The 56900-nt window shown below is 65.3% G+C and carries 50 protein-coding genes, 1 tRNA gene and 1 pseudogene (2 of these 52 running past the window's edge); 27 read left to right on the top strand and 25 right to left on the bottom strand.

What is annotated here, in order from left to right; genetic code table 11:
• On the top strand, nucleotides 1-144 hold the end of the coding sequence (locus DC366_RS09050) for an FAD-binding oxidoreductase (protein WP_108691885.1). It extends 1263 nt beyond the left edge of the window; the window shows 144 of its 1407 coding nt (coding positions 1264-1407); its start codon lies off the left edge, out of view; the stop codon is at nucleotides 142-144.
• Nucleotides 145-252: 108 nt separating this feature from the next.
• On the opposite strand, the gene DC366_RS09045 is transcribed toward DC366_RS09050, so the two are convergent.
• The 3 genes from DC366_RS09045 to DC366_RS09035 form a co-directional block, all read right to left on the bottom strand.
• Nucleotides 253-1086 (bottom strand): C40 family peptidase, encoded by an 834-nt coding sequence (locus tag DC366_RS09045; RefSeq protein ID WP_108691884.1) that lies wholly within the window; start codon nucleotides 1084-1086, stop codon nucleotides 253-255.
• Nucleotides 1083-2486, bottom strand: coding sequence for a leucyl aminopeptidase family protein (locus DC366_RS09040; RefSeq protein WP_108691883.1), 1404 nt, complete (start codon nucleotides 2484-2486; stop codon nucleotides 1083-1085). The genes DC366_RS09045 and DC366_RS09040 overlap by 4 nt, the downstream gene beginning before the upstream one ends.
• A 151-nt stretch (nucleotides 2487-2637) precedes the next feature.
• On the bottom strand, nucleotides 2638-3003 hold the full coding sequence (locus DC366_RS09035; protein WP_108692014.1) for a hypothetical protein: 366 nt from the start codon (nucleotides 3001-3003) through the stop codon (nucleotides 2638-2640).
• Nucleotides 3004-3192: 189 nt separating this feature from the next.
• Between DC366_RS09035 and DC366_RS09030 the strand changes: the two genes are divergently transcribed.
• On the top strand, nucleotides 3193-3843 hold the full coding sequence (locus DC366_RS09030) for a carbonic anhydrase (RefSeq protein WP_108691882.1): 651 nt from the start codon (nucleotides 3193-3195) through the stop codon (nucleotides 3841-3843).
• Between the two features lie 160 nt (nucleotides 3844-4003).
• Here DC366_RS09030 and DC366_RS09025 read toward each other — a convergent pair whose 3' ends face one another.
• From DC366_RS09025 to rnk, 5 genes are all read right to left on the bottom strand, one after another.
• The gene (locus DC366_RS09025; RefSeq protein WP_108692013.1) at nucleotides 4004-4348 is read right to left on the bottom strand and encodes a hypothetical protein; all 345 of its coding nucleotides are present in this window, start codon (nucleotides 4346-4348) and stop codon (nucleotides 4004-4006) included.
• Between the two features lie 96 nt (nucleotides 4349-4444).
• A complete protein-coding gene (locus DC366_RS09020) occupies nucleotides 4445-5329 on the bottom strand; it encodes a 50S ribosomal protein L11 methyltransferase (RefSeq protein ID WP_108691881.1) in 885 nt (294 codons plus the stop codon).
• Nucleotides 5330-5353: 24 nt separating this feature from the next.
• On the bottom strand, nucleotides 5354-6586 hold the full coding sequence (locus DC366_RS09015; RefSeq protein ID WP_108691880.1) for an MFS transporter: 1233 nt from the start codon (nucleotides 6584-6586) through the stop codon (nucleotides 5354-5356).
• Between the two features lie 72 nt (nucleotides 6587-6658).
• Nucleotides 6659-7564, bottom strand: coding sequence for a mechanosensitive ion channel family protein (locus DC366_RS09010; RefSeq protein WP_243405087.1), 906 nt, complete (start codon nucleotides 7562-7564; stop codon nucleotides 6659-6661).
• Nucleotides 7565-7908: 344 nt separating this feature from the next.
• Nucleotides 7909-8364: a nucleoside diphosphate kinase regulator gene (gene rnk / locus DC366_RS09005; protein ID WP_108691879.1), complete on the bottom strand. Its 456-nt coding sequence runs from the start codon at nucleotides 8362-8364 to the stop codon at nucleotides 7909-7911.
• Nucleotides 8365-9145: 781 nt separating this feature from the next.
• Here rnk and DC366_RS09000 point away from each other — a divergent pair.
• The 3 genes from DC366_RS09000 to DC366_RS08990 all read left to right on the top strand — a co-directional run bounded on the left by DC366_RS09000 (nucleotide 9146) and on the right by DC366_RS08990 (nucleotide 10614).
• Complete coding sequence (locus tag DC366_RS09000) at nucleotides 9146-9424, top strand: hypothetical protein (protein ID WP_133176187.1); 279 nt, start codon at nucleotides 9146-9148, stop codon at nucleotides 9422-9424.
• A gap of 40 nt (nucleotides 9425-9464) precedes the next feature.
• Complete coding sequence (locus DC366_RS08995; RefSeq protein ID WP_108691877.1) at nucleotides 9465-9680, top strand: hypothetical protein; 216 nt, start codon at nucleotides 9465-9467, stop codon at nucleotides 9678-9680.
• A gap of 61 nt (nucleotides 9681-9741) precedes the next feature.
• A complete protein-coding gene (locus DC366_RS08990; protein ID WP_108691876.1) occupies nucleotides 9742-10614 on the top strand; it encodes a universal stress protein in 873 nt (290 codons plus the stop codon).
• Nucleotides 10615-10634: 20 nt separating this feature from the next.
• Here DC366_RS08990 and DC366_RS08985 read toward each other — a convergent pair whose 3' ends face one another.
• Entirely contained in the window at nucleotides 10635-12833 is a 2199-nt protein-coding gene (locus DC366_RS08985) for a primosomal protein N' (protein ID WP_243405086.1), read from the bottom strand.
• Nucleotides 12834-12926: 93 nt separating this feature from the next.
• Here DC366_RS08985 and fsa point away from each other — a divergent pair, with 93 nt between their 5' ends.
• From fsa to DC366_RS08955, 6 genes are all read left to right on the top strand, one after another.
• Entirely contained in the window at nucleotides 12927-13580 is a 654-nt protein-coding gene (gene fsa / locus DC366_RS08980) for a fructose-6-phosphate aldolase (protein WP_108691874.1), read from the top strand.
• A 175-nt stretch (nucleotides 13581-13755) separates the two neighbouring features.
• On the top strand, nucleotides 13756-15105 hold the full coding sequence (gene gdhA, locus DC366_RS08975) for an NADP-specific glutamate dehydrogenase (RefSeq protein ID WP_165802878.1): 1350 nt from the start codon (nucleotides 13756-13758) through the stop codon (nucleotides 15103-15105).
• Between the two features lie 99 nt (nucleotides 15106-15204).
• Nucleotides 15205-15909 carry a DUF484 family protein gene (locus tag DC366_RS08970; RefSeq protein WP_108692011.1) on the top strand — a complete coding sequence of 235 codons (705 nt, stop codon included), beginning with the start codon at nucleotides 15205-15207 and terminating at the stop codon, nucleotides 15907-15909.
• Nucleotides 15906-16820: a tyrosine recombinase XerC gene (locus DC366_RS08965; protein ID WP_108691872.1), complete on the top strand. Its 915-nt coding sequence runs from the start codon at nucleotides 15906-15908 to the stop codon at nucleotides 16818-16820. The genes DC366_RS08970 and DC366_RS08965 overlap by 4 nt, the downstream gene beginning before the upstream one ends.
• 35 nt (nucleotides 16821-16855) lie before the next feature.
• Nucleotides 16856-17557 carry a CDP-alcohol phosphatidyltransferase family protein gene (locus DC366_RS08960; RefSeq protein WP_108691871.1) on the top strand — a complete coding sequence of 234 codons (702 nt, stop codon included), beginning with the start codon at nucleotides 16856-16858 and terminating at the stop codon, nucleotides 17555-17557.
• 63 nt (nucleotides 17558-17620) lie between these two features.
• Nucleotides 17621-18085, top strand: coding sequence for a hypothetical protein (locus DC366_RS08955; RefSeq protein ID WP_108691870.1), 465 nt, complete (start codon nucleotides 17621-17623; stop codon nucleotides 18083-18085).
• Nucleotides 18086-18254: 169 nt separating this feature from the next.
• On the opposite strand, the gene DC366_RS08950 is transcribed toward DC366_RS08955, so the two are convergent.
• Nucleotides 18255-18710 (bottom strand): methylated-DNA--[protein]-cysteine S-methyltransferase, encoded by a 456-nt coding sequence (locus tag DC366_RS08950; protein ID WP_108691869.1) that lies wholly within the window; start codon nucleotides 18708-18710, stop codon nucleotides 18255-18257.
• Nucleotides 18710-19501 (bottom strand): tryptophan synthase subunit alpha, encoded by a 792-nt coding sequence (gene trpA / locus DC366_RS08945; protein ID WP_108692010.1) that lies wholly within the window; start codon nucleotides 19499-19501, stop codon nucleotides 18710-18712. The genes DC366_RS08950 and trpA overlap by 1 nt, the downstream gene beginning before the upstream one ends.
• A gap of 120 nt (nucleotides 19502-19621) precedes the next feature.
• Between trpA and ychF the strand changes: the two genes are divergently transcribed.
• From ychF to DC366_RS08920, 5 genes and pseudogenes are all read left to right on the top strand, one after another.
• Complete coding sequence (gene ychF, locus DC366_RS08940) at nucleotides 19622-20719, top strand: redox-regulated ATPase YchF (protein ID WP_108691868.1); 1098 nt, start codon at nucleotides 19622-19624, stop codon at nucleotides 20717-20719.
• 24 nt (nucleotides 20720-20743) lie between these two features.
• On the top strand, nucleotides 20744-21676 hold the full coding sequence (locus DC366_RS08935) for a glutaminase (RefSeq protein ID WP_108691867.1): 933 nt from the start codon (nucleotides 20744-20746) through the stop codon (nucleotides 21674-21676).
• A gap of 60 nt (nucleotides 21677-21736) precedes the next feature.
• Complete coding sequence (locus DC366_RS08930) at nucleotides 21737-22945, top strand: pyridoxal phosphate-dependent aminotransferase (RefSeq protein WP_108692009.1); 1209 nt, start codon at nucleotides 21737-21739, stop codon at nucleotides 22943-22945.
• 50 nt (nucleotides 22946-22995) lie between these two features.
• The gene (locus DC366_RS08925) at nucleotides 22996-23700 is read left to right on the top strand and encodes a GntR family transcriptional regulator (RefSeq protein WP_108691866.1); all 705 of its coding nucleotides are present in this window, start codon (nucleotides 22996-22998) and stop codon (nucleotides 23698-23700) included.
• A 153-nt stretch (nucleotides 23701-23853) separates the two neighbouring features.
• A pseudogene (locus DC366_RS08920) lies at nucleotides 23854-24567 on the top strand (dihydrodipicolinate synthase family protein); the annotation flags it as partial.
• Nucleotides 24568-24852: 285 nt separating this feature from the next.
• On the opposite strand, the gene DC366_RS08915 reads toward DC366_RS08920, so the two are convergent.
• On the bottom strand, nucleotides 24853-26931 hold the full coding sequence (locus DC366_RS08915) for a c-type cytochrome (RefSeq protein WP_243405085.1): 2079 nt from the start codon (nucleotides 26929-26931) through the stop codon (nucleotides 24853-24855).
• A 165-nt stretch (nucleotides 26932-27096) separates the two neighbouring features.
• On the bottom strand, nucleotides 27097-28131 hold the full coding sequence (locus DC366_RS08910; RefSeq protein WP_108691863.1) for an Ldh family oxidoreductase: 1035 nt from the start codon (nucleotides 28129-28131) through the stop codon (nucleotides 27097-27099).
• A gap of 166 nt (nucleotides 28132-28297) precedes the next feature.
• Between DC366_RS08910 and DC366_RS08905 the strand changes: the two genes are divergently transcribed.
• Genes DC366_RS08905 through lhpI form a run of 3 tightly spaced genes read left to right on the top strand, consistent with a single transcriptional unit; the run spans nucleotide 28298 to nucleotide 32222 of the window.
• Nucleotides 28298-29536, top strand: coding sequence for an NAD(P)/FAD-dependent oxidoreductase (locus DC366_RS08905; protein ID WP_108691862.1), 1239 nt, complete (start codon nucleotides 28298-28300; stop codon nucleotides 29534-29536).
• Nucleotides 29533-30534 carry a 4-hydroxyproline epimerase gene (locus tag DC366_RS08900; protein WP_108691861.1) on the top strand — a complete coding sequence of 334 codons (1002 nt, stop codon included), beginning with the start codon at nucleotides 29533-29535 and terminating at the stop codon, nucleotides 30532-30534. The genes DC366_RS08905 and DC366_RS08900 overlap by 4 nt, the downstream gene beginning before the upstream one ends.
• Nucleotides 30535-30545: 11 nt before the next feature.
• Nucleotides 30546-32222: a cis-3-hydroxy-L-proline dehydratase gene (lhpI, locus tag DC366_RS08895; protein ID WP_108691860.1), complete on the top strand. Its 1677-nt coding sequence runs from the start codon at nucleotides 30546-30548 to the stop codon at nucleotides 32220-32222.
• A 9-nt stretch (nucleotides 32223-32231) separates the two neighbouring features.
• On the opposite strand, the gene DC366_RS08890 is transcribed toward lhpI, so the two are convergent.
• Nucleotides 32232-33563 carry an NAD(P)/FAD-dependent oxidoreductase gene (locus DC366_RS08890; protein ID WP_108691859.1) on the bottom strand — a complete coding sequence of 444 codons (1332 nt, stop codon included), beginning with the start codon at nucleotides 33561-33563 and terminating at the stop codon, nucleotides 32232-32234.
• A gap of 300 nt (nucleotides 33564-33863) precedes the next feature.
• Between DC366_RS08890 and DC366_RS08885 the strand changes: the two genes are divergently transcribed.
• From DC366_RS08885 to DC366_RS08865, 5 genes are all read left to right on the top strand, one after another.
• Nucleotides 33864-34646 carry a 3-hydroxybutyrate dehydrogenase gene (locus tag DC366_RS08885; protein ID WP_108691858.1) on the top strand — a complete coding sequence of 261 codons (783 nt, stop codon included), beginning with the start codon at nucleotides 33864-33866 and terminating at the stop codon, nucleotides 34644-34646.
• A 202-nt stretch (nucleotides 34647-34848) separates the two neighbouring features.
• A complete protein-coding gene (locus DC366_RS08880) occupies nucleotides 34849-35604 on the top strand; it encodes a LamB/YcsF family protein (protein WP_341476690.1) in 756 nt (251 codons plus the stop codon).
• A gap of 1 nt (nucleotide 35605) precedes the next feature.
• A complete protein-coding gene (gene pxpB / locus DC366_RS08875) occupies nucleotides 35606-36328 on the top strand; it encodes a 5-oxoprolinase subunit PxpB (protein WP_108691856.1) in 723 nt (240 codons plus the stop codon).
• A complete protein-coding gene (locus tag DC366_RS08870) occupies nucleotides 36325-37374 on the top strand; it encodes a 5-oxoprolinase subunit C family protein (protein WP_108691855.1) in 1050 nt (349 codons plus the stop codon). The genes pxpB and DC366_RS08870 overlap by 4 nt, the downstream gene beginning before the upstream one ends.
• A gap of 108 nt (nucleotides 37375-37482) precedes the next feature.
• On the top strand, nucleotides 37483-38136 hold the full coding sequence (locus DC366_RS08865; protein ID WP_108691854.1) for a GntR family transcriptional regulator: 654 nt from the start codon (nucleotides 37483-37485) through the stop codon (nucleotides 38134-38136).
• A 3-nt stretch (nucleotides 38137-38139) separates the two neighbouring features.
• Here DC366_RS08865 and DC366_RS08860 read toward each other — a convergent pair whose 3' ends face one another.
• The 6 genes from DC366_RS08860 to DC366_RS08835 form a co-directional block, all read right to left on the bottom strand.
• A complete protein-coding gene (locus DC366_RS08860) occupies nucleotides 38140-39825 on the bottom strand; it encodes a M14 family metallopeptidase (RefSeq protein ID WP_108691853.1) in 1686 nt (561 codons plus the stop codon).
• Complete coding sequence (locus DC366_RS08855) at nucleotides 39822-40661, bottom strand: ABC transporter permease (RefSeq protein WP_108691852.1); 840 nt, start codon at nucleotides 40659-40661, stop codon at nucleotides 39822-39824. Before DC366_RS08855 ends, DC366_RS08860 begins: the two co-directional genes overlap by 4 nt.
• A 4-nt stretch (nucleotides 40662-40665) precedes the next feature.
• Nucleotides 40666-41589 (bottom strand): ABC transporter permease, encoded by a 924-nt coding sequence (locus DC366_RS08850; RefSeq protein ID WP_108691851.1) that lies wholly within the window; start codon nucleotides 41587-41589, stop codon nucleotides 40666-40668.
• A 76-nt stretch (nucleotides 41590-41665) separates the two neighbouring features.
• Nucleotides 41666-43189 (bottom strand): ABC transporter substrate-binding protein, encoded by a 1524-nt coding sequence (locus DC366_RS08845; protein ID WP_108691850.1) that lies wholly within the window; start codon nucleotides 43187-43189, stop codon nucleotides 41666-41668.
• A gap of 34 nt (nucleotides 43190-43223) precedes the next feature.
• Nucleotides 43224-45053, bottom strand: a complete 1830-nt coding sequence (locus DC366_RS08840; protein ID WP_108691849.1) for an ABC transporter ATP-binding protein — start codon at nucleotides 45051-45053, stop codon at nucleotides 43224-43226.
• A 223-nt stretch (nucleotides 45054-45276) separates the two neighbouring features.
• Nucleotides 45277-47613 carry a Tex family protein gene (locus tag DC366_RS08835; protein ID WP_108691848.1) on the bottom strand — a complete coding sequence of 779 codons (2337 nt, stop codon included), beginning with the start codon at nucleotides 47611-47613 and terminating at the stop codon, nucleotides 45277-45279.
• Nucleotides 47614-47898: 285 nt separating this feature from the next.
• Between DC366_RS08835 and DC366_RS08830 the strand changes: the two genes are divergently transcribed.
• Nucleotides 47899-47988 (top strand) — tRNA-Ser (locus DC366_RS08830).
• Between the two features lie 373 nt (nucleotides 47989-48361).
• Here the strand turns inward: DC366_RS08830 and cls are convergent.
• Nucleotides 48362-49792 (bottom strand): cardiolipin synthase, encoded by a 1431-nt coding sequence (gene cls / locus DC366_RS08825; protein ID WP_108691847.1) that lies wholly within the window; start codon nucleotides 49790-49792, stop codon nucleotides 48362-48364.
• A gap of 536 nt (nucleotides 49793-50328) precedes the next feature.
• On the opposite strand from cls, the gene DC366_RS08820 reads away from it, so the two are divergent.
• Nucleotides 50329-51336 (top strand): 2-hydroxyacid dehydrogenase, encoded by a 1008-nt coding sequence (locus tag DC366_RS08820; RefSeq protein ID WP_108691846.1) that lies wholly within the window; start codon nucleotides 50329-50331, stop codon nucleotides 51334-51336.
• Here the strand turns inward: DC366_RS08820 and pbfA are convergent.
• The 4 genes from pbfA to DC366_RS08800 form a co-directional block, all read right to left on the bottom strand.
• Nucleotides 51327-52688, bottom strand: coding sequence for a (R)-1-hydroxy-2-aminoethylphosphonate ammonia-lyase (pbfA, locus tag DC366_RS08815; protein WP_108691845.1), 1362 nt, complete (start codon nucleotides 52686-52688; stop codon nucleotides 51327-51329). The genes DC366_RS08820 and pbfA overlap by 10 nt on opposite strands.
• A gap of 66 nt (nucleotides 52689-52754) precedes the next feature.
• The gene (phnY, locus tag DC366_RS08810) at nucleotides 52755-54203 is read right to left on the bottom strand and encodes a phosphonoacetaldehyde dehydrogenase (protein WP_108692008.1); all 1449 of its coding nucleotides are present in this window, start codon (nucleotides 54201-54203) and stop codon (nucleotides 52755-52757) included.
• Nucleotides 54204-54214: 11 nt separating this feature from the next.
• Entirely contained in the window at nucleotides 54215-55459 is a 1245-nt protein-coding gene (phnA, locus tag DC366_RS08805; protein ID WP_108691844.1) for a phosphonoacetate hydrolase, read from the bottom strand.
• 18 nt (nucleotides 55460-55477) lie between these two features.
• A complete protein-coding gene (locus tag DC366_RS08800; protein WP_108691843.1) occupies nucleotides 55478-56665 on the bottom strand; it encodes a 2-aminoethylphosphonate--pyruvate transaminase in 1188 nt (395 codons plus the stop codon).
• A 122-nt stretch (nucleotides 56666-56787) separates the two neighbouring features.
• Between DC366_RS08800 and DC366_RS08795 the strand changes: the two genes are divergently transcribed.
• Nucleotides 56788-56900, top strand: the start of a protein-coding gene (locus DC366_RS08795; RefSeq protein ID WP_108691842.1) for a LysR substrate-binding domain-containing protein. 763 nt of this gene lie beyond the right edge of the window; 113 of the gene's 876 nt are visible here — the first part of the coding sequence; it begins with the start codon at nucleotides 56788-56790; its stop codon lies beyond the right edge, outside the window.

Here is a 56900-nt window from a genome sequence, read left to right as displayed (position 1 = left end):
GCCGAGCATGGCATCGGCTGGCGCAAGCGCCCGGCCATGGCGCGGCACAAGAACCCCGGCGCGATGGCCGCGATGCGCACGATCAAGACGGCGCTGGACCCGAACGGGATCCTGAACCCCGGCAAGGTTCTGCCCGATATCTGAGCTCGGCAATTTGAGTATTTTCGCCAAGATGAACGGGCGCGGGCGCGCTGCGGCCGCAGCCGTTTCGATGCGGCGCTCATGGCGCGTGGAACATGCTCTGCGCTCGGATCATCCCTGAGGCGCAAGGCGCTTTCGGCTGGCGGGCGGGCCGCCGCCCTCTGCCTCGATCCGGGCGATGGCCGAGGACAGATGCTCGACCCCGACGGCCATCTGGTGCGCGTTGGCATGCAGAATGCGATTCGCGTCCAGCATCCATGCAACGTGGCCGCGCCAGAAGATCAGATCGCCGCGCTGCAGCCCCGCCTCTTGCGGCAGCACCTGGCCCAGCGCCGCCTCCTGCAGGTCGCTGTCGCCGGGGCAGGCAATGCCGCAGGCGCGACAGCCGACCTGAACGAGGCCGGAACAATCGATCCCGAACGCCGAATTTCCGCCCCAGAGATAGGGCGTCCCGAGATAGAGCTCGGCCACCGCCACCGGATCGGGCGCGGTCATCGGCAGCGGCTGAAGATGCTGCGCCGGGATATGGCCCTGCGGCGTACGGGCCCATGCGCCGCTGGCGGACAGGACCTGAACGCGCGACAGATGCGAAAGGGCGACCTGCTCGGCCGATTTGAGGTCAGCCTGCGCATAGGCATGTGTTGCGCGCGCCGCGACCCAATGCGTTGGCGGCGTTGCATCGCAAAGCGCATTTTCGGGCAAGTATCCGACATATCCGTCCTCGGCCTGAACGAAGCACCAGCCCTCATACGTTTCGAAAGATGTGACCGGCGCGCCCATCAGCAACTGGCGCTCGCGCCGGCCGTGCGGCGCGTGCAGAAGGTTTGCCACGGGCACTGCCACATGACGCGCCGCTCCGTCGGTGAAGCGGGCTGCCTTCACCTTTCCGCGCAGCGCCGTGGCGGCAACGCGCCCGTTGGCCGGGGTCAGGCGCGGATCGCTCACAGCGACAGCGCCTTGGGCAGCGCCGCGAGGAGCGCGCGCGCGCCCATCCCGACACCGCCCTTCGGCCGTGCGGGCGCGGCGGTGGGGTTCCAGCCGTAGATGTCGAAATGCGCATAGCGCGCATCGCCCGCAAAGCGGCGAAGGAACAAGGCGGCCGTGATCGAGCCGGCAAAACCGCCCGAGGGCGCATTGTCCAGATCGGCGATGCCCGGCTCGATCAGCGCCTCGTAAGGGGCGTGGAACGGCATCCGCCAGACCGGATCGGCGACGCGCGCCGCGCCATCCTCGATCGCCGCGACAAGGGCCGCGTCATCGGCGTAATAGGGCGCAAGATCCGGTCCCACGGCGACGCGGGCCGCGCCGGTCAGCGTGGCCATCGAGATCATCAGATCCGGCGCGCCCTCGGCCCCGAGGCTCAGGGCGTCAGCCAGCACGAGGCGTCCCTCGGCGTCGGTATTGTTGATCTCGATACTCTTGCCGCTGCGCGAGGTCAGAATGTCGCCGGGGCGCATCGCATTGGCGCTGACCGCGTTCTCGACCGCCGGGATCAGCACCCGCAGGCGCAGCGGCAGGTCCAGCGCCATGATCATATGCGCAAGGCCCAGAACGGTCGCGGCGCCGCCCATGTCCTTTTTCATCAGCCCCATGCTGGAGCCCGATTTCAGGTTCAGCCCGCCGGTGTCAAAGCAGACCCCCTTGCCCACCAGCGTCAGCGCGGGGCCGCGCGTGCCCCAGCTGAAGTCGATCAGGCGCGGCGCACGGTCCGAGGCGCGCCCGACCGCGTGGATCAGCGGCAGGTTCCGGCCCAGCAGATCGGCCCCTGTCGTCACGGTCATCTGCGCGCTGTGGGTTTTGGCCAGATCGGCGCAGGCCGCCTCCAGCGTTTCGGGCCCCATGTCATTGGCCGGGGTGTTGATCAGATCGCGCGTCAGCGCCTCGCCTGCCGCGATGATCTCCAGCCGGGCGGCATCGACATCCTCTGGCGCGATCAGCCGCGCGGCGTTGCCGGTCTGCGCGTGATAGCGGTCGAACGCATAGCCCGCGAGCAGCCAGCCCAGCGCCTCCTCCTCCGCGCGGGCGGGATCGAGGCCCTCAAACCGCCAAGGCCCCGCAGGCAGCGCGGCCGCGGCGGCGGCAAGGTGGAACCGGCCGCGCGCACGCGCAGCGGCGTCGCCATAACCGGCCAACGCCAACAGCGGCGCGCCGTCATCGCCCGGCACCACCAGCGTCTTGCCCAGTGCCGCGGTGAACCCGTTGGCGCGCACCCATGTCTGCACCGCGCCGGGCTGCGCTTGCAGCCAGGTGTCGAGCGCGTCCGCCTCGACCACATGGAGCGGCAGCGCGCCGGCCTCATCGGTTGCAAAGGCAAGTGTTCTGGTGGCATCGGAGGCTGTAGACATCGCAGTAGACCTTTCTGAGCGCGGCGCAGGCGGCGCCGGATTTCGGCCCAGCCTAAAGCGTTTCGCCAGAAGTCTGAATCAGGAATTCACGCGAAACGCCCACCGCGCTGAAATATCATCGCCGCCTTGCATTGATCCGCGCCGCAGGCGCTCAGATGGTGACGTCGTGCAGATCCCATACATCGCTGAGCGACCGCTCGCCGATACGCAAAAGGCGCGACAGCGTCGCCGCCAGCGCAACCGGATCGGAGCGGCCGGCACAGGCGCTGACATCGGCCGCGACGCGGGCGAGCATATGCATGCCGATCTGGTCCGCGATTCCCACCAGACCGCGCGCCGCCTTGCGCAGGTCACCCGCGCGCCCCTCCCGGTGGCACCGCTCGGTATGCGACAGGCGCACCGCCAACTCCTCCAGAGCCCTGCAGACGACATCCTCTGCCCCCGCCTCGCCCAGCTTGTCATAAAGCTCTTCCAGGCGGTCCGGATTCAGACGAACCGCCTCTTCTTGTTTCAACATTGTCACCTGTTCCACGGTCTCACCCCGACTTCGCTACATTCCGCCCGGCAGCCCCCTCGCGATGCCCGGCCTGCGCAATCTGCCTGTCAGACCTTCCCAAAAGGTTTCAGCGCGCGTATTTTACCGCTCGAATTCAATGACAATTTCGTCTATCTCAGCCGTAATCCACTTTGACGAAAGGACAGGAATTTGCTCAAAGCGCGTCCGCTGCCGCCCTATCTGATCCAGCGTTATCACGGGTGGAAGGCCACAACTTACACCGAAAACGAAAGCTGGTACCGCACGCTTGCCCAGGAAGGGCAGCATCCGCGCGCGATGATGATCTCATGCTGCGACAGCCGCGTGCATGTCACGTCGATCTTCGGCGCCGATCAGGGCGAATTCTTCATTCACCGCAACATTGCCAATCTGGTCCCGCCCTACACCTCCGATGGCGGCCAGCACGGCACCTCGGCGGCAATTGAATACGCCGTTAGCGTGCTGAAGGTGGCGCATGTGATCGTCATGGGGCATTCCAACTGCGGCGGCATCAAGGGCTGTGACGAGATGTGTTGCGGCAAGGCGCCCGCGCTGGATGCGCCGACCAGCTTTGTCGGCCGCTGGATCGACATCCTGCGCCCCGGCCACGAGCGTGTTGCAGGCATCAAGGACGATGCCGAACGCGCCCGCGCGCTTGAAAAAGAGGCCGTTCTGATATCGCTGGAGAACCTGACCACCTTCCCCTTCATCAACGAGGCGATGCAGCGCGGCACGCTGACCCTGCATGGTCTGTGGCTGGATATCGGCGAGGGTCACGTGCAGCAATACAGCGCCTCCAGCGGGGAATTTGCACCGATCTGAAGCGCCGGCTTGCCGCCGTAGCAGCACCCAAGGCACCAAAAAGCCCCTGCACCGGTCGGCGCGGGGGCTTTTTCATGAGAGGGGTAAAAGAGAACTCGTTACCAACCCGAGAAACGGGCCTGAGCGGGCCGGAGGAACATGAGGGCGGTCGCCCTTAAGGTCAGAAAAACGGTGCCAGTTGCGTGGCCACAATGCGCATCAGCGGATCGATCTGCAGCGCATATGCGCCCAGCTGCACCGGCAGCGATCCGTCCATCATCGCGTCAATGCGCGCCTGATAGGCCAGATCGCCGATCTGCATCAGCACGAAAATCTTGAATGCGAAGAATGCCACCAGCAAAAGCGCCAGGCTGCGCAGCGGCAGGGATGGTCTGCGCCGCTTGGGCCGGAACACGATCAACCCGTCGCGGCCAACCTTGGCGTCATACCCGCGCGCCATGCGAAGATGGTTGCGCTGAACCTTCTTGATGCGAGCGTCAAACTCTTTGTTGATCGTCGTTGACATGACAGTCTTCCAGCATTCCGGCCCCCGCCAGATCACCAGACAAAATTAGGTTTGAATTGTGTTCAAATTGCGGCAAACGCCCCAATCCGGCTGCTTTTAAACGGCTTTTTCGTCAATTTTCCGTAAAGTCAGCGTTGTCCATTCACCAATTTCCTGCCTTTCCGTCAGACTGTTTCCAGCCTCGCGATAGACCCCCAAAACCTCGTCTGCCTGCTCGTTCAGGATGCCCGACAGAATCACGTGGCCGCCGGGGGCCAGCATCTGTGTCATCACCGGCGCAAGGTCGATCAGCGGCCCTTTGAGGATATTGGCAAAGACCAGATCGAAGGGCGCGGCCGCCGCCAGATCCGGATGATCGAACCCGACCGCCTCAAGACAGCGCACGCGCCCGTCCAGATCATTGGCGGTGACGTTGACGCGGGCGACCTCGACCGCCACCGGGTCAATATCGCTGGCCAGCATGACGCCCGGCCAGATCCGCGCGGCCGCCATCGCCAGAACGGCGGTGCCGCAGCCGATATCGACGACCGACCCCGCGGTGACGCCCGCATTGGCCAGCTGGTCCAGCGCGCGCAGACAGCCCTGGGTCGTGCCGTGGTGGCCGGTGCCGAACGCCATCGCCGCCTCGATCAGCAGCGGCTCGGCGTCATCCGGCACCTTGTCCGCGTCATGGCTGCCGTAGACGAAAAAGCGCCCGGCGATCACCGGCGTCAGCTCGCGCCGCACATGGGCGACCCAATCGGTATCGGGCACCTCGGACACCACGAAGGGCCGCGCGCCATGGATTTCGGCCAAGAGGGCAAGACCGGCGATATCGGGCGCGTCCTCGAAATAGGCGCCGACCTCCCATGTGCCGCTTCCGTCCTCGATCTCGAAGGTGCCGATGCCTGTCGGCTCGGGCGTGATGCGCTCCAGAGCGTCGGCCAGCGCCTCGGCGCCGCGCTGGCCCTGCAGGGTCGTAAGGGCGGTATAGGTGGTCATGCGGTGCCTTTCAGCGCGGGCGCGTCATTCGGCCGGGGCGGGCGCGGGGCGCGACAGGATTGTCTCGTGGCCCGGCGCCGGGTGGCGCGGGATCAGCGTCGCCAATAGCAGCGAAATCCCCGCCATGCCAGCGGCCAGCACGAACACCGCACCGGGCGAGACCAGCCACAGATACCCGAGCAGCGCAGGCAGGAACACGGCCGCGATATGGTTGATGGTAAAGGCGACGGCGGCGGTGGGGGCAATGTCACCCGGATCGGCGATCTTCTGGAAATAGGTCTTCAGCGCCAGCGCCAGCGCGAACAGCATGTGATCCACCACGTATAGCGTTGCCGCCAGCACCACGCCCCAGCCGAACATGTAGATCCCGCCGTAGGCCAGAAACACGATCATCAGCCCGGCATATTCAAAGATCAGCGTGCGCCGCTCGCCAAACCGGCCCACCGCGCCGCCCATCAGCGGGGCAAAGATCATGTTGGCCACAAGGTTTATCAGGAACAGCGCCGTCACCTCGTGCACCTGAAATCCGAACCGCTCGACCATCATGAAGCCGGCGAAGACGACAAAGATCTGCCGCCGCGCTCCTGCCATGAACTGCAGCAGGTAATACAGCCAGTAGCGGCGGCGCAGGATCATCTTTTTCAGCTGCAGATTGGGCGCCTCGAACTGGGGATAGGCGATCATCGCGAAGACCGCGATCGCCGCCGTCAGCCCGCCCGACAGCATGTAGACGATCTTGTAGGTCAGGCCCAAAGGCTCCCACAGCAGCACGATCAGGCCATAGCAGACCAGCGTGGCGCCCGATCCCGCGGCCAGCAGCCAGCCCAGCGTCTGGGGCGCGCGGGCGCGGTCGATCCATTGCAATTGCAGCGATTGGTTGACCGTCTCGTAATAGTGAAACCCGATCGAGCTGAGCATGGTGATGGTCAGGATGCCCGCCATGGAGGGGAAATGCGCGGTAAAGGCCGTGGCCACGCCAAGCAGCGCCAGCGACACCAGCGCCAGCACCTGCTCGCGCACGAAAATGATGATAGCGATGACGCCGATGGCCAGGAAACCGGGGATCTCGCGCACCGTGTGCAGCCAGCCGATGTCATGGCCGTCGAACTGCGCCACCTCGATGACGAAGTTGTTCAGCAGCGCAGACCACGTGGCAAACGCGATCGGCATCGCCGCTGCCATCAGGAACAGCAGGCTGCGCGGGCGGCGCCACAGGGGCATCTGGCGGGCATCGCCGATGGGAACGGTGCGTGTCATTCTGCCGGTTTACGCCCGCGCCGCCGCTTTGGCGAGTGGCAACGCGCGCAGGGCGCGGCGCAAAACCCTGCCTCAGGCCGCGCCCGTGCGGGACGAGGCCGCGCCGATCAGCTCGATCCGGCGGTGCGGCGCCTCGATGCCCGCCTCGCGCAGGGCGCTGTCGACAAGGCGGTAAACCTCGTCGCGGCAATCGATGTCACGGTCGAACCGTGACAGCCAATAGCGCACCGCATATGCGATGCCGCCCTGATCGTAGGACGACACGCGCACATCGGGCGCAGGTTCCTGCTGAATCAGCTTGGCCTCGCGAACGGCGTCCAGAATGACCTTGCGCGCGGTCTCGATCGGGATCGAATGATCCAGAACGATGGAAACCTGCGCGCGATACTGCGCCTTGGGCGCTGAATAGTTGGTGATGCGCTGGCGCGCGATCTGGCTGTTGGGCAGGATCAGGTAGGTCGAATCGCGCGTCAGGACGCGGGTGGTGCGCCAGCCGATCTCGATCACCTTGCCACGCGCCAGCCCGTCGATATCGATCCAGTCGCCGATGCGGAACGGCCCCTCCACGCCCAGCGCGACACCTGACAGCGTATCAGCCACCACGTTGCGGATGGCAAAGCCCATCATCGCCAGCACCAGGCCCGAGCCCGCAAGCGCGCCCACCGCGCCCTGGCCCATGAACAGCGCGCCGGTCGCGGCGAAGGCCAAGAGGAACAGCAGCGCCGCGATCAGATCCTTCAAAAGGCGCGGATAGGGCCGGCGCCGCGTCGTGGCCTGATCCAGCGCCATCGCGATGAGGCGGCTGGCCAGCCACGCCACCGCGAAATAGATCAGCGCCGTGGCGCCCAGCGACAGGATGTCATCGGTGCCGGCCTGCTGCGCCTCGCGCCCGTAAAAGACGGCGATGAAGATCCCCACGCTCAGCAACATCATGACCCCGGGCCACAAGAGGCGGCGGATATGCTGGCGCACGCTCATGTGGCGCGCCCGGACCGGGGCGCGGCGGCAGGCGGCGCGGCACGCTGCATCACCGTGCAGGGGCATTTGCCCCGATGCGCCCGCGGAATAGGCGCGTTGCACTGCCGGCAGACCAACCCGGCGCTGCCCGCGACATGCGCCACCCGTTCGCGGCAAAAGGGGCATCTGTAGGACGCCGCGCGCGGCAAGGTGCGGTGGCAGTTGGCGCAGATAAGCTGCGCCGGACGGGGAGACATGAAAGAAACCTCTGACGAAAAATGACGGCCAAATGAACGCGGCCCGGATACCACGTTTTTACACGCAACCGGTCCGCCGCCAAACCTCAAAACGACGGGGCGCGCAGGTCAGGCGCCCTTGGCCGCCTCGCCTGCGTCTGCGCCTGCCTGCTCAACCTTGATCACCGTCAGCATGCGGCGCTGGTCGTCGCGCGTGTCCCAATAGAACGCGGCGCCCTCGGACAGGCCCAAAAGCGACACGCCGATCGGCGTCATGATCGAGACACGGTCGCGCGAGATATCGGCGTGTTCCGGATAGACCAGCGTCACCATCTTTTCCTGACCGGAGGTTTCGTCGCGATAGGTGACGGCGCTGCCGATCGACACGACATCCTTGGGCAGCTTTGCGGTCTCGACGATGCGCGCGCGGCCCAGCTCGTCCAGCAGGCGGTCGGCAAGGGCCGGGTTGCGCTGATACGCCCCTTCGGCCAACGCCTCGATATGGCGCAGCTCGGCCGCGTCGATGACGATCTTGGGTGGGCGCGCGCTGCGCTTCTTTGCGGTCTCGTTGGTCTGGAGTGTCATGTGCTTGCGTCCTGTGGAAAAGCCCTGAGGCCGGGAGAATTAAGGGATCGTGCGAATATCCGGTGCAACATCATCGCGGGCCGGGCGCCCGCTGCGGCATCTGTGGCTGACTAGCCCTGCAGTGCGCCACGGCGCGGCCCGCCTCTCGGCGCGGGAGCGCTGTGCAGGCGCTCGATCGGGGTGTATCTGGTACGTCGCATTGCCGCTCCTCCGGCGACGGATCGCCACGGGTTTCAGGTCAGGAAGTCGAGGAAGCCCGGGAGGATGTCAGGCGCGCACGCGCCTATACCGCCCGGGGCGGCAGGCGGTTCAGCAAGCGAAATCGAAAATGATCTGCATGTACCTTCATGCTGCAAGATGTAGGCACGCGCCGCGAACCTGTCAATCTCGGCGCATGTGCGCCGGCGCGAATCGCTCGGCAAGGTGTCTTAGACGGCACATCATGGGCGCTTTTCAGCCTAGCAGGCGTGTGCCCGCGCCATATGCATTGAAAGCGTGCGCGCGAAGGCCCATCTTAAGGGCATGACGATGTTCAGCATAAAAAGAGGGTTCTGCACTGCGCAGGACATCTTCTGAACCGTCAGTAGCCCGGGGCGGGCTGGCGCGCCGCGCCTGTCCAGGCTTCGGGGACAAGTAGCTGCCGATCGAGCCTCGATCATTTTTTGAAGCCGAAGGGGGACGCCGCGACCGTCCGAGACGGATGCGCGGCATGCGCCGACTACCCGCGCCTTGCGACACTGCACTCCCCCTGCCCGGCCGTCATGTTCTGCAGGAGGATGACATGCATCCGGATATATTCCCCAAACCCACGATGTACAGGTCGGCCGCGCCGTCCGTCCGCGACTGGATGCGCAATGCGATTCGCAACTGGCGCCGCCGCAAGATGATCGCCACCTTCGAGGCGATGGACGACAATCTGCTCGGCGAGATCGGCATCGAGCGCGCGGAGATTCCGCGCGTCGTCGAAAGCCTGGACATGCGCGAGCTTCGCATGAGGCCGCTGGCCCCGCAGGCGCCGCGCCGGTCCGCCGACTACGACGACTTCCGACAAGCCGCCTGAGCGCGGCCGTGACTGCCACACGAATGAAGGAGTAAGACCCATGATGATCTGCAAAGCCGATTTCGAAGACCTCTTTCCCGAGAGCTTCCCCAAGAAGGCCCCCGCCGAGTCCGTGACAGCCGCATCCATGAGCAAGGCGGCCGACCGCGTCGCGGGCCGTTCGCCGATGCACCCCGATATCGCGATGGCGATGGCGCCAACGGTCGCTGCGACCTTGATGATGATGTCGGCCTTCGATAGCGTCAAACCGCGCTGACCGGACAAGGACGGCCCGCGCCTATCCAGCGCATCCGCGCCAGCCCGAGGACCGTTTTCAGATGCCCAAGACGATTCTGGCCGCCGTGGACAAGTTTCCTGCAAGCGACGTCGTGCTTGTGCGGGCGCTGGAAGTCGCCGCGCTGCATGACGCGCATCTGCGCGTCGTGCATGTCATCGACCTGCCGCCGCCCTGCGGCGATCTTGGGCGCAGCGACGCCCTGCGCGAGCGGGCAGAAAAGGTATCGCGCGACATGATCGAGGATGCGTTGGCCCGGCTGGACATCGCCGCCGTGCACACCGAGATCGAGTTGACCACCGGATCGCCCGCCCTGCGGCTGATCGATCTGTGCCGCGAGGCGCCACCCGATCTGATTGTCATGCGCGCGCATCAGCGAAAATCCGTTTCCGATTCGATCCTGGGCTCGATCAGCGACCGTGTGGTCGCGTCCAATGTCGCGCCCGTTCTCGTGGTCAAGAGCCCGGCCGCGCATCCCTATGCCGAGGTGATGCTGGCCACGGATGGCACCGACGATGCCGCGCCTGCGCTGGCGTTTGTCGCCGGTCTTTTGCCCGCCGCAGCGATTCGTCTGGTTCAGGCGGTCGAGGTCGCGCCGCAGCTGGCCGAGGTCTTGATGCACAGCGGTGACGGCCAGGCCGGGGTGGACGCGCATCGCGAGGTTCTGAGCCGCAATGCGCGCACCCATCTGAGCGCGCTGGCCAAGGGGGCACCGCGCCGCGTGCGCACCAGCATCCTCTACGGCGATCCGGCGGCCCGCATTGCCCGCGCGGCCGCATCGCGGCGGGTTGACCTGCTGGCGGTCGGGCCCGGACGCGCGGGCTTGATCCGGCGGGCCTTCATCGGCAGCGTCACGCGCCGCCTGCTGCGCACCGCCCCCTGCGACATCCTGGTTTGCGCGCCGCATGACGGCTGAGCCGCGCCAGAGCAAGAAATTCAATAAAAACTCTGCGGGTCGATATCGACGGCCAAGCGCAGATTGGTCGGCACGCGCAAGGCGGCGATCCATTGCGCCAGCGCCGGTTGCAGCGCCGCGCCCTTGGGCGCCTTGACCAGCAGGCGAACGCGGTGGCGTCCCCTCACGCGGGCGATGGGCGCGGGCGCGGGCCCGTAAACCTGCGCTCCGATCTGGCGCAGCGGCGCGTCACTGCGCGCCAGCGCGGTGCCCAGATCAAAGGTCTGCTGCAAATCCGGCCCGCTGAGGATGATGCCCGCCATGCGCCCGAAGGGCGGCACACCGGCATGCCTGCGCTCTTCGGCCTCGGCGCGCCAGAAGCCTTCTTCGTCCCCTGACAGGATCGCGCGGATCACCGGATGTTCCGGCTGAAAGGTCTGCAGCATCGCCGTGCCGGGCCTGTCGGCGCGCCCCGCCCGGCCCGCGACCTGCCGCATCAGTTGAAACGTGCGCTCGGCCGCGCGCAGGTCCGACCCTTGCAGGCCCAGATCCGCGTCGATCACGCCGACCAGCGTCAGCAGCGGGAAGTTGTGCCCCTTCGCGACCAGCTGCGTGCCGATGATGATGTCGGCCTGCCCCTCGGCAATCGCGCGAATCTGCTCCTTCAGCGCGCGGGAACTGGCGAACATGTCGGAGCTGAGCGTGGCGACGCGCGCATCCGGGAACAGCGCCGCCGCCTCCTCGCCCAGCCGCTCGACGCCGGGGCCGACCGGGGCCAGCTTGCCCTCCACTTCGCAGGCGGGGCATTTTTCGGGGATCGGTTTCGTCTCGCCGCATTGATGGCACATCAGGCGCTTCTGGAACCGGTGCTCGACCATGCGCGCATCGCAGTGATCGCAGCCGATCTGATGGCCGCAGGCTCGGCAGATAGTGACGGGCGCATAACCGCGCCGGTTTATGAACAAGAGCGATTGCTCACCCTTTTCGATGCGCGTTTTCACCGCCGATTGCAGCGTGGGCGATATCCAGCGGTTGCCGGGCAGATCCTCGCTGCGCATGTCAACCGCGCTGACCTCTGGCATAACGGCGACGCCAAACCGCGCCTTCAGATCCAGCCGTGTATATTTGCCCGCCTCGGCATTCACCCATGTCTCAAGGCTGGGCGTTGCCGAGGCCAGCACCACCTGCGCGCCGCAGATCGACGCGCGCAGAACCGACATGTCGCGGGCGTTATACAGGACGCCGTCCTCCTGCTTGTAGGAGGTGTCGTGCTCCTCATCCACGACGATCAGCCCCAGATCGCGGAACGGCAGGAACAGGGCGGACCGCGCGCCAACCACCAGCTGCGCGCCGCCCTCGCCCACCATGCGCCAGCAGCGGCGGCGTTCGGTCATGGTGACGCCGGAATGCCACTCGGCGGGTTTGGCGCCGAAACGGGCCTGCACTCGGGTCAGGAATTCGGCAGTCAGCGCGATCTCGGGCAGCAGCACCAACGCTTGACGGCCCATGCGCAGGGTGCTGGCGACAGCCTCCAGATAAACCTCGGTCTTGCCCGATCCGGTGACGCCGCGCAGCAGGGTGGTGCCGTAGGTGCCGCTGCGAATGGCCGCGTCCAGCGCAGCGGCGCAGGCGGCCTGATCGTCGGTCAGATCCTTGGGCGCGAGGCCCGGATCCAGCCGCCGGTAGGGCGTGTCGCGGGGCGTATCGACCTCGTCCACCGCGCCCTGTTTCACCAGCCCCTTGATGACCGAGGACGTCACGCCCGCCTCCTCGGACAGCTCTTTCAGCGTGAACGCCTGATCCCCCTGCCCTTCCAGCACCTCCAGCACGCGCTGGCGCGCGTCGGTCATGCGCGACGGCGCGTCATAGCCCAGCCGGTAGACCTTGCGCATCGACGGCGGATCGCCCAGCCCCGGTGCGCGGGTGGCAAGGCGCAGCATCGCGTTCATCGGCGTCAGGGTATAATCGGCGGCCTTTTGCAGGAAGCTGCGCATCTCGTCCGCCATCGGCGCCACGTCCAGCACGCGGATGATGGGGCGCACCTTGGCCAGATCATACCCCCCCTCGCCCGGCCCCCAGACGACGCCCAGCACCTTGCGCGGGCCCAGCGGCACCTCGACGAACGCGCCCAGATGACAGCCCCCTTCCGGCGCGCGATAATCCAGCACGCGGTCCAGCGGCTGCGCGGTCAGGACACCCACCAGCGCGCCTTGGTCATAAAATTCGGGGGCAGCGGTCACGCGCGCGCGCTCCTTTTCCGGGGTTTCACGGGGATCGCCCATGGGATAAACGATGGGCCGAGAAACTCCAATCCATCAGCGAGGGCCGCCGCCATGAAATTTTTCGTCGATACCGCCGAAGTCGATCAAATCAAGGAGCTCAACGATCTGGGCATGGTGGACGGGGTCACGACCAACCCGTCGCTGATCCTGAAATCGGGCCGCGACATCCTGGAAGTGACGCGCGAGATTGCCGAGCTGGTCGATGGCCCGGTCAGCGCCGAGGTCGTCGCGCTGGATGCCGACGCGATGATCGAAGAGGGCCGCAAGCTGGCGCAGATCGCGGGCAATATCGCGGTCAAGGTGCCGCTGACATGGGCGGGCCTCAAGGCGTGCAAGGTGCTCTCGGACGAGGGCAACATGGTCAACGTCACGCTTTGCTTTTCGGCCAATCAGGCGCTGCTGGCCGCCAAGGCGGGCGCGACCTTCATTTCGCCCTTCATCGGCCGGCTGGACGATATCAACCTCGACGGGATGGAGCTGATCTCCGACATCCGCCAGATCTATGACAATTACGGCTATGAGACGCAGATCCTCGCGGCCAGCATCCGCACGGTGAACCACGCCTATCAGGCCGCGCTGATCGGCGCCGACGTGATGACCGCGCCGCCCGCCGTCATCAAGAAGATGGCCGATCATCCCCTGACCGATGCGGGCCTTGACCAGTTCATGGAAGACTGGGCCAAGACCGGTCAGAAGATCGTCTGACGCACCGCCAGTTCGCGCAACGTGTGACCGCCCGGCAGCCACCTGCCGGGCGTTTTGCGCCCGCCTTCCCCGAGCGCGCGCGGCGGCGCCGATGCGCGGGCGCGCGTTACTTATGATTGCAATTCCGGCGCGTTTGGTCACATTCGCGGCAAAACACATACCGAAAGAGCCGACAGTGAAATCCCTCGATCCAAAACTACAGCCCATCCTCAACACGGTTCTGCACCGCAATGCCGGCGAATCCGAATTCCATCAGGCCGCGTGCGAAGTGCTGGAAAGCCTCAGCCGGGTGATTGCCGTCAATCCGCATTACTCCGAGGAAGCCCTGATCGAGCGGATTTGCGAGCCAGAGCGGCAGATCATCTTTCGCGTGCCGTGGATCGACGACAACAACCAGGTCCAGATCAATCGCGGCTTTCGCGTGCAGTTCAACTCGGCGCTTGGCCCCTACAAGGGCGGCATCCGGTTTCATCCGTCGGTCAATGTCGGCATCATCAAGTTTCTGGGCTTCGAGCAGACCTTCAAGAACGCGCTGACCGGCATGCCGATCGGCGGCGGCAAGGGCGGATCGGATTTCGACCCCAAAGGCCGCTCGGACCGCGAGATCATGCGTTTCTGCCAGTCCTTCATGATCGAATTGCACCGCCATATCGGCGAATATGTCGACGTCCCGGCCGGTGATATCGGCGTCGGCGCGCGCGAGATCGGCTATATGTTCGGCATGTACAAGCGCCTGAACAACCGTTTCGAGGCCGGCGTTCTGACCGGCAAGGGCATGTCCTATGGCGGATCGCGCGCCCGCAAGGAGGCCACCGGATACGGCACCGCGTTCTTCGTGCGCTCGATGATGGAGCGTCAGGGCACAGGGATCGACGGGCGGCGCTGCGTGGTGTCGGGCTCGGGCAACGTGGCGATCTACGCGATGGAAAAGATCCAGTCCTTCGGCGGCAAGATCATCGCCTGCTCTGATTCGGCCGGTTATATCGTCGACGAGGCGGGCATCGATCTGGATCTGGTAAAACGCATCAAGGAGGCCGAGCGCGGCCGCATCTCGCACTATGTCGAGGTGAAGGGCGGCGACAGCCACTATGTCGCGGGCGGCTCGGTCTGGGATGTGCCTTGCGACATCGCGCTGCCTTGCGCCACGCAGAACGAGCTGGGCGGCGACGATGCCAAGACGCTGATCAAGAACGGCGTCGTCGCAGTGGCCGAGGGCGCCAACATGCCCTGCACGCCCGAGGCGATCCATCATTTCCGCGCGGCCGGCGTGATGTTCGCCCCCGGCAAGGCCGCCAATGCCGGCGGCGTGGCCACCTCGGCGCTGGAGATGCAGCAAAACGCAAGCCGCGACAGCTGGACCTTCGCCAAGACCGAAAGCCGCCTTGAGGAGATCATGGCCGGCATCCATGACGCCTGCCACGAGACGGCCGAGGAATACGGCGCGCCGGGCGATTACGTGCTGGGCGCCAACATCGCCGGCTTTGTTCGGGTGGCCGATGGCATGCTGGCGATGGGGGTGATCTGAGCGGCGCAGCGCCGAAGAAAAGGGGTCGTGCGAAATCAGATGAAGATTTCGCCGCAACCTCATGCTAAGACGGTCAAAACCATAAAAACGAGCATGAGCATGAGCAGCAAACCCAAGATGGACGATCACCTGCGCGAGCGGATCATCAGTCAGCCCGATGTCATCCTTGAAGATCAGGACCTTATGCACGCCCTGATCGCCGCGAACGAGCGTGCGATGGGCGGCAATATCGTCGATCTGCGCGGTATCGCGATGGACCGTCTGGAGGCGCGGCTGGACCGGCTGGAGGACACCCATCGCAGCGTGATCGCCGCCGCTTATGACAATCTGGCCGGCACCAATCAGGTGCACCGCGCCATCCTGCGGATGCTGGACCCCACCGAATTCGAGGCATTTTTGCACAATCTGGGCGGCGAGGTCGCCGATATCCTGCGCGTCGATTCGGTGCGCCTGATCCTTGAATCGGTGCAGGCCGAAACCGATCCCGCCGTCAGTCGGCTGGGCGATGTGCTGACCGTGGCCGAGCCCGGCTTTGTCGCGCGCTATATCGAGGGTGGGCGCAGCGGCACGCGGCAGGTCACGCTGCGCCAGCTTGGCGGCGGCGACACCGAGCTGCATGGCGGCGCCGCCGGCGACATCCGCTCCGAAGCGTGCCTGCGGCTGGATTTCGGAGAAGGCCGCCTGCCCGGCATGCTGGTGCTGGGCGCGGAAGACCCCCATCAGTTCACCCCGCAGCAGGGCACCGATCTGCTGACGTTCTTCGCCGGCGTATTCGAAAGGTCGATGCGCCGCTGGCTGTCATGATCTCGCCCGCCGCAGGCAGCGCGCTGGCGCTCTGGCTGGACCAGCAGCGCGCGCTGCGCGGCGCGGCGGAGAATACCATCAGCGCCTATTGCGCGGACGTCACCGGGTTCCTGGGGTTCATTACGCGTCACAAGGGCGCCGCCCAGGGGCTGGGCGCACTGGCCGAGATCACCACATCGGACATGCGCGCCTGGATGGCGCATATGCGCGCCCGGCAGATCGGTCCGCGCAGCCTTGCGCGCAAACTTTCGGCGGTGAAATCCTTCTATCGCTGGCTGGCCGAGCGCGAGGGGTTCGAGCCGACGGCGGTGCTGGCCACGCGCAGCCCCAGGTTTCAGCGCAAGCTGCCCCGCCCGCTCAGCGTCGAAGCCGCGCGCGACGTGATCGACACCGCCGAATTTCAATCGCTGACGCCGTGGATCTGCGCGCGCGACCGGGCGGTCATCACGCTGCTCTACGGCTGCGGGCTGCGCATTTCCGAGGCGCTGTCGCTGACCGGTGCCGACGCGCCGCTGCCCGCCACGCTGCGCATCACCGGCAAGGGCGGCAAGGAGCGGCTGGTGCCCGTTCTGCCCGCCGCGCGCGCGGCGGTGGACGACTACACCCGCGCCTGCCCGCACGGGATCGCCCCGGATGGCCCGCTTTTCCTGGGCGCGCGCGGCGGCAAACTGTCCCCCCGCGCCGTGCAGAAGGTAATGGAACAGGTGCGCGGCCAGTTGGGCCTGCCTGCGACGGCAACGCCGCACGCAATGCGCCACAGCTTTGCCACGCATCTGCTGAACGCGGGCGGCGATCTGCGCGCGATTCAGGAGCTTTTGGGCCATGCCTCCCTGTCCACCACGCAGGCCTATACGGGTGTCGACACCGCCCGCCTGATGGAAGTCTACGCGCGCGCACATCCCAAAGCGTGATTGCCCGCGCGGCCCCAAGCCCTTATAGGGACGCCATGACACGCGAAATCAAAGCTCTTTCCGTCCATCTTTTTACCGCGACAGGCGTGGTTTTCGCCATGCTGGCCATGCTGGCAGCCGCAGATGAGGAATGGGGTCTCATGTTCGTCTGGCTGGTCGTCGCCTTCGCCGTGGATGGCGCGGACGGGCCTTTGGCGCGCAAATACGAGGTCGACAAATACGCACCGCGCTTTGACGGTGTGCTGCTGGACATGATTATCGATTTCATCACCTACGCGTTCATTCCCGCCTTTGCGCTGTTCCAATCGGGGCTCCTGCCCGGCTGGACGGGCTGGGCCGCGATCATCCTGATCACCTTCGCCAGCGCGATGTATTTCTGCGATCGCGGCATGAAGACCGCCGACAAATCCTTTCAGGGCTTTCCCGGCACCTGGAACATGCTGGTGCTGGTGCTTTTCGCGACCGAGCCGCCCTTCTGGTTCACGCTGACGCTGGTGGCCGTGCTGGCCGTGGCGATGTTTCTGCCGCTTAAATTCGTCCATCCGGTGCGCACCAAGCGCTGGCGCAAGATTTCGCTGCCGATGATCTTCATCTGGACCTTCTTTGCCGGCTGGGCCGCCTGGGTGGATTTCCATCCCGAAAGCTGGGCGCATTGGGGGCTGGTGATCAGCTCGATCTATCTGCTGAGCGCAGGCATCGTGCAGCAGATCGTGCCGGAGCGGCAGGCGAAAGCGTAAAGCGCCCTGTTGCCGGGCCTTGGCGATCCGATCCTCAATCATCGACAACTGGATGGGTGCGCGATGGCCATCATTTCACGTCTGCGCGCGGCGCGGCACACGGCGCTGAGCGCAGTTGCAACCATGATCCCCGCGCTTCTGGCGCATGAGCTGATCTCGTTCGGCGTCATCCATTCCACGATCAGGTGGTCGGATGCTGGCTGCCACTACAGCGACTGCGCCGGCATCGGCGTGGTGCTTTTTGGCTACGCGCTCTTTGCCATGCCGCTGGCAATTCTCTTTGCGCTTGCCGGTGCGGCTCTGGCGCAATCGTCGCTGCGGCGCGCCGTCCTTGCCGGGTTGTGGCTGGCGGTTTGCATCACTTCACTTTTCCCGATCGCCTCAAGCTATCGTGGCGGCTTCGGCACGACATGGCTGTGGTACGAGCCGTTTCTGGAGTTGATGCTGCACCCCATCCTGACGCCCGTCACCGTCGCGCTTGGCCTCTGGCTGTTCGATTTGGCAAACCGCAGGCTGGCAGGGCGATAGCGCCCGAGATCCCGATTTCGCATCGCGCTGCCTGACAAATCGTGGCGCGCATAGCTTACCAAACGGCCGCTCCTCTACGAGCCGGATCCACGCAGCCCGCAAGCGATGGTGCGCCTTATAGCAGCAAGGTTCGCAGCCGTGGCGCCCTGAATATCAACGTTGCGAGCATTTAAATCAACAGCCCGGCCGCCCCCTCATGGCGCAAAAGCCACACCTTCGTCTCCACCCCGCCCTTGCCCGAGAACCCGCCCAGACCGCTTGTGCCCAGCACGCGGTGGCAAGGGATGATGATCGGGATCGGGTTGCCGCCGCACCCCGTTCCAATCGCCTGCGCAGGCACTTTCAGCGCGCGGGCCAGATCGCCGTAGCTGCGCGTCTCGCCATACGGGATTGCGGCGATGGCATCGCAGACGCCGCGCTGAAAATCGGTGCCGGGCACCTTCAGCGGCAGATCGAATTGCTCCAGATCGCCCGCGAAATAGGCGCGCAGCTGCGCCAGCGCGCGGCGCAGCACCGGCGTGTCGCCCTGCACGAAGGCATCGTGCCAATCCAGCGCGGTGATCGCCCCATGCTCCTCGGTGACGCAAAGCGCGCCCAGGGGCGTGGCGAGCGACGCGGCAGGCATCAGGCCGAATGGGCGCCGTCCGCCAGCCCCTTGACGAATTCCAGCACCTTTGCCGGGCTTTCGCCATCCGCGATCTTGCCGACGATGGCGCTGCCGACCACTGCGCCGTCTGCCACACTGGCAATGGCGCGCGAAGTTTCGGGCGTGCGGATGCCGAAGCCGACGATCACGGGCAGGTCCGTCACCTTCTTGATCCGCGCGACTTCGGGCGCGACATCGCCCGCCTCGGCGGCCGCCGCGCCGGTGATGCCGGTGATCGAGACGTAATAGACGAAACCCGACGTGTTCTGCATGACCTTCGGCAAACGCTTGTCATCGGTCGTGGGCGTCGCCAGCCGGATGAAGTTGAGGCCGGCGGCCTGCGCGGGGATGCACAGCTCCTCGTCCTCTTCGGGGGGCAGATCAACCACGATCAGCCCGTCGACACCCGCCTCGCGCGCATCGGTCAGGAATTGCGGGACGCCGTGATTGTAGATCGGGTTGTAATACCCCATCAGCACGATCGGCGTGGTGTCGTCATCCTTGCGGAAGTCGCGCGCCATCTGCAACGTGCGCTTCAACGTCATGCCGCCCTTCAGCGCGCGCTGCCCGGCCAGCTGGATCGTGGCGCCGTCGGCCATCGGATCGGTGAAGGGCAGGCCCAGCTCGATGATGTCGACGCCCGCATCCGGCAGCCCCTTGACCACCTCCAGCGAGGTGTCGAAATCGGGATCCCCCGCCATCACATAGGCCACGAATGCCTTTTTCCCGGCGGCTTTCAACTCGGCGAATTTGGCGTCGATACGGCTCATGGCGGTCCCCTGTTTGATCAAGGCGGGTTTGGCCCAAGCGGGCGCGGAAATCAATGGTCTGCTTGACGCCGCAGGCGCGGCTGACATAGATGCGTTGACTTTTCACCAAGGAGCGGCGTCATGGGGTTCAAAATGGGTATCGTCGGACTGCCCAACGTGGGCAAGTCGACGCTCTTCAACGCGCTGACGCGCACCGCCGCCGCGCAGGCGGCGAATTTTCCGTTCTGCACGATCGAGCCGAATGTCGGCGACGTCGCCGTGCCCGATCCGCGGCTGGACAAGCTGGCCACAATCGCGGGCAGCAATCAGACCATCCCGACGCGCATGACCTTTGTCGATATCGCGGGCCTTGTGAAGGGCGCCAGCAAGGGCGAGGGGCTGGGCAACCAGTTTCTGGCCAATATCCGCGAGGTGGACGCGATCGCGCATGTCGTGCGCTGCTTTGAGGATGATGACGTCACCCATGTGGAGAACCGGATCGACCCCGTGGCCGACGCCGAAACCATCGAGACCGAGCTGATGCTCGCCGATATCGAAAGCATCGAGAAGCGTCTGGTGAACATCACCCGCAAGGTGCGCGGCGGCGACAAGGAGGCGGTGCAGCAGGAACGCCTGCTGCGCGCCGCGCTGGCGGTGCTGGAGGACGGCAAACCGGCCCGCACCGTCCAGGTCGATGACGAGGACCGCCGCGCGTGGAAAATGCTGCAACTGCTGACCACCAAGCCGGTCCTTTATGTCTGCAACGTCGGCGAATCCGATGCGGCCGAGGGCAACGCGCTGTCGGCCAAGGTGGGCGAGATGGCCGCGGCCGAGGGCAACAGCCACGTCGTCATCAGCGCCCAGATCGAGGAGGAAATCAGCCAGCTTGACGCCGAAGAGGCCGAGATGTTCCTCACGGAAATGGGCCTCGACGAGGCCGGGCTGAGCCGCCTGATCAAGGCGGGCTACGAGCTCTTGCATCTTGAGACATATTTCACGGTCGGCCCCAAGGAGGCGCGCGCCTGGACGATCCGCGCGGGCACCACCGCGCCGAAGGCCGCCGGCGTGATCCACGGCGATTTCGAGCGCGGCTTTATCCGTGCGGAAACCATCAGCTATGACGATTTCGTCACCCTGGGCGGCGAACAGGCCGCGAAAGAGGCGGGCAAGATGCGCGCCGAAGGAAAAGCGTATATCGTCAAGGATGGCGACGTGCTGCACTTTCTGTTCAACACCTGAGGCACGCCCCGAACCGGAGAACGCATGAGCCCCACCTTCCCCGAAGGATTGCAGGACTTCCTGCACGCGCTGGACCGCGACATCCACGCGGATGCGGACTGGGGCACGCCCGCCTCCTACATCCCGGAACTCGCGGCCGTTGATCCGGCGCAATTCGCGATTTCCGTCGCGATGGCCGATGGGCGCACCATTTCGGCGGGCGCGCATGACAAGCGGTTTTCGATCCAGAGCGTCAGCAAGGTGTTCACGCTGGCCGCCGCCCTTGGCCGCATCGGCGATGCGCTCTGGGCGCGGGTCGGGCGCGAGCCGTCGGGGACCGCCTTCAACTCCATCGCGCTTTTGGAGCAGGAAAGAGGCCGGCCACGCAACCCGTTCATCAACGCGGGCGCGCTGGTCACCACCGATGCGCTGCTGGACGGGCGCCAGCCGCGCGAAGCGCTGGCCGAGCTGATCCAGTTCATCCGCGCCGCCGCCGAGGACGAGGATATCCACATCGACAAACATGTCGCCGCCTCGGAGGAAGCGACCGGCCACCGCAACGCGGCATTGGCACATTACCTTTATTCCTTCGACAATCTGCGCAACGAGCCGGACATGACGCTGGGCACCTACATGCATCAATGCGCCATCTCCATGACCACCGATCAGCTTGCGCGGTCGGGCCGGATGCTGGCCGGGCTGGAGGGCGCGCCGCGTCTGATCTCGGAGCGGCGCGCGCGGCGGATCAACGCGCTGATGATGACCTGCGGGCATTACGACGGCTCGGGCGATTTCGCCTATCGCGTGGGCCTGCCCGGCAAAAGCGGCGTGGGCGGCGGCATCCTGATGATCGCGCCGGGCAAGGCGTCCATCGCGGTTTGGTCGCCGGGATTGAACCATTACGGCAACTCCAAGGCCGGAACCGAAGCGGCGCACAGATTGGCCAATTTCACCGGCTGGTCGGTGTTCGGCGGATAAGGCGGCTTGCACTTGGGCCAGAGCGGCCTAATGTCGGCGCAAATTCCGAAAGGCCAGACCATGAGCACATTCCGCAAATCCGCCGCCCTGTCGCGCATCCAGCCCGCGGCGACCATCGCCATCACGCAAAAGGCCCGCGATCTGCGCGCAGAGGGCCACGACATCATCTCGCTGTCCATCGGCGAGCCGGATTTTGACACGCCCGATCACGTCAAGGCCGCCGCCGCCGAAGCCATGGCGCGCGGCGAGACGAAATACCCCCCCATCAACGGCATCCCCGAGCTGCGCCGCGCCATCGCGGACAAGTTCGCGCGCGAAAACGGGCTGGATTATGCGCCGTCGCAAACCATCGTCTCGACGGGGGGCAAGCAGGTAATCGCCAATGCGCTGCTCGCCACGCTGGACGCTGGCGACGAGGTGGTGATCCCCGCGCCCTACTGGGTCAGCTACACCCAGATGGTCGAAATGACCGGCGCGGTGCCGGTGGTGGTGCAGACCGAGGCCGAGGACGGCTTTCTTCTGACGCCCGCCGCACTTGAGGCGGCGATCACGCCGAAAACGCGCTGGCTGATCCTCAACTCCCCGTCCAACCCCACCGGCGCGGTCTATTCCGCCGATGACCTGCGCGCGCTGGCAGGCGTGCTGGAGCGGCATCCGAATGTCTGGGTATTGTCGGACGATATGTATGAACATCTGATTTACGGCGGCACGCCTTTTGCCACCATGGCCGCCGCCACGCCCGCAATGAAGGACCGCACGCTGACCATGAACGGCGTCAGCAAGGCTTATGCCATGACCGGCTGGCGCATCGGCTATGCTGCGGGGCCGCAGCCCCTGATCGACGCGATGGCGCTGGCGCAGGGGCAGGTCACCAGCGGCGCCGCGCAGCCCAGCCAATGGGCCGCGCTGGCCGCACTGACCGGCCCGCAGGACGCGCTGGAGTTGCAGCGCGCCGCGTTCGAGCAGCGCCGCGATCTGGTGGTCGCGCGGCTGAACGCGATCCCCGGCATGGATTGCCCGACACCGCCGGGCGCGTTCTATGTCTTTCCGTCCTGCGCCGCCTTCCTGGGCCGCACCACGCCCGGCGGCAAGCGCCTGGAGACGGACGAGGATTTCTGCATGGCGCTGATGGAGGAAGGCGGCGTTGCCACCGTCCACGGCGCGGCCTTCGGTCAAAGCCCGTTCTTCCGCGTCAGCTATGCCGCGTCCGAGGCCGAACTGACCGAGGCGACGGGCCGCATCGCCGCATTCTGCGCCGCCTTGACCTGACGCGCCGCGCGCGGGACGGTATTTGCCATGTCGACAGAACGGGACATTCCATGACGCAGAAACCGGCCGCCTGCCCGCCCGAGCGCAAGCGCGGCTCTGGCGTTCAATATGTCTATGACGTGCTGCGGGGCGAGATCCTCGATCTGACGCTCGCCCCCGGCAGCCCCATTGATGAGATCATGCTGTCCGAGCGGCTCTCGATGTCGCGCACGCCCATCCGCGAGGCGCTGGTGAGGCTGGCCAGCGAAGGGTTGGTGACGGCGCTGCCCAACCGCTCGACCGTGGTGTCGAGCATTGATTTGTTGAACCTGCACAACTTCTTTGATGCGCTGACGCTGATGTATCGCGTGACCACCCGGCTGGCGGCGGAAAACCGCGAGGCCGCCGACCTGTCGGCGCTCGAACATTGGCACCGCGAATACGCCAAGGCGGCCGAGGCGCGGGACGCGCCGGGGATGATCGCCACCAACCGCGAATTCCACGCCGCCATCGCCACCGCCGGGCGGAACCCCTATTACGAGGCGCTGTGCCACCGCCTGCTGGACGAGGGGCGGCGCCTGCTGCGGCTTTACTATTACACGTTCGAGGACGGCGTTCCCGCCCGCTACGTGCAGGAACACGCCGACATGATCGCCGCGATCGAGTCGCGCGACGTACCCCGCGCCGACGCGCTGGCGCAGGCGCATGCCGACCAGATCGTCACCCAGATCCAGACCATGATCGCCCGCGACCGGCGCCAGCATATCACGCTTTGAGCGGCACGGGCGGGCTCTGTGGTACCTGCCCGCGTCCGAAAATCATGTCGACAATAAAAATACACATGGTATTCTTGGATCACTCCCAAGCGGGATCGGGCGCAGCGCACCTGTCCTCGTGCGGAAAAGCTCAGGTTTCCAAAGGATAGCGACATGAATTCCGACATTTTCTCCGGGTGCATCCCGGCCCTGATGACCCCTTGCAATCCGGACCGCAGCCCAGATTTCGATTCGCTCGTCCGCAAGGGCAAGGAGCTGATCGAGGCGGGCATGCATGCGGTCGTCTATTGCGGCTCGATGGGCGACTGGCCGCTGCTGACCGATGCCGAGCGCATGGAGGGCGTCGAGCGCCTGGTAAAGGCGGGCGTGCCCGTGATCGTCGGGACCGGCGCCGTCAATTCGCGCGCCGCGGTCGCCCATGCCGAGCATGCGCAGAAGGTCGGCGCGCGCGGTCTGATGGTGATCCCGCGGCTTTTGTCGCGCGGGCTGTCGCCTGCCGCCCAGCGCGCACATTTCAAGGCCATTCTGGCCGCCGCGCCAGACCTGCCCGCGGTGATCTACAACAGCCCGCATTACGGCTTTGCCACGCGCGCGGACCTTTTCTTTGCGCTGCGCGCCGAGCATCCCAACCTTGTCGGCTTCAAGGAATTCGGCGGCGCCGCCGATCTGAGCTATGCGGCCGAGCATATCACGAGCGGCGATGACGACATCAAGCTGATGGTGGGTGTCGATACGACCGTGGTCCATGGCTTCGTGCAATGCGGTGCCTACGGCGCGATCACCGGCATCGGCAACGTGCTGCCCAAGGAGGTGCTGCACCTCGTCGCGCTCTCCAAGGCCGCGGCAGCGGGCGACGCGGACGCCCGCAAGCGCGCGCAGGAGCTGGACGATGCGCTGCACGTGCTGTCGGTCTTCGACGAGGGCACTGATCTGGTGCTGTATTACAAGCATCTGATGGTCTTGCAGGGCGACGCCGAATACGCGCTGCATTTCAACGAGACCGACGCGTTGAGCGACAGCCAGCGCGGCTATGCCGAGGCGCAGCTGGACCTGTTCAAGGCTTGGTATGCGGACTGGAGCAAACTGCCCGGCGCGGTGAGCAAATACGCGGCGTGACAACTTGCGGTTTTTGTGGTCGCCGCGACGCCCGCTTCAGTAGCGGGCGTCCTTCGGCTTGTTCCCGTCCGGCCAGTCATGCACCTTGTCCGGAAAATCGGGCCGCGGCATGTGGGTGAAATACTCTGCCACGTCGACGGCATCCTGATCGCTCAGCCCGCCCTGCCCCAGCGGGAAGTTGTCGTGGAGCGCAACCGGCATGTTCTGCTTGACGAAGGTCGCCGCCTTGTAGGTCCGCGCCATGCCCGCTCCGATGTTGAAGGACCGGTCCCCCCAGAGCGCGGGATAGATCACCTGCCCCGCCGCATCGCGGATGCCCTCGCCGTCATCGCCGTGGCAGACGGCGCATTGCCGGGCATAGATCTCCTTGCCGCGTTCGGGATCGGGGGTCAGCGACGTATCCACGCTGCCGATGCCGCGCCCGGGCACATCGTCGCCCGCGACATGCTCGTTCCGCATCCAGTCGAAATAGGCCACCATCGCCTTCATTTCCTCGGACGTCTCGTCCAGCGCCGTGCCGTTCATCGAGCGGCGGAAGCAACCGTTGATGCGATCCTCCATCGTGACCTCGCGGCCCGCGCGGGCCTGAGGCGCGGGAAAGAACGCGATCACCCCGGTATAGGGCGAGCCTTCGGCCACGGTTCCGGCGTTCAGATGGCACGAGGCGCAGTTCATGTCATTGCCGACATTATCCGGCAGCAGATCACGCGTCTGGGCATTCAGCCGCATGCCCATGACAAGCTGATCGGCGTTCGGCTCGTCCAGCAGCGCGGCGATGCGCGGCGTCTGGAAGGTCGAGCTGTCGATCGCCGGGTCCAGTTTGCGCCGCGCCTGTGCCAGCTGCTTTTCCGTCACCGCCGGCGCGGATCCGCCCCAGCTTTGGCGCACGAAGGTGAGGATCTCGGCCAGTTCGGCATCTGTCAGGCGGGCAAAGCTCGGCATGTAGAAGCTGCGCGGGCGCGCGTCCGTCGCGACGGACTTCCAGCCGGTCAGCGTGATATGCGTCAGCGTTGCGGGATCCTCGGCCGACAGCACGTGGTTGCCCGACAGCGGCGGAAAGACACCGGGCACGCCCTGGCCGTCATTGCGGTGGCAATCGGCGCAGAACTGGGCATAGCCCAGCCCGCCGGCCGTGGTGAACAGCGTTTCGGGAACCGGCGCGGGATCGCGGCCGGGCTCCGGCGGCGGCAGGTCGGGGCGCACGTCATCCGTTGGCAGCGAATCCATGTAGACCGCCATCGCCATCAGGTCTTCGTCGGTGAAATACTGGGTCGAATGTTCGATCACATCGGCCATTGCGCCGACCGCCGACGACACGTTGTTCTGCCCGGTCCGGAGCAATTGAACCATGTGATCGGGCGTCCACAGGTTGCGGATATTGACCGCATTCCATTCCTCCACGACAGACCCGGCGAGGAAGCGGTCCCCGGCGCGGCCCGTCTCGTCCATCGCGACCTCCTGAAAGCCGATGCCGCGCGGCGTGTGGCAGGCGCCGCAATGCCCCGGCCCCTGCACCAGATAGGCGCCGCGGTTCCATTCGTCGCTTTGCGCGGGGTCCGGCGTGAACTGCTCATCCTGAAGGAACACGGCATTCCACAAACCGATGCCCCAGCGCTGGTTGAACGGAAAGCCGATCCCGTTGGGCATGTTCGCCTTTTCAACAGGTTGGACGCCCTGGCTCATGTAGGCCCAAAGAGCGGTCATGTCCTCGTCGGTCATCCGCGCATAGGACGGGTAAGGCATTGCCGGATAAAGGTGATGGTTGTCCTTCGCGATGCCCTTGCGCATCGCGCGGTCGAACTCGGCAAAGCTCCAGTCGCCGATGCCGGTTTTCGGATCGGGCGTGATGTTGGTCGCGCGCATGATGCCGAACGGCGTCTCCAGCGCGCGGCCCCCGGCCATCTCGGCGCCGCCTTCCTCGGTGTGGCAGGCCACGCAATCCCCGAGGCGCGCGATATAGCTTCCGCGCTCGATCAGCGCGAGGTCTGCCGCGCCGGTAAAACCGGGCGATTTGTCCTCAAGCGCGGGCGGCGCTGCCATCCATGCCAGCCCGCCGGCAACAACAACGGCGAGCGCTCCGATAGAGGCCAAAATGGTGCGCGTTCGGATAGCCATCGCTTCCATCCTTTCCCTCGAAAATACGGTAGCCGCGAAAAATCAGGGCCTTACCGCAGGTTGGACGCAACCCGACCATGAACCGCCGCCGCCGAAGAGGCCAGACCGATTGCGAGGCCACAGGGGTTGCCTGGCCTGCCTCTGCGCAGTGCGGGCGCGCCTGCGTCAGGCCAATTCCACCGCCTCCAGCCCCTTATCGCGCAGCTTTTCCAGCAGCGCCATTTCGTCACCGCTCAGAACGATGCCATTCTGCGCGGTCTCGGCCCGTGCGGCAAAGCGCCGCTGGGACGGCAGGCGCGCGCCCTGCCCTGCGATGGCCTCGAACAGCGTTTCGGCGCGCGCCAGCGGATCGCCGCGCCCGGCGGCAAAGCGTTCGGGATCGAAGGCAAGGATCAGCTCGCCATGCTTCGGCGCAAGCGTGGTCGTGCCCAGCAGATCCAGCGCCTCGGGACTGGTCAGATCGCCGATCATCACGCCGGCCAGCAGCTCGATCATGGTGGAAATCGCCGAACCCTTATGCGCGCCAAAGGGCAGCATCGCGCCCGCCAGCGCCGCCTCCGGGTCCGTCGTGGGCGCGCCGTCCTTGTCCAGCGCCCAGCCTTCGGGCAGCGGATCGCCCGCGCGGCGGTGCAGCTCGATCTCGCCCCGCGCGGCGACGCTGGTGGCGAAATCGAAGACATAGGGCGGCGTGCCCTTGCGCGGCCAGCCAAAGGCAAAAGGGTTGGTGCCCATCAGGGGCGCATTGCCGCCCGTGGGCGCGACCGTGGCATAGCTGGGGCACATCGCCAGCGCGGCAAGGCCCATGTCGGTGAGCGTCTCGATTTCGGGCCAGAGCGCCGCGAAATGCACGCAGTCGTTGATGACCAGCGCGGCCATGCCCAGCTCGCGCGCCCGCTTGCCCAGCGCAGGCGCGCCCAGCTCGAACGCGGCGTTGGAAAAACCGCCCTTGGCATCGACGCGCAGGATGGCCCCGTCCGCATCCGCCAGCACCGGTTCGGCATCCGGCGCGACCTTGCCCGCCTTGATCGTGCGCAGGCAGCCTTCCAGCCGATAGACGCCGTGCGATTTGCAGTGATCGCGCTCGCCCGCGACGATGACCCGGCCCAGCGCTTCGGCATGCAGCTGCGACAGCCCTCCGCCCTGCAGGATTTCGGTGACGAGGGCCATCAGCTCGCCCGTGGTCAAGGTGGTCTGTGTCATTGCGCACTCCTTTTGCGGGGCGGGTTGAATTCTTGCATGCATGCCGTATTCAGGAAGCGGTCGATGCAATGCCCCTCACGGCGATTGAAATACCGCGCGGGCGCAAGGAAGGGAACACATCCATGATGTTCATGCCCCATGGCGCGCCGCGCGCCGCTCTCTTGCGATGACGCGCGCCCCTGACGTGATCGTGGTCGGGGCCGGCGTTGTCGGCCTGTCGGCCGCGCTGGAGGCGCAGGCGCGCGGGCTGCGCGTGCGCGTGATCGACCGCGAGGGGCCTGCCGCCGGTGCCTCGGCCGGGAATGCGGGCGCGTTTGCCTTCACCGACATCCTGCCGCTCGCCTCGCCGCGGATCATCCGGCAGGCGCCGAAATGGCTGCTCGATCCCTTGGGACCGCTCAGCGTGCCGCCTGCCTATGCGCTGAGGATCGCGCCGTGGATGCTGCGTTTCTGGCGCGCCAGCTGGCCCGCGCAGGTGGCCGCCTCGACCAAGGCACAGACGGTGATGATGCGTCTTGCGAAATCCACGCTCGACCCGTTCCTGGAGCGCGCGGGCCTTGCGCAGATGCTGCGCCGCGAGGGCAATCTGCAGGTCTATGAGGGCGCGCGCGAATTCAACGCGTCCCTGCCCGGCTGGGACATGCGCGCCGCGGCGGGCATCGAATTCACGCATCTGACGGGCGACCGGATCGCGGAGCGTCAGCCCGGCCTCGCGCCCCGCTTCACCCACGCCACCTTTACCCCCGGCTGGTTCAGCATCAATGACCCCAAGGAATACACGCTGGCGCTGGCGGACCGCGTGCGCGCGAACGGCGGCGAGATCGTCATCGCCGAGGCAACCGCGCTCACGCCGGACGGCGTGGAAACCAGCCAAGGCCCCATGCAGGGCCGCGTCGTGCTCGCCGCGGGCGCGCATTCGCACCATCTGGCCCGCACCGCAAATTTGCGTATCCCGCTGGAGACCGAGCGCGGCTATAACACCACGCTGCCCCATGACGCGTTTGATCTGCGCTGCCAGATCACCTTTGGCGGGCACGGCTTTGTCGTGACCTCGCTCGGCTCCGGCATCCGCGTCGGCGGCGCGGTCGAACTGGGCGGGCTGGACGCCCCGCCCAACTACGCGCGCGCCGATGCGATGCTGAAAAAAGCGGCCGCGTTCCTGCCGGGGCTGAAAACCACCGGCGGCGTGCAATGGATGGGCTTCCGGCCTTCCCTGCCAGACAGTCTGCCCGCCATCGGGCCGCTGCCGGGATGTGGAAACGTCATCTGCGCCTTCGGGCACGGCCATCTGGGCCTGACGCAATCCACCGGAACGGCGCGGATCGTCGCGGATCTTCTGACAGATCAGACCCCCGGTATCGACCTTGCGCCATTCTCTCCGGCACGTTTCACGAGGGCACCATGACCCAATATACCTTCCCCTGCATCGACGGTCACACCTGCGGCAATCCCGTGCGCCTTGTCACCGGCGGCGCGCCGCGGCTCAAGGGGGCCGACATGCTGGAAAAGCGCGCGCATTTCCTGCGCGATTATGACTGGATCCGCACCGGCCTGATGTTCGAGCCGCGCGGCCATGACCAGATGTCGGGCGCCATCCTCTATCCGCCGACGCGCGAGGATTGCGATGTGGCGGTCCTGTTCATCGAGACGTCCGGCTGCCTGCCGATGTGCGGGCACGGAACCATCGGCACCGTGACCATCGCGTTGGAGAACGGCCTCGTTTGCCCCGAAACCCCCGGCCTGCTGCGGCTGGACACCCCCGCCGGGCGCGTCGATGTGAGTTACAGGCAGGAAGGCCGCTTTGTCGAAGAGGTGCGCCTGACCAATGTGCCGGGCTTCTTGCATTCCGAAGGGCTGAGCGCACATCTGGAAGGCATTGGCGAGATCACCGTCGACGTTGCCTATGGCGGCAATTTCTATGCCATCGTCGAGCCTCAGGCGAATTTCGGCGACATGGCCGATTTCAGCGCCGCGCGGCTGGTGGATCTCAGCCCGAAACTGCGCGCGGCGCTGAACGAGAAGTATCGCTTCGTGCATCCCGAGCACCCCGAGATCAACGGGCTGAGCCACATCCTGTGGACCGGCGCGCCGCGCAACCCTGCCGCGCATGGGCGCAACGCCGTGTTCTACGGCGACAAGGCGATCGACCGCTCGCCCTGCGGCACAGGCACATCCGCGCGCATGGCGCAGCTTGCGGCCAAGGGCAGGCTGGCCATCGGTGACGAGTTCGTCCACGAATCGATCATCGGCACCCTTTTCAAGGGCCGGGTCGAGGCCGCGGCCGAGGTCGGCGGCAAACCTGCCATCGTGCCCAGCATCGCCGGATGGGCGCGGGTGACGGGGATCAACACCATCTTCATCGACGACCGCGACCCGCTGGCGCATGGGTTCGTCGTAACCTGAAAGGGCCGCTCATGGCACAGATCATCGTTCCCGCCGAGGCCGCCGGCCCGGTTCTGGCGCTGCCTGAGGGCCTCAGCTTCTGGGGCGGGATCGACCCCGCGACCGGCACTGTGATCGACGCGCATCATCCGTCCTGCGGCACCTCGTTGGCGGGCAAGCTGGTGATGATGCCCACCAGCCGCGGATCCTGCACCGGCTCGGGCGTTCTGCTCGAGCTTGCGCTGAACGGCCACGCGCCGGCCGCGCTGATCTTTCGCGAGACCGAAGATATCCTGACGCTGGGCGCGCTGCTGGCCGCGCGCATGTTTGACAAGCCGGTGGCTGTGCTGCGGCTGGAGCCGGACACGTATGACGCGCTGGCCGCTTGCGCCGAGGCGCGGATAACGGCGACGCATCTGGAGGCGGAGGGCCTGTCGATGCCGCTGGTGCCGTTGAAGGCGGATGATCTGGAGCTAACGCGTGCCGACCTCGCCATGCTCGACGGCAGGGACGGCGCGCCGGTGCAACTGGCGATGCAGACGATCTGCACCATGGCGGCGGCGCAGGGGGCACGCGCGCTGACGGATGTGACGCGCGCGCATATCGACGGGTGCATCTATGCCAGCCCGGCCAACCTGACATTCGCGCAAAAGATGGCCGATATGGGGGCGAAGGTGCGCATCCCGACCACGATGAACGCGATTTCGGTCGATCACGCGAACTGGCGGGCGCAGGGCGTGCCGCCGGTCTTCGGCACCCCGGCGCAGGCGCTGGCGGATGCCTATGTGACGATGGGCGCGCTCCCCAGCTTCACCTGCGCGCCCTACCTTCTGTCGGAGCCACCGCAGAAGGGCGAGGCGATCGCCTGGGCCGAATCCAACGCCGTCGTCTATGCCAACAGCGTCCTTGGCGCGCGCACGGTGAAGCATCCCGATTTTCTGGACCTCTGCATCGCCATGACGGGCCGCGCGCCGCTGTCGGGCGTCTATCTGGACGCCGAACGCGCCGCGCGCCGGGTGATCGAGGTTGATCTGCCGGATGCCCATGACGACGCGCTCTGGCCCCTCCTCGGCTGGCTGGCCGGGCGCCTGTCGCCGGACCGTATTCCGCTGCTGAAGGGCTTGGAGGGCACCGTTCCCGGCGAGGATGATCTCAAGGCGCTTTGCGCCGCCTTCGGCACCACCTCCGCGGCGCCGATGCTGCATATCGCGGGCATCACGCCCGAAGCGGACGGCGCGTTGGCCCCCGGCGCGGACACGGTAGAGGCCGGACGCGCCGATCTGGCCGATGTCTGGCAAGGCTTCAACGACGGTCCCGCCAAGGTCGACCTGATCGCGTTTGGCAGCCCGCATTTCTCGGCCCCCGAATGCCGAACGCTGGCGGCGGCGCTGGACGGGCGGCGGCGCCACCCCGGGGCCCAGGTCATCGTCACCATCGGCCAGAACGTGCTGGATGCCATCCGCGCCGACGGGACGCTGGCGGCGCTGGAGGCATCCGGCGTGCAGGTCGTTCCCGACATCTGCTGGTGCTCGATCTCCGAGCCGGTGTTCCCGCCGAAGGCGCGCACCGTGCTGACCAATTCCGGCAAATACGCCCATTACGGGCCGGGCCTGTCAGGCCGCACGGTCCGCTTCGGCAGTCTAAAGGATTGCGCAGAAGCTGCCACAACGGGTCAAGCGCCCACAGATTTACCGCATTGGCTTGTCTGAACGCAACATTCAGTATCCTGTCTGCGGTGCGATCCGGCTGCCATCGGTAAAGCGCGAGAACCTGAACTCATGCGGATCGACACGGGGGCTGCGACCCAGAACAATGTCTGCCATCAGCCCGCCCGCGCCCGGCCCGATGCCGAAGCCGTGGCCGGAAAACCCGCTGGCGATGTGCAGGCCGGGCACCGAGCCGACCGCCGAAATCACCGGGATCGCGTCGGGTGTCACATCGATGCAGCCCGCCCATTCCTGCGCGACCGTTGCGGCGCGAAATGCCGGATGCTCCGCGCTGACATTCGACATCAGCGCTTTCAGCATCCGCGGCGATGGCGCGGGATCGAGGACGCGCTCGCGCTCGAACGGGGTCACGTCATCCGGCCCCCACGATCTGGCGCGCCGCGCCTCGTGCAGGAAACGGCCCGACAGGCGAAAATGCAGCTCGCGATAGTCCATTCTGAGGGCGGGCAGGAACCTGCGGGCATAGCGGAACGAATCCGGCACGATTTCAACCGTGTTCCCGGACCCTTGCGCGATCGTGTAGCCGCCATCGGCGCGCTTGCGGAATGCGTAACCGCTGGTCCAGATCGCCTGCTCGGGGCCGCCTTCGACGGGGCCGGTGCGCAGGACATGGTTGACGACGCCCAGCGCGGGCAGATCGAGGCCCATGTTTCCCAGAAAGAGGTTCGACCATGCGCCGCCGGCCACCACCACGGCGCTGCAGCCGATCCGCCCGCGTTCGGTCACCACGCCGCAAACCCGGCCGCCCTGGGTCTCGACAGATCGCACGGCGCATTCCGTCAGGATATGCGCGCCCTTGTCGCGGGCCGCCTCGGCGATGGCGGGTGTGGCCGTTTGCGGCTCGGCGCGGCCATCCTCGGGCGTATGGAGCGCGCCCACGCCCCGGATTGTCGCGCCGGGGAAAAGCTGCTGCAGTTCGGCGGGGCGCAGCATACGCGCCTGCATCTGGTAGGGCACCAGATGATCCTTCCAGCGGTCGTAATTGGCGAATGTCGCCTCGTCCTCGCAGATGAAACAGATACCGCTTTGAACATAGCCGGTTTCGCGGCCGATGCGTTTGTCCAGATCGCGCCACAGGCGCATCGACGCGGCCATCAGGGGCACTTCGCGCGGATCGCGGCGCGAGATGCGCACCCAGCCCCAGTTGCGGCTGGACTGCTCCTGCGCGATGCCGCCCTTTTCGCAGATGGCCACGCGTTGCCCGGCCTCTGCCAACTCCAGCGCCGTGGCGCAGCCGATGATGCCGCCGCCGATGATCACCACGTCCACCGCACCCGGCAGATCGGCGTCGCCGCGAACCGGGACAGGCCGGGGACCGGGCATCAGGCGGCTGCCGCCGGGCGAAGGGCAGGTACAAGCGGCCTGCCGGGCACGCCGTGTCTGCATGCAATGATGTCTGTCATGTCGTCCGCTCCCTTGCGATCCTGCCGTGGATCCGCCGCGCCCCATGCCCCGAAGGCCGGACGATCCTTGCCGCGGATCTAACGCGAAATCACGCGCGATTTGCAACAGATGTTCCGCCCGCCGCGCGGCCGACGGCGCGCGCGCGGCACCTCAGGGGGGCTTTCCCTTGCTCCGCAAAGACCTACAGTTTGGGCAAACCACAAGGAAAGGAATCGCATCATGGATCTCAAGGACAAGGTTTGCGTCATCACCGGCGGCGCCAGCGGCATCGGCTATGGCATCGCCAAGCGGTATATCGCGGATGGCGCCCGCGTAGTGATTGCCGACATGCGGCTGGACGCGGCGCAGGACGCCGCCGACACCCTGACCGCCGAGGGGCCGGGCAAGGCGATGGCCGTGGAGATGAACGTCACGGACGAGCAGATGGTCGATGCCGGCATGCAGCAGGTGATCGACGCATGGGGCCAGATCGATGTGCTGGTCTCCAACGCCGGGGTGCAGATCGTTCACCCGGTGGTGGATTTTCCCTTCGATGAGTGGAAGAAACTGCTGTCCATTCATCTGGACGGCGCGTTCCTGACGTCCAGGGCCGCGATGAAGCATATGTACAAGGCCGGCGGCGGCGCGATCATCTTCATGGGCTCGGTCCATTCCAAGGAGGCCTCGGCGCTGAAATCGGCCTATGTGACGGCCAAGCACGGGCTGCTGGGCCTTGCGCGCGTCATCTCCAAGGAAGGCGCCAAGCATGGCGTGCGCGCCAACGTGATCTGCCCCGGTTTCGTGAAAACCCCGCTGGTGGAAAAGCAGATCCCCGAGCAGGCCAAGGATCTGGGCATCTCCGAAGAGGAGGTGGTGAACAAGGTCATGCTGGGCAATACCGTCGATCAGGAATTCACCACGATCGAGGATGTGGCCGAGATTGCCCATGTCTTTGCCGCCTTCCCGACCAACGCGCTGACCGGCCAGTCGCTGGTTGTCAGCCATGGATGGTACATGAACTGAAGCGGCCGCGCGCCCTGCCCGCCCGGCGGCAGCGTTGCCGCGGCGGGCAGGGACCGGTGCGGGGCCGTTCGGCGGGGCGAGACCGGCGACAATCCGGCGCCGTCGCACCCGGTTTGCGCGGCGCGGTCTTTCCATCCTATCCGGCTGGGTATAGCCATCGCTCGCAAGGGCTGTGAACATTGCGGGAGGGATGATGCGCAACATGGATCTGAACGCCGATCTGGGCGAAAGCTGGGGCGCGTGGACGATGGGCCACGACGCCGAGATGCTGGACATCGTCACTTCTGCCAATGTCGCCTGCGGGTTTCATGCGGGCGATCCGCTGGTGATGCACCGCACGCTTACCCTTGCCAAGGAAAAGGGTGTCGGCGTGGGCGCGCATCCGGGATACATGGATCTGTGGGGCTTCGGCAGGCGCCGTTTTGCCGACGACGATCCGGCCGAGATCGAAAAGCTGCTGATCTACCAGATCGGCGCGATTCAGGCGATGGCGCGCGCCGTCGGCGTGCCGGTCACCCATTTCAAGGCGCATGGCGCGCTGGCCAATGTTACCGCGGTGGATGCTGCGATGGCCGATGCCGCGGCGCGCGCCGTGCTGGCGACCGATCCCGGCATGCTGTTTCTGGCCATGCCCGGAACCGAGCAGGAGCGCGCGGCCCAGCGCGCAGGTCTGCGCGTCGCGCGAGAGGTCTTCGCCGACCGGGCCTATATGGCGGACGGCACGCTTGCCCCGCGCAGCCGCCCGGGCGCCGTTCTGCAGGACGCGGGCGAGGCCGCGGCGCGTATGGTGCGGATGGTCTCCGAAGGGCGCGTCGCCACGCTGGACGGGCCGGAAATCGCGCTGGAGTTCGACACGATCTGCGTGCATGGCGACAATCCCCATGCCGTCGCGATGGCGCGCGCGGTGCGCGCCGCGCTGACCGATGCGGGCATCCGCCTGCAGCCGATGGCGGGCTGACATGGCGGGCGGCGTTCGATACCTGCCTTCGGGCGACTGCGCCCTGACGGTCGAATTCGGGCGCGGTGTGGACCGGCACCTGAACATGCAGGTGATGGCGCTGGAGGCCGCGCTGCAGGCTCGCAACCTTGACGGCGTGATCGAAACCGTGCCGACCTTCCGCTCGCTGACCGTGCATTACGACCCCTCTGTGATCGACCACGCGCGCCTTTGCCACGAAGTGGATGCGCTGGACTTTGCCGCGTCGCAAGACGCCGCCTGCGGCCGGATTGTCACGCTGCCCGTCGCCTATGGCGGCGTGCATGGTCCCGATCTGGGCGATGTCGCGGCCGCCGGCGGGCTGAACGAGGAGGAGGCAATTGCGCGGCACAGCGCGGTTGCGCATTACGTCTACATGATCGGCTTTGCACCGGGACATCCCTATATGGGCGATCTGCCGGCCGAGCTGACCCTGCCGCGCCGCATGACCCCGCGCACGCGAATCGCGCCCGGAACCGTCGCCGTGGCGGTGGGGCAGACAGTGATCTATCCCTTCGCCTCGCCCGGAGGCTGGCATGCCATCGGGCGCACGCCGGTCGATCTGTTCAACATCGCGCGCGACGTGCCCGCATTGCTGCGCGCAGGCGACAGCGTGCGGTTGCGGCCCGTGACGGCCGATGAGTATGACGATCTTCAGGCGCGCCCCCTGACCGAGCAGATCACCATCGCGGAGCCTGCCCGATGAGCGCCGCGCTGATCGCCCAGAAGGCCGGTCCCTTCACCACGGTGCAGGATCTGGGCCGCGCCGGGCATCAGGCGGCCGGGATCCCGGTGTCGGGCGCGCTGGACCCGGCCTCCTTGCGCATCGCCAACGCGCTGGTGGGCAACCCCGAGGGCGAGGCCGCGCTGGAAATCCGGCTGATGGGGCCGGTGTTGAAAGTGGATGCGCCCGCGGTGCGCGTTGCGCTCTGCGGCACGTCCTCGCCGCTTCAGATCCTGGCGCCAGAGCCGCGCGAGGTGCCGCCCTGGCAATCTGCGGTGCTGGAGCGCGGGACGGTCTTTCGCGTGCCCCCGCTTAAGGGCAGCGTCACCGCCTATCTGGCGGTCGGCGGCGGCTTTGACATCGCCCCGGTTCTGGGCAGCCGGTCAACCTGCCTGCGCGCGGGCTTTGGCGGGCTGAAAGGCCGCGCGCTGGCGGATGGCGATGCGCTGCCGCTCGCGATGCCCGCGCCGGACGGGCGCGCCGACATGCGCCTTGGGCGGGTGCCGGACCTCGCGCCGCCCGCGCGGGTGCGCTTGGTGCTGGGCCCGCAGGACGATCATTTCAGTGCGGCGGCAATCGCCACGCTGCTGGAGGCCGAATTCCGGATCACCAACGAGGCGGACCGCATGGGCCTGCGCCTTGCCGGCCCGGCGCTGGAGCACAAGGCCGGCTATGACATCACCTCGGACGGGATCGCGACGGGTGCCATCCAGGTGCCGGGCGACGGCCAGCCGATCATCCTGCTGGCCGACCACCAGACCACCGGCGGCTATCCCAAGATCGCGACGGTAATCTCCGCCGATCTGCCTGCGCTTGGACGTCTGGCGCCGGGCGCCGTGCTGACCTTCTCGGCCGTCACCGTCGCCGAGGCGCAAGACATCCACATCGCGCAAAAGCGCCGCCTGTCGGAGGTCATCGCCTCGATCGCGCCGCTCAGCGTGGAGGCCGCCAGCCTGTCCAGCCGCGCGCTGCTGTCGGCGAACCTGATCAGCGGTGTGATCAGCGCCACTGCGCAGGCCGAGGATTGATCGGCGGATGGACAGGTTGGCCGTAATCTGATTGGATGAAAACGGCAGGTTGTTCCACAAAACCTGCGCGTTTGTCCAACCGCTCCGGCAATGTCAGGTGCTGCGCCCATGTCCGAACCCGCCGTTTCACTGGCAAGCAAGGTCGCAACGGCCCTTCGCGACCAGCTGACCTTCGGCGAGCTGGCGCCGGGCCAACGGCTGTCCGAGGCCGCGCAGGCCGAAAAGATGGCCGTGTCGCGCAACACCCTGCGCGAGGCATTCCGCATGATGACCCGCGACGGTCTGTTCGTGCACGAGGCCAATCGCGGCGTGTTCGTCGCCACCCCGTCGCTGGATACGATCATCGACATCTACCGCGTGCGGCGCTGCATCGAATGTCCCGTGTTGCGGTCCGCGCATGCGCATCATCCGGCGGTGGCCCGGATGGCATCGGCGGTCAAGGCGGCGCGCCATTGCGAGGGCCGGCAGGATTGGCGCGGCGTGGGAAATGCCAACATGGATTTCCATTCGGCCATCGTCGATCTGGCGGGCAGCCCGCGCCTGACCGCGTTCTACGGCAACCTCGCGGCCGAATTGCGGCTGGTCTTCGTGGCTCTTGGCACCGCGCGCTGGCTGCACATGCCGTATATCGAGATGAACGGCGCGATCCTGGCCCAGCTTCAGGCGGGCCGCGCCGCCGAAGCCGCCGATCTGCTGGAGACCTATCTTCTGCAATCGGAACGCGCGGTTCTGGCGGCCTTCGCCAACGCCGCGAACAGCTGAGGCTCAGACGCCCGCCATCCCCTGCCACGCCGCATGCGCGGCCAGAACGGTGTGCATCTGCGCGGTATGCCCGGCAATGAAGGGCGCGCCGTAAAGCGTCTCGTCCGAGTATTCGGTGATCAGGGTCAGCGGCACGGTGTGGCGCGTATCCTCGTGAATATAGCACGGGAAGCCGTTGATCATCTCGAACCCCGTCTCGCCCGCGTGGATGCGGTAAAGCTCGATCTGCCGCGCGTTGAAGGCGGCCAGCCCCGGCACCTGCATCAGCGCCTGCGTGACCTCCTGCGTCAGCGCGCGCGCGATCGTGTCCCAGCCCGGCATATGCCGCATGACAAGGAAAAACCCCTTGGGCAGGGTCCACATGGCAAAGCTGCGGGGGATATAGCCGGTCATGGGCCGCGTCCATTCGTGCGCGGGATATCCGTGCAGGTTGATATGCAGCTGCGCGCCCGACACGCGCTCTGCCTCGAGGCGGATTTCCTTTTCATAAAGCGCGGACGGCCCCGTGCGATACTCCAGATCATCGCCCAGCGCGGTATAGCGCGCGGCGTGCAGCATGTGGCGCGGCGTCAGCTGAGCCAGTCGCCCGTGCAGGGCATAACCATCCGGATTCTCCATCGGAGAGATGACGAAGGCCGCACCATCGGCCGCCAGCCTGCGCGCCGCGCGCAATGCGCCGACCACGGGCGTCGTCTCGTTCGCATGCTGCCCGGCCGAGATCATCACCGGCTTTCCCGCGCCGCTGCGATACTGCGCCAGCACCTCGCGGCCCGCGCGGCTGGTGGCGCGAAGCGGCTGGCCGCCGATCCCGGCCATTTCGGCGCGGATCTGCGCGATGGAAAGCGCGGCGCCCGCCTGCTCCAGATCCTGAGGCTCGCCGCCGCGGTCGGCGGTGTCGTAGCGGCGCAGGGTGACGCGGATTTCAGGCGCCGCGCCCTGCCGCACCTGCGGCACGATCTGGCCCGGCTGCAGGCCCCGGTCGCCCAAGGGGCGGCCTGAATGGCGCTGAAAGACCTCAAGGCAGGAAAAATAGAGATCCTCGTGCAGCGCCTCGACAAGGCTGAGCACTTCGTCGTCATAGCCCAGGTCCAGATCATGCGCGGGCACGGTGGCGGCGATGTTCAGCTCTTCGAAATAGGGCTCGTCCCGGCCCCAGTCCTGCGCCAGGATCGCGGCCATCGCGCCGTGAAACATCTGCTCGTAATCCGTCTCCAGCCTGCGCGCGCCGCCTGCATCGATCAGCCAGCCGGTGGGCGACAGCGTCCGCTCGCCCACGTGATCGGCATGCAGGCGGTTCGGCGCCAGAACCTCGTGCTGCTCGGCCCCGTCCGGATAGCTGAGCGCGACGGTGTAGAATGCCCCGGCGCCGCCCGGTGCGAAGGTGATCCGGGCATCCGGATAGAGCGCGGCAAGCGGATAGGTCTCCAGCAAGAAGCGGTTGGCGACAGCGGCGTCGTGGCGGGGAAAGGTGACATGCGCCGCGGTGAACCCGGCGCGCGCCTCCTCCAGGAAAAAGTGCAGCAAGGGTTTGTAGGCGCTGCGGATGCGCGCCGTGATCCCGCGTGCCGCCAGCGCCTCCTCGGCGGCGCTGCGGGCAGCGCGATCGTCGAAGGTCCATGCCTCAAACGGGCCGGTTGCCGCCGCGACCAGCGTATCCAGCGTGCGCGCGGGCGCCAGATGGTAGTTCATTTCGCGGTCCTTCCCGTCGGATCCAGCGTATCGCGCAGCCAGTCGCCCAAAAGGTTCAGGCCCAGCACGGTCAGCAGGATGGCAACGCCCGGAAAGACGCTGACCCACCACGCTGTCTGCAGATAGGTGCGCCCGTCCGCGAGCATACCGCCCCAGCTGGGAATCGTCGGGTCGACGCCGAGGCCAAGGAAGGTCAGGCTGCTTTCCAGCAGGATGTTGTTGGCCACGTTCAGCGTCATCAGCACCACGACCGGCCCCATCAGGTTGGGCAGAAGGTGGCTGAGGATGATGTTGCGATTCTTGACCCCGATGGCGCGCGCGGCCAGCACGAATTCGCGGTCGCGCAGCGCCAGAACCTGCGCGCGCACGAGGCGGGCATATTGCACCCATTGCGACACGATCAGCAGGATGATGGTGTTGGTCAGGCTGCCGCCGATGATGGCGATGATGGTGATCGCCAGAAGGATGAAGGGCAGTGCCAGCTGCACATCGGCAAAGCGCATCACGATCACGTCCCAGACGCCGCGATAATAGCCCGCGATCAACCCCATCAGCACCCCGATCAGGACCGAGCCGAGCACCGACAGGAACCCCACCTCAAGCGAGATCCAGCCGCCGACGAAGATCCGCGCCAGCACGTCGCGGCCCAGCGGATCGGTGCCCAGAAGGTGATCGGCGCGCTCGAACGGCGGCACAAGCCGCGCGGTCAGGTCGATTGCGCCGACATCCGGAAAGATCCACGTGGACAGCAGGACGCCGATCACGATGAAGGCCGTCAGCCCCATTCCCAGGATGAATTCCAGCGACCAGTAGCGCGATTGGAAAAAGGCGGTCATCGGCTCACTCCGTCCTGATGCGCGGGTCGATCAGGCCATAGGCGATGTCGACGATCAGGTTCACCAGCACGATCAGGGTGGACAGGATCATGATGACCGATTGCAGCACCGGATAATCGCGCCCCGAGACCGCATCGAAGGCCAGACTGCCCATGCCGGGCCAGTTGAATACCTTTTCCACCACGACGATTCCGCCCAGAAGCCCGCCGAACTGCAGGCCCAGAAACGTGATCAGCGGGATCGCGCTGTTGCGCAGGGCGTGTTTGTAAAGGACGCTGCGCTCGGACAGGCCCTTGGCGCGGGCGACCATGATGTATTGCGATTGCATCACCTCCAGCATCGAGGTGCGCACCAGCCGCACGTTCGTGGCCGTCAGGATCACCCCCATCGTCATCGCCGGCATGACCAGCGTGGCCCAGCCCGTCATGCCGCTGGGCGGCAAGAGGTGCAGCGTGATGGAAAAGAGCAGCACCAGCATCGTCGCAAGCCAGAAGTTGGGAAACGACAGGCCCACCAGCGACAGGATGCGGATCAGCTGATCCTCCCATTTGCCGCGCCGGATGGCCGCGCGGATCCCCAGGGGAACCGAGATGATGATCGACACGACCAGCGACGAGAACGCCAGCAGTAGGGTTGCGGGCAGCGCCCCGGCGATAAGCGTGGACACCTCGGTGCCGCCAAGGAAACTGCGGCCGAAATCCCAGGTGAACAGGCCCGACAGGGTGGCGAAATATTGGGTGATGAAGGGCTCGTTCAGGCCCAGCCCCTCGCGGATGCGCTCCAGATCGGCCTCGGTGATGTCGGTCGCGCCCTGCGCGATCATCATCGCGGGATCGCCGGTCATGCGCACCGCGACCGACACGATCAGCGTGACGACGATCACGACGAACACGGCCTGCGCGAGACGTTTTATCAGGAAACCGGCCATGAATGCGCACCTCCAGAGCGATGGGAAGGAAGGGGGCGGGCGGGCGCCAGATGCCCCGCCCGCCCCCGCGGCGTGATTATTCGACCGAGACCTTGTCGAGGCGCAGACGGTTGTCCGGCGCAGGCTCGAAGTTCTGGACGCGCTTGTTGATCGCGTAGATGGCGTTCATGTTGTAAAGCGGCATCTCCAGCGCGCGATCCGCCGCATAGGCCGCGATCTCCTGCAACACCTTTTCGCGCTCGGCGCGGTCGGTCATGGGGCGCTGTTTTTCCAGCAGCGCGTCAAGGTCCGCGTCGCTGTCATAGGGGTTCCACTTCTGGCCCGTGTGATACATCGCATATGCGGTGTTGTCGTAATCGAAGGTCCAGCCGCCCCAGCTTTGCTGGAACATCTCGCCGGTCTTGCCCTGCGGGATGATGTCGTTCAGCAAGACGTTCGTCTCGTAGGGCTTGATCGTGGCGTTGACGCCGGCCATGCCCAGATAGGCCGCGACGGCCTGAGCGACCTCGTTGAAGGTGGCGTCATTGCCGCGCGTGTTGATCTCGACGCTTGCGCCCTGCTCGACACCGGCCTCCTTCAGCATCGCCTTGGCCTTTTCCAGATCATAGGGCAGCGGCTCCATGCTGGCGTCATAGCCGAACGAGCGGTCGCCCTGGAAGGACGCGATGACCGACGCCTGCCCGGCCAGGATCGTGTCGACGATGGCGCCGCGGTCCACCGCCATGATCAGCGCCTTGCGCACGTTTTCGTCCGCGGTGATGCCGCGGCTGGTGTCAAAGCGCAGCGCGGTAACGGTGGGGCCGCCCGTCGAGATGACCTCAAGGTTATCGTCCGCCTCGATCGTGGGGATCATGCCCACGGGAACCGACGGAGGAATGACCACATCGACGCCGCCTGACTGCAATTCGGCCAGCGCCGTGGACGGCTCGGAGATGAATCGGTAATCGACCTCGGACAGGTTCGGCGCGCCGCCCCAATAGTCTTCGTTCGCAACCAGCGACGCGCCCACCTTGGGGCTGTAGGACGTCATCTTGAACGGACCTGTTCCGACGGGGTTGTTGTTGAACTCCGCATCGCCCACTTCGGCGATGTATTGCGGCGGCACGATCATCGCGCCATAACCGGCCAGCTTGGTCAGAAGGACGGGATCGGCCTGCGCCAGGTGGAAATCGACGGTGGTGTCGTCGATGACCTCAACCTTTTCGATCGACGTGTAGTTGGCCTGTTGCGGGCCCTTGGCACCCTCCTCGCCCAGCAGACGGTCAAAGCTGAACTTCACCGCATCCGCATTGAACGGCTCGCCATTGTGGAATGTCACGCCCTCGCGCAGCGTGAAGCGGATGCGCGTGCCGTCGTCCAGCGTCTCCCACGAGGTGGCAAGCGCCGGGACCAGCTCCATGTCGGGGCCGCGATATGTCAGGCCCTCGAACACGTTGGTGGCCAGCGACGCCCAGTTGATCAGGAAGGTGTCGATCGGGTCCCAGCTGCCGGGATCCTGCGGCGAGGATACGGTGATCTTGCCCGCGGCCATGGCCGGCGCGGCAAACCCGGTCGCGGTCAGGGCCAGTGCGATTGCGGTGGCAGTCAGCGTCTTTTTCATTGGATAAGCTCCTCTGTTGATTGCTTTCGTCGCGTCAGTGGCGGGCCACGAAATGGCCCTTGGCGATCTCGTCATAGGTTACGGGTGCGGGGCGGTCATCCACCCGGCGCGTTGTCGATGGCAGCTCGCCGTCCAGCGGCGTGCGCTCGCGCTTGGCGGCCGGATCGGGGTTGGGCACGGCCGACAGCAGACGCTGCGTATAGGGATGCGCCGTCTGCTCGAAGATCTGCCTGCGGCTGCCCAGCTCGACGATCTGGCCCAGATAGAGCACGGCGACACGGTGGCTGACCTTTTCGACCACCGCCATGTCATGGCTGACGAAGAGGAACGCGATCCCCTCGTCCTTTTGCAGATCCATGAACAGGTTGATCACCTGCGCCTGGATCGATACGTCGAGGGCCGACAGCACCTCGTCCGCGATGATCAGCCGCGGCTTGCCCGCCAGCGCCCGCGCGATGCAGATCCGCTGGCGCTGGCCGCCGGAAAACTGGTGCGGATAGCGCTCGGCCACATCGGCCGGCATCCCCACACGCTCCAGCAGCTCGCCGACGCGGGACCGGGTTTCGCGGTCATTATCCGCCAGGCCGTGCGTTCGGATCGGCTCGGCCACGGACCAGCCGATGGTCTGGCGCGGATTGAGCGAGGCGAAGGGATCCTGAAAGATATACTGGATCTCGCGGCGCAGCTTCTGCCGCTCGGCCAGGCCCATATCGGCCATGTTGCGCCCGTCAAAGGTGATCGCGCCGCCGGTCGGCTCGGTCAGTTGCATGACGGTGCGCGCGATGGTGGATTTGCCCGACCCGCTCTCGCCGACCAGCGAAATCGTCTCGCCGGGGTAGACATCGAAACTCGCGCCGGTGACGGCCGGGATGTAATGGGTGGTGCGGCCATACCATGTTTTCCTGATGTCAAAGCTGACGGACAGATCCCGCACCACAAGCAGCGGATCGCCCTGCGTCTGCGCGGTGTCCTGCACGCGCGTCTCGCCCACCAGCTGCGGCTCGCCATCCACCAGCACGGTCAGGGGCGTCTTGCTGGGATAGTCCTGCCCCTCGGTCGATCCCAGCTTGGGGACCGCCGACAGCAGGCTGCGGGTATAGGGGTGCTGCGGATGCGCGAAAATCTGACCGACCGGCCCTTCCTCGACCTTCTCGCCCTTCCACATGACGACGACATCATCGGCGATTTCGGCCACCACGCCCATGTCATGGGTGATGAAGATCATCGACATGCCCATCTCTTCCTGCAGATCGCGCAGGATATCGAGGATCTGCGCCTGAATGGTCACGTCCAGCGCCGTCGTCGGCTCGTCCGCGATCAGCAGCTTGGGACGGCAGGCGACGGCGATCGCGATCATCACGCGCTGGCGCATCCCGCCGGACAGCTGGTGGGGATAGCGTTTTAGCATGGCATCGGCGTCCGGCAGACGCACCAGGCTGAGCAGCCGGGACGCCTCGCGCAGCGCAGCGTCGCGGGACGACCCTTCGTGCAGCATCAGGATCTCGGCGATCTGCTCGCCCACCGTATAGACCGGATTGAGCGAGGTCATCGGCTCCTGAAAGATCATGGCGATATCCTTGCCACGGATCTTGCGCGCCGCGTCCTGCGTCAGGCCCAGCAGATCGGTCTGGCCCGCCCCGGTATCCAGCACGATGCGGCCCGCGTCGAACCTCGCGCCCGCCAGATCGGCCAGCCGCATGATCGACAGCGACGTCACGCTCTTGCCCGAGCCGCTTTCGCCGACGACGGCAACGGTGCGCCCCTTGGGCACGGCAAAGCTGAGATCATCGATCACACGTGTCTTGCCGAAGGAGACGGACAGCCCCTCAACCGACAGGATCTGCGGTGAAGATAGATCTTTCATAGCGCCCTCTATGCTGCAGCGACCGCGATCATTGTTCGTGCAAGCCCCGCGTGCGGACATCGCTTTCACGACCGGGCGCCTCGCCTCATCAATCGGAAAACGGAAATGGATGTCAATAGGAGGGCCGCGATTTAATCCTACATGACGCACAATATTGTTCAACAAAACCGCCAGTGGGCGACCCCCGCGATGCGGATCGGTCCCGCGCAACGGCCTGCGTGATCTATGGCGTCCGGCCCTGCCGCTTGAGCGCGTCGGCAAGGGCCGAACCCAATGCGCCCCGGCCGCCTGCCGCGTCCTTCGGCCCCGATGAGGCGCTTTTCGCGCCGCCTTTCGGCCCGCCGCGCGTCTTGGGACTGGCGGCGGGACGCGCGGCGGGGGCGTCATCGCCGGACGCGTCCTTGCGCATCGTCAGGCCGATCCGTTTGCGCGGCACGTCGATTTCGGTCACGCGCACGCGGACCACGTCACCGGCCTTGACCACGTCATGCGGATCCTTGACGAAGCGATCTGCCAACTGGCTGACATGCACCAGCCCGTCCTGATGCACGCCGATATCGACGAAGGCGCCGAAGGCCGCGACATTGGTGACGGTCCCTTCCAGCGACATGCCCGGCTTGAGATCGGTGATGCTGTCGATGCCATCCGCGAATGTCGCCGTCTTGAAGGCCGGGCGCGGATCGCGGCCGGGCTTTTCCAGCTCGGCCAGGATGTCGCGCACGGTGGGCAGGCCGAAGCCCTCGCTCACGAACTGCTCGGCGCGCAGACCGGACAGCGCGCCGCCGCCCCCCATGATCTCGCGGACGTCGCGCCCGCAGGCCTTAACGATCGCCCGCGCAACGCCGTAGGCTTCGGGATGGACCGAGGACGCATCCAGCGGCTCGTCGCCCTGCGGAATGCGCAGGAATCCGGCGCATTGCTGAAATGCCTTCGGGCCCAGACCGCTGACCTTCAACAGCGCCTTGCGCGTGGCAAAGGCGCCGTTGGCATCGCGGTGCGCCACGATATTCTGCGCAAGCGACGGCCCCAGCCCCGCGATATGCGACAGCAAGGGCGCCGAGGCCATGTTCAGATCGACGCCGACGGCATTGACGGCATCCTCCACCACCGCCGCCAGCGATTGCGCCAGATGGCGCTGGTCCACGTCATGCTGATACTGTCCGACGCCGATCGCCTGCGGCTCGATCTTGACCAGTTCGGCCAGCGGATCCTGAAGGCGCCGCGCGATGGACACGGCGCCGCGGATGGACACATCCAGATCCGGAAACTCCTGCGAGGCCAGCTCGGACGCGGAATAGACCGAGGCGCCGGCCTCGGACACGATCACGGGGGTGGGGCGCGCTGCGCCCGCAGGCAGACGCTTGATCACGTCCGAGACCAGCTTTTCGGACTCGCGACTGGCCGTGCCGTTGCCGATGGCGATCAAGGCGACGCCATGTTTGGCGATCAGGCGCAGCAGCGTCTCCTCAGCGCCCTGCACATCGCATCGCGGCTGGAACGGATAGATCGTGGCGCTATCGACCAGCTTGCCGGTGTCATCCACGACGGCGATCTTGCAGCCCGTCCGGATCCCCGGATCCAGCCCAAGCGTGGTGCGCGCACCGGCCGGCGCGGCCAGCAGCAGATCCTTGAGGTTGCGCGCGAAAACCTCGATCGCGGCGGTATGGGCCCGGCGGCGCAGGTCCGCCAGAAGATCCATGAACATCGTGCCGCTCAGCTTGATCTTCCATGTCCAGGCGGCGGCCTCCCGCAGCCAAGCATCGCCGGGCGCCTGCCCCGGAATACCGATCTGCGCGGCGATGATGCCGATGATTCGCGGCAGGCCCGTCTCTTCATCCGGACCGATGTCGATCGTGACGATGTCTTCCTTGGCGGCGCGCAGGATGGCAAGCGCGCGGTGCGCCGGGATCGTCGCCCATTTTTCGCTGTGGTTGAAATAATCCGAGAATTTTGCGCCTGCCTCTTCCTTGCCCTTGTTGACCTGCGCCGTGATCAGGGCGCCGCTCTGCATCACTTCGCGAAGGCGCCCAAGCAGCGCGGCATTTTCGCCCAGCTCTTCGGCCAGGATGTCGCGCGCGCCGGCCAGCGCCTCCTTCTGCGTGGGAACCGCGTCCGACAGATAGGCTTTCGCGAGGCCCGCAGGCTCGGCGGCGCGGTCCGCGAGGATCGCGCGAAGGAGAGGCTCCAGCCCGTTCTCGCGCGCGATCATCGCCTTGGTGCGCCGCTTGGGCTTGAAGGGCAGATAAAGATCCTCAAGCACGGATTTGGTATCGGCCGCGCCGATGGCACGCGCCAGCGCATCGGTCAGCTTCCCCTGCCCCGAAATCTCGCTCAGGATCGCGCCGCGGCGTTTTTCCAGATCGCGCAGATACTCCAGCCGCTCGGCCAGGCGGCGCAGTTGCGCGTCGTCCAGTCCGCCCGTCACCTCCTTGCGATAGCGCGCGACGAAAGGCACGGTGTCGCCCCCGTCCAGCAGCGTGACCGTCGCGCTGACCTGTTCAGGCCGTGCGCCGATGTCGGCGGCGATGGTGCGGGCGATGCGGGTTGCGACGTCGGTCATGGGGTATTCCTTTGCTGGTCGGACGCCCCTGATACCCCCGCGCGCCGCCGCCGCCAAGATCCCCCGGCACCCGCCACGGACAAGCAGCGCAGAAGCTGCAGAATCTTTGTCCGGCCCGAGTGATTGGGCGAAGGTGGCGGAAAATTCCCCGTGACCTACCGATCCGGCGCCCCTTTCTGGCTAACCAAGCAATATTCCGGCCGTTTTCTGTGCAGTCCATTATATTCCGAATACTGGCCAGATTTGCCTTGTAATCCTTCTGTTCGCTTGGATATACGCGTCGGTGGAGACGTGGCCGAGTGGTCGAAGGCGCTCCCCTGCTAAGGGAGTAGGCCCGGAAGGGTCTCGTGGGTTCGAATCCCATCGTCTCCGCCATTAGGCCTTGTTTTTGCTGAATAAAACTAGGCTTCGGCTACCTTACCCGCCAAAGTACCCGCCAAGACTAAGTGCGCTTGATTGCGCCTTGGACCCGCCTTGCTTTGCAAGCCTCATGTCATGTCGATGACGCCACGGCCCTGCATATCATCAATCAACGCCCACACACCGCCCGGCCAAACCGCGCCTATGTTTGGCGGCTAACCAAGCGATACTGCTGCGCGGGCTCATTTGCAAACCACGACAAGATTTGCGGGCACATCTACTGGGGCATACCGACGGTAGCAGGCCGATGATAGCTAATCCTCAAATCGATCGGTAATGCCGACCTCGGACTGGTTTTGCGTTGGTGACGGGGGCAAGGTTCAATTGCCTACAGGACCGGGCCGATCGTCGCCACGACGTTGTGCCAGATCCGCAGATACCATGGCCACGCCAGAACGCTTTCGCGAGATGCTTGATCGGACCGGGCAATATAGTCCTGCTGGCGTTCATGCACCGCTTGGGTGGTGCCCTCATCCTGCAACAGGATGTTGTTTTCGTAGTTCAGATCAAAGCTGCGCAGGTCCAGGTTCGAGGACCCGACAAGGCAGATCTTTCCATCAATCGTCAGGGTCTTTGCGTGCAAAAGCCCGCCTTTGAATTCATGAATGATACACCCCGCATCCAGCAGTTTGCGATAATAGCTGCGGCTGGCGGCGGCGACGATCCAGCTGTCGTTAACCAGTGGGTAGATCAAGGTAACGCTTACCCCGCGATGCGCCGCGGCGCACAGCGCATCCATCAAGGTCGTATCCGGCACGAAATACGGCGTTGAGATCGTCAGGGTATGCTGCGCACACCCGATCAGGGCAGTAAAGAGCTGCGGGGTTGCCCCCTTTCGCTCGGTTGGACCCACCCCCATGGCCTGCGCGGGGAAGCCGCTGCCTACCGGCTCTGCAACAAGTTTTATGCGCTCCAGCCCCTCGCCCGTTGCCTGCATCCAGTTGCTGGCGAACAACAACTGGTTTTGCGCGACCACCGGGCCGGTAAAGCGCAGCATGATGTCCACCCAAGGCCCATATTTCTCCTTTGGCAAAAATTCCGGATCAGCCGAGTTTCGGCTGCCGCAATATGTGATCCGTCCGTCGATCACCGTAATCTTGCGATGGTTGCGCAGGTCAATGCGGCTGGTCAGAAACGTGCGGATGATATTTTTGAACGACAATGCCACGGCCAGCTGAACGCCCGCCTCTTTCATCTGTTTCCAAAGGGCTGAATTGATCAACGCACGCGATCCCAGCCCGTCCGCCATGGCACGGCAGGTCACGCCGCGCCTTGCTGCACGGATCAGGGCCTGTGCCACGTCCGTGCCTGTATTGTCGGCAAGCCAGATGTAATAGAGGACATGAACATGATCGGTTGCAGCATCGATATCTGCCACCAGTCGCGCGCGCGTCATATCGGCGTTTTCCATCAGTTCCGCATCGTTGCCGCCGACGGGATTAAACCCGTTGATGGATACCGCGTATTGAAAGGCCGGTTGGTAAATCGGCTCGATCAACTCGGCGACTGCCGACTGATTTCCCATGAACTTCTTGGCCGAGGCACGGATTTCGTCAAAAACCTCGCGGTGACGGCGGTTTATGCGCTTGCCGATATCAACTTCACCGAACAGGAAGTAAATCACGGTCCCGGCATAAGGTACGAGCATCAGGATGATGAACCACGCCAATCGTGCGGGTGGCGAAAAATCGTCACGCAGCAAAATACGGATGGTAAACATCGCGACCAATAGCACGTGAAAAATTAAGAGTATCGTCATGCCTCATCCAGTTCCGTCGCTGTAAGATTAACCTGCGGAAAATCAAAAATCAGATAAAATAATGAAGCTTGAGCAGTCACCACAAATGGTCAGGACTGCTGACTCGAGTTCTTGGCAGCGCATTGGCAATCACTGACCCCCCCAACTTGGTGCCGACATAACCATGACCTTCTGCAACGACGACCGTCGGCCCCGTCCATTGCAGGGCGGTGCCGGGCAAGCCCTGATGCACGTTAACTGCGTGATACTCTCATGCAACCTCAAGATCGGATCGCAGGATGGTCCGGTATCAGTCGTGCCTGCCATCGCTGACGGAGCTGCGTCAGCGGCTGCGCGATCTGGCCAACGAGCGTCGCCGCTTAGGATCTACCGCGAGCTAGAGCTGAAACTGAGAATGGCCGCGTAAATTCTACGAACCAGCCCCCGCGAAAACGGGGGGATTACCATTGTCTGCCATACTTGCGCATGCGATTATATCATTGACCGCGTTTGAAAGAATCGGACATTTCTCTAACTCAGGCTTTTTCCTAACTTATATGAAAATTATCCGCACCGACGCTGAGCTGCAAACCCCGTATCTTGACACAGTCCTAAAGAACTCTGGCCACGATCTGGTCACGCTGCAGGACGGCGTGGATGAGGACATTCTGATTGCCGCAATCGCAGACGCGGATCTTCTGTTGATGTGCTACACGGCCATTACCGCTCGAATCATTGAAGCCGCACCGAACCTTCGAGGTATCGTTAAATACGGCGTGGGAATAGATGCCATAGATATTCCGGCCGCCAAAGCGCGCGGAATAACAGTTGTCAATATTCCTGAATATGCCGAGGAAACGGTTGCCGAAGGCGCCTTTGCCCTGATGATCGCGCTGGCGCGGAAACTGATCCCGCTGGATCGGAAAATGCGCAGCGATGGATGGGCCTGGCCCGAGCCCACATGGAGGGGCAACGATATCGCCGACAAGACGGTGGGCATCGTCGGTTTTGGCAAGATCGGGCGCAGTATGGCGCGCATGTGCGGCAAGGGGTTTCGTGCCAACGTGATTGCCTACAGCCCCCACACGCCCGCCGCTGACATGGAGGCCGCAGGCGTGCGCTGCTGCGAGACCTTGCACGAGTTGCTGGCGCAAAGCGATATGGTCAGCATTCATTGCGTGCTGAACGACAGCACCCGCCACCTGATCGGCGAGGCGGAGCTGCGCGCGATGCAGCCGCATGCACACCTCATAAACGTCTCGCGGGGCGCCATCGTGGACGAGGTGGCGCTGGTGCGCGCGCTGCAAGAGGGCTGGATCGCGGGCGCTGGCCTTGACGTTTTCAGCGACGAGCCTTTGCGCCGTGAGGGCCACATGATCAGCCCGCTTTATGACATGGACAACGTCCTTCTGTCGCCGCATCTCACCTTTTACACCGCCGAGGCGATGGAGCGGTTGGAACGTGAAACACTGGACCGCTGCACTGAAATTCTCGAAGGGCGGCCCGTGCTGGTCAAATCCGCCGACCCGCGCCTGCAAGGACAACCCGGCGCGCGCTACCTCTGAGAGGCCGCCGCAAGGACGGCACTCACGACGATGTCAAGCGCACGGTCCAGATCGCCGCGCGCGATCGTCAATGGTGGCGACAAGGTCAACACGCAGCCCTGCGAAATCTTGAAGCTGAGACCCGCATCGAGGCACGCATAATAGATCCCCTCGGCCATCGCGTTGCCCTGCGTCTTGGCTGCGCGGTCCTGCACGATTTCGACGCCAAACATCAGGCCGCGCCCACGAATGTCGCCGACAATGGGGCAGCCGTCCAGCCGATCACGCAGCAGGTTCATCGCATAATCGCCCAGCTCTGCCGAGCGCGCGACAAGGTTTTCGTCCTCGATAATTTCTATCGTGGTCAGCGCCGCGCGGGCCGTCACCGGGTTTTTCTCATGCGTGTAGTGCCCGATGGCGAAATCGCCGCACACGTCCAGATCGCGTCGCGCGATGCAGGCGGCGATCGGCAGGATGCCCCCGCCCAATGCCTTGCCCATCGTGACGATGTCCGGGATCACTTCGTCATGTTCAAAGGCAAACATGCGGCCCGTCTTGCCCAGACCCGTCGGGATTTCATCGAAGATGAGCAGCGCGCCGTGCCGGTCACAGGACTCGCGTACGGCCTTCCAGAAACCGGGGGGCGGCACGTAGGGGACGGCGCGCATCGGCTCGGCGATGACGGCGGCCACGTCGCCTTCGCGCTCCAGCACATAGTCGACCATCTTGGCGCAGGCGAGGCCGCATACGTCCGGGCCGGCGTGGTTGTAGGGGCAACGATAGCAGGCAAAGGGCGCGACATGCTCGGCGCCCGGCATCAAAGGTCCCGCGATATGACTGCGAAACGTCGCCTCGCCGCCGACGCTGGCCGCGCCCATCCCGGCGCCGTGGAAGGCATCCCAGAAGCTGACCGTCTTGAACCGCCCCGTCGCCGCGCGCGCGATCTTCAGCGCCACCTCGTTGGCATCCGAGCCGCCGGTGGTGAACAACGTCTTGCCCAAGTCGCCCGGCGCGATCTCGGCCAGTTTCTCGGCCAGCGCCACCGCAGGCTCGTTGGTGAAACGGCGCGGCGCGAAAGGCAGCGCGTCCATCTGCGCGGCGATCGCGGCCTTCAGGCGCGGGTGGCCATAGCCGATGTGATGCACCGAGTTGCCATGGAAATCCATGAAGCGGCGGCCATCCATATCCTCGATCCAGATGCCTTCGGCGCGGGCGATGGTGCTGACGCAGGGGCTGGAAAGGCTTTGATGCAGGAAGGCGTCGGAATCGCGCTGCAACAGCGGGGCAGATTTCGGACCGATGGATTTCTTCAGCCAGTCGCGGCGCGCGGCGGATGTATTGGATTCGCCTTCCGTGTGAACGATCTGCGTCATATGTGCCTCGCGCCGACGTAAAAAGAGAGGCCCCGATGTGGGGCCTCAAGTCTCAGGGAGAGTGTCTTATCCCGGCCATGGAACGGAATAGGTCTTGACGTTGGTGAAGAATTTCATCGCCTCGATCACGCCCTCCTTGACGGCGTTGCCGCTGTCCTTGATGCCGCCGAAGGGTGACATCTCGATCCGGTAGCCGGGCTGTTCCCAGATGTTGCAGGTGCCGACGTCCAGCCCGTTGATATAGGTGATGGCGCGGTTGAGATCGTTGGTGCAGACGCCCGACGAGAGGCCAAAGGGGGTGGAATTGGAGATCCGCATCACCTCGGCGTCATCATCGGGCACGCGCACGATGGGGATGATCGGGCCAAAGGTTTCGTCCATCACCAATTCGCTGTCATGGGGCACATGATCGACCACGATGGGCGGCAGCAACGCACCCTGCCGCTCGGGGTGATAGAGGATCTCTGCGCCCCGTTTCTCGGCATCCAGCACGCGATTTTCGAACGTCTCGGCGGCCTTTTCGTGGACGACGCAGCCCAGTTGTGTGTCCGGATCCATCGGATCGCCAAACCTGATCGCCTTGGCTTTTTCCAGCACCAGAGGCACGAACCTGTCGGCAACGCTTTCCTGCACGAGGATACGCTTGATCGCGGTGCAGCGTTGGCCGGAATTGCCGGTGGCACCGGCCACCGCGATGGTTGCCGCCTTGTCCAGATCCGCGTCGCTCAGATCGTTGCAGATGATCAGCGGATCGTTTCCGCCCAGCTCCAGCGCCTGCCGTTTGTAGCCTGCCTTGGCCGCGATCATCTTGCCCACCGGCACGCCGCCGGTGAAGGTGATGATGTCGATATTCGGGTTCGTGATCATCTCGTCGCCGATATCCTTGGGCCAGCCGGTGACGATCTGGAACATCTCGGGCGGCAGACCGGCCTCGTAGAGGATGTCTGCCAGCGCGATGGCGGTCAGCGGGGTCAGTTCGGTCGGCTTGCACACGACGCAATTGTTGGTGGCAATCGCCGGTGCAATCTTGTGGCTGACCATGTTCAGCGGGTGGTTGAAGGGGGTGATGGCACTGATCGCGCGCACCGGCTCGCGCAGGGTAAAGATCTTGCGCGGCTTGCCGTTATGGGTCAGATCGCACGAGAAAATCTCGCCGTCGTCGATCAGCGCCTGCGAGGCGGCGAAGTTATAGACGTCCTGCGCGCGCTTGGTCTCGTAGATGGCGTGCTGGTGGCAGATGCCCAGTTCCAAAACCAGCCATTTGGCCAGATAGTCGCGCCGCTCGCCGATCAGCTCGCCCGCGCGCTTGAGGATTTCGCTGCGCTCGTAGCGGCTGAGTTTCGGCTTGTAAATCGCCGCGATCTCGAAGGCGCGGCGCGCATGGTCGGCGGTGCCGGCGGGGACGGTGCCGACGACCTCGCCGGTGTAGGGGTAGGTTACCTCGATCAAGGCGTCGGTAAAAACCACCTCGCCGCCGATGCGCAAGCCCTCATGGCGTGGCTCGATCTGGGTCATGGCCTTGTCCTTCATAGCGCGGCTGCCGTGGTGGCGTAGAAAAACGCGTCGAAGTTGCGCAATTCCGGCTTGCCCGGCAGGTCGATCCTGCGGTTGACGATGAAGGGCACGACCTGTTCGGTCAGGCCGCCATGGCTGCGCAGCGGCTCGTTCAGGGCGGCCAGATCGTGGCGATGCTCGGAGGTGCCGATGGTCATGTTCTCGGTCGAGATCATGACGATGTCGCCGATGCGGTACTCGGGCAACTCGAAGCGTTTCACCGCCTCCTCACGGCCGATGACCTCCAGCAGTTCGTCATGCTTCTTCAGCTTCGCGATGATGTCGGCGCGGTCGGCGTCCTTGGGCAGATAAGCCGTGGCGAACCCACCCAGCGCGCCGTGATGGACCACATAGGGATCGGTAATCGGCAGGATGACGCGCGCGGCGTCCTTGCCCAGCCACTCGTCCATCAGGTCCTGCACGTAGATCACCTGCGGGTTGCCATTGGCGTCATGCTTGGGCTTCATGCCGTGATCGGCGGTGACGACGATGGCGGCGCCCATGTCGTCCAGCTCGCCCAGGTATTTGTCGAACATCTTGTAGAAGGATTTGGCCTCTGCATCATCGGGGGCATATTTGTGCTGCACATAGTCGGTGGTGGTCAAATACATCACGTCCGGCTTCCACTCACGCAGCAGCTTGACGCCGGCCGCGAAGACAAATTCTGACAGATCGGCCGAATAGACCTCGGGCTGCGCCATGCCGAGCCATTTGCTGGCCGCTTCCTGACCATGTTCGGCCTGCGTGGAGCTATCGGATTTTTCGGCGGAAAAGCACTTGGCGCGATCATCGTCGAACTTAAGCTTGGCTCCCAAGAGCGCACGCAGCTTGTCCTTGGCGGTGACGATCGCAACCTTGGCGCCAGCCTCGTAGAACTTGGAAAACACGGTAGGCGCGCGCAGGAAGCGCACGTCGTTCATCATCACCTCTTCGCCGGTGTCCGGATCATAAAGGTAATTCCCGCAGATGCCGTGGACGATGGGCGGGCGGCCTGTGGCGATGCTGAGGTTGTTGGGGTTGGTAAAGGACGGAATCACCGAATGCGCCAGCCGGTCCGTGCCGGTCTGCTTCATCCGCGCAAGGTTTGGCATCAGCCCGTCCGCGATGGCCTTTTCCAGATATTCCGGCTCGCAGCCGTCCAGACAGATGGCGATAGCGCAGACCTTCGGCGCAGGGTATTCGCGGTCATTGGCGGTAACGGGGGATGTGATCGGCATATATTCAGTCCTTAGATTTCAAGCGGCCAGCTTGGCGCGTTCTTCCAGCGCAATGGCCGGCGGTGTGGCGTCGGTGACGCCCATTTCCTTGAGCGATGCGCCGGCGGCCTCGACCACCTTGCGCATGACATGTTCGTCCATTTGCCCGATACAGCCGACGCGGAAGCTGTCGACGATGGTCAGCTTGCCGGGGTAGATGATGAACCCCTTGTCCTTCATCAGCTGGTAAAAGCGATCGAAGTCGAAGTTTTCATCCGCAGGGCAAAAGAAGGTGACGATGATCGGCGACAGCCAGCGGTCCTTGAGCAGTGTTTCGAACCCCAGCTTGCGCATTCCCTCGACCATCACGTCGCGGTTGCTGGTGTAGCGCGCGCCGCGTCCTTGAACGCCGCCCTCTGCCTCATGGGCGCGCAGCGCCTCCAGGAACGCGGCAACCACATGGGTCGGAGGAGTGAACCGCCACTGGCCAGTCTTGTTCATGTGCGCCCATTGCGCATGCACATCCAGGCTGAGCGAATGGCTGCGCCCCTTGGCCGCCTCCAATTCCGATTTGCGCGCGATGACAAAGCCGAAGCCGGGCACGCCCTCGATGCATTTGTTGGCCGAGGAGACCAGCGCCTCGTAGCGGATTTCCGACGGCTGCAATTCGATCGCGCCGAAGGCCGACATCGAGTCCACCAGCAGCTTGCGGCCTGCCGCGTAAGTCGCCTCGGAAATCTCCTCGACCGGGTTCAGGATGCCGCTCGATGTCTCGCAATGGATGGCGACGACATGGGTGATCGCGGGGTCATCCGCGAGGATCTGCGCCACCTCCTCGCCGCGCGGCGGCAGGTAGTCGCCCTTGTCCAGCACCACGTGATCGCGGCCCAGATATTCCAGCGTCTGCACCGACCTCTTGCCATAGGCGCCATTGGCCAAAACCAGCGTCTTGCTATCTTTCGGCAGGAACGACGCCAGCATCGCCTCGACGGCGAAGGTGCCGCTGCCCTGCATCGGGACACAGTCAAAATCGCCCTGCCCGGTCCCCAGCATGTCCAGCAGGCGGGTCCGCATCTCCAGCGTCATGGCGCGAAAATCATCGTCCCAGCTGCCCCAATCACGCAGCATCGCCTCCTTTGTGGCCAGCGATGTCGTCAGCGGGCCGGGGGTGAGAAGATAAGGCTCGCCCAGATGCGGCGGCGCGATACGAGTGGACGTGTCAGCCATGGGGTCAACTCCGTAAAAGGCAGGTTGAGAACACGATTGCCCCAGACCATCCCATATGTAAAATTGCAATAATCAATCACAGCATAGGCACAGCCTATATATCGACGGACAAGGACCATCTCATGCGTCAAAGCCAGTTGCGCGCTTTTCACCATGTAGCCGCGTTAGGCGGTTTTTCCCGCGCCGCCGAGGCGCTGTTCCTGACACAGCCGGCCATTTCCGAGCAGGTGCGCAA

It is taken from the genome of Pelagivirga sediminicola, from assembly GCF_003072125.1.
GTDB lineage: Bacteria > Pseudomonadota > Alphaproteobacteria > Rhodobacterales > Rhodobacteraceae > Roseovarius > Roseovarius sediminicola.
The sequence above is the reverse complement of the archived record's forward strand: the minus strand, read 5'-3'. Positions and strand labels throughout refer to the sequence as shown.

What these genes read in the sequence shown, in the direction of transcription:
- pbfA (WP_108691845.1), bottom strand. Translation starts at nt 52,688, where the DNA reads ATGACGCAGATCGTTCACACGGAAGGCGAATCCAATACATCCGCCGCG.
- DC366_RS08910 (WP_108691863.1), bottom strand. Translation starts at nt 28,131, where the DNA reads ATGACACAGACCACCTTGACCACGGGCGAGCTGATGGCCCTCGTCACC.
- DC366_RS08955 (WP_108691870.1), top strand. Translation starts at nt 17,621, where the DNA reads ATGGCCATCATTTCACGTCTGCGCGCGGCGCGGCACACGGCGCTGAGC.
- DC366_RS08905 (WP_108691862.1), top strand. Translation starts at nt 28,298, where the DNA reads ATGACGCGCGCCCCTGACGTGATCGTGGTCGGGGCCGGCGTTGTCGGC.
- DC366_RS08990 (WP_108691876.1), top strand. Translation starts at nt 9,742, where the DNA reads ATGCCCAAGACGATTCTGGCCGCCGTGGACAAGTTTCCTGCAAGCGAC.
- DC366_RS08890 (WP_108691859.1), bottom strand. Translation starts at nt 33,563, where the DNA reads ATGCCCGGTCCCCGGCCTGTCCCGGTTCGCGGCGACGCCGATCTGCCG.
- DC366_RS08885 (WP_108691858.1), top strand. Translation starts at nt 33,864, where the DNA reads ATGGATCTCAAGGACAAGGTTTGCGTCATCACCGGCGGCGCCAGCGGC.
- ychF (WP_108691868.1), top strand. Translation starts at nt 19,622, where the DNA reads ATGGGGTTCAAAATGGGTATCGTCGGACTGCCCAACGTGGGCAAGTCG.
- DC366_RS08870 (WP_108691855.1), top strand. Translation starts at nt 36,325, where the DNA reads ATGAGCGCCGCGCTGATCGCCCAGAAGGCCGGTCCCTTCACCACGGTG.
- rnk (WP_108691879.1), bottom strand. Translation starts at nt 8,364, where the DNA reads ATGACACTCCAGACCAACGAGACCGCAAAGAAGCGCAGCGCGCGCCCA.
- DC366_RS08995 (WP_108691877.1), top strand. Translation starts at nt 9,465, where the DNA reads ATGATGATCTGCAAAGCCGATTTCGAAGACCTCTTTCCCGAGAGCTTC.
- DC366_RS08930 (WP_108692009.1), top strand. Translation starts at nt 21,737, where the DNA reads ATGAGCACATTCCGCAAATCCGCCGCCCTGTCGCGCATCCAGCCCGCG.
- DC366_RS09010 (WP_243405087.1), bottom strand. Translation starts at nt 7,564, where the DNA reads ATGAGCGTGCGCCAGCATATCCGCCGCCTCTTGTGGCCCGGGGTCATG.
- DC366_RS08935 (WP_108691867.1), top strand. Translation starts at nt 20,744, where the DNA reads ATGAGCCCCACCTTCCCCGAAGGATTGCAGGACTTCCTGCACGCGCTG.
- DC366_RS08880 (WP_341476690.1), top strand. Translation starts at nt 34,849, where the DNA reads ATGGATCTGAACGCCGATCTGGGCGAAAGCTGGGGCGCGTGGACGATG.
- DC366_RS08970 (WP_108692011.1), top strand. Translation starts at nt 15,205, where the DNA reads ATGAGCAGCAAACCCAAGATGGACGATCACCTGCGCGAGCGGATCATC.
- DC366_RS09015 (WP_108691880.1), bottom strand. Translation starts at nt 6,586, where the DNA reads ATGACACGCACCGTTCCCATCGGCGATGCCCGCCAGATGCCCCTGTGG.
- DC366_RS09025 (WP_108692013.1), bottom strand. Translation starts at nt 4,348, where the DNA reads ATGTCAACGACGATCAACAAAGAGTTTGACGCTCGCATCAAGAAGGTT.
- DC366_RS08925 (WP_108691866.1), top strand. Translation starts at nt 22,996, where the DNA reads ATGACGCAGAAACCGGCCGCCTGCCCGCCCGAGCGCAAGCGCGGCTCT.
- phnA (WP_108691844.1), bottom strand. Translation starts at nt 55,459, where the DNA reads ATGCCGATCACATCCCCCGTTACCGCCAATGACCGCGAATACCCTGCG.
- DC366_RS09035 (WP_108692014.1), bottom strand. Translation starts at nt 3,003, where the DNA reads ATGTTGAAACAAGAAGAGGCGGTTCGTCTGAATCCGGACCGCCTGGAA.
- DC366_RS09040 (WP_108691883.1), bottom strand. Translation starts at nt 2,486, where the DNA reads ATGTCTACAGCCTCCGATGCCACCAGAACACTTGCCTTTGCAACCGAT.
- pxpB (WP_108691856.1), top strand. Translation starts at nt 35,606, where the DNA reads ATGGCGGGCGGCGTTCGATACCTGCCTTCGGGCGACTGCGCCCTGACG.
- DC366_RS08855 (WP_108691852.1), bottom strand. Translation starts at nt 40,661, where the DNA reads ATGACCGCCTTTTTCCAATCGCGCTACTGGTCGCTGGAATTCATCCTG.
- cls (WP_108691847.1), bottom strand. Translation starts at nt 49,792, where the DNA reads ATGACGATACTCTTAATTTTTCACGTGCTATTGGTCGCGATGTTTACC.
- trpA (WP_108692010.1), bottom strand. Translation starts at nt 19,501, where the DNA reads ATGAGCCGTATCGACGCCAAATTCGCCGAGTTGAAAGCCGCCGGGAAA.
- DC366_RS08860 (WP_108691853.1), bottom strand. Translation starts at nt 39,825, where the DNA reads ATGAACTACCATCTGGCGCCCGCGCGCACGCTGGATACGCTGGTCGCG.
- DC366_RS08845 (WP_108691850.1), bottom strand. Translation starts at nt 43,189, where the DNA reads ATGAAAAAGACGCTGACTGCCACCGCAATCGCACTGGCCCTGACCGCG.
- DC366_RS08850 (WP_108691851.1), bottom strand. Translation starts at nt 41,589, where the DNA reads ATGGCCGGTTTCCTGATAAAACGTCTCGCGCAGGCCGTGTTCGTCGTG.
- DC366_RS09000 (WP_133176187.1), top strand. Translation starts at nt 9,146, where the DNA reads ATGCATCCGGATATATTCCCCAAACCCACGATGTACAGGTCGGCCGCG.
- lhpI (WP_108691860.1), top strand. Translation starts at nt 30,546, where the DNA reads ATGGCACAGATCATCGTTCCCGCCGAGGCCGCCGGCCCGGTTCTGGCG.
- phnY (WP_108692008.1), bottom strand. Translation starts at nt 54,203, where the DNA reads ATGACCCAGATCGAGCCACGCCATGAGGGCTTGCGCATCGGCGGCGAG.
- DC366_RS08965 (WP_108691872.1), top strand. Translation starts at nt 15,906, where the DNA reads ATGATCTCGCCCGCCGCAGGCAGCGCGCTGGCGCTCTGGCTGGACCAG.
- DC366_RS08835 (WP_108691848.1), bottom strand. Translation starts at nt 47,613, where the DNA reads ATGACCGACGTCGCAACCCGCATCGCCCGCACCATCGCCGCCGACATC.
- DC366_RS08840 (WP_108691849.1), bottom strand. Translation starts at nt 45,053, where the DNA reads ATGAAAGATCTATCTTCACCGCAGATCCTGTCGGTTGAGGGGCTGTCC.
- DC366_RS08915 (WP_243405085.1), bottom strand. Translation starts at nt 26,931, where the DNA reads ATGGCTATCCGAACGCGCACCATTTTGGCCTCTATCGGAGCGCTCGCC.
- DC366_RS08800 (WP_108691843.1), bottom strand. Translation starts at nt 56,665, where the DNA reads ATGGCTGACACGTCCACTCGTATCGCGCCGCCGCATCTGGGCGAGCCT.
- fsa (WP_108691874.1), top strand. Translation starts at nt 12,927, where the DNA reads ATGAAATTTTTCGTCGATACCGCCGAAGTCGATCAAATCAAGGAGCTC.
- DC366_RS09020 (WP_108691881.1), bottom strand. Translation starts at nt 5,329, where the DNA reads ATGACCACCTATACCGCCCTTACGACCCTGCAGGGCCAGCGCGGCGCC.
- DC366_RS08950 (WP_108691869.1), bottom strand. Translation starts at nt 18,710, where the DNA reads ATGCCTGCCGCGTCGCTCGCCACGCCCCTGGGCGCGCTTTGCGTCACC.
- DC366_RS08820 (WP_108691846.1), top strand. Translation starts at nt 50,329, where the DNA reads ATGAAAATTATCCGCACCGACGCTGAGCTGCAAACCCCGTATCTTGAC.
- DC366_RS08960 (WP_108691871.1), top strand. Translation starts at nt 16,856, where the DNA reads ATGACACGCGAAATCAAAGCTCTTTCCGTCCATCTTTTTACCGCGACA.
- DC366_RS08900 (WP_108691861.1), top strand. Translation starts at nt 29,533, where the DNA reads ATGACCCAATATACCTTCCCCTGCATCGACGGTCACACCTGCGGCAAT.
- DC366_RS08865 (WP_108691854.1), top strand. Translation starts at nt 37,483, where the DNA reads ATGTCCGAACCCGCCGTTTCACTGGCAAGCAAGGTCGCAACGGCCCTT.